The organism is Methylibium rhizosphaerae (assembly GCF_006386545.1).
Lineage (GTDB): Bacteria > Pseudomonadota > Gammaproteobacteria > Burkholderiales > Burkholderiaceae_C > Pseudorivibacter > Pseudorivibacter rhizosphaerae.
On the sequence record NZ_SWAR01000018.1, the window covers coordinates 56076 to 105363 of the forward strand.

Here is a 49288-nt window from a genome sequence, read left to right on the forward strand (position 1 = left end):
AGGCATGGAAGGTTCGGGTCGGCTTGATCTGTACCCAAAACTGTATACACTTTTGAGAAGCTTTCAAGCCCGACGTGACGCGGGCCCCTCGACCCCCCCCCCCGGAGCCCCCATGGGAAAACTCACCACCCACGTTCTCGACACCGTGCACGGCGGCCCCGCCGCCGGCATGGTGGTGTCGCTGTACCGCCTGCAAGGCGGTGCGGCCACGCTCGTCAAGCGCATCGAGCTCAACCACGACGGCCGTGCCGACGCGCCGCTGCTCGAAGGCGCGGCGCTCGAGCAGGCCCGGTACCGCCTCGTGTTCGGCGTGGCGGCCTACTTCCGGGGCCGCGGCGTGGCGCTGCCGGAGCCGGCCTTCCTCGACGAAGTGCCGCTGGACTTCGGCATCGCCGACACCGGCTCGCACTACCACGTGCCGCTGCTGTGCAGCCCCTGGTCCTATTCCACCTACCGGGGTAGCTGAGAAGCAGTCTTGACCGCGGCGCGTGCCATCCGGATCCGGATTGACATGGCGCCAGCTGTGTATACACTTTGCGAACGTCGCCGCGGAGCCCCGGGGCCAGCCCCTGAGGATTGCGACGTTGACACCCTCACAGAGCCCGCCGTGGTGAGGTGACCCTCCTGACTCGATACAAGAGGTCATCTTCATGGACGCCTATTTGCTCGACTGGGCCAACCTGCTGCTGCGCTGGGCCCACGTCATCACCGCCATCGCCTGGATCGGTTCCTCGTTCTACTTCGTCTTCCTCGACAACAGCCTCACGCCGCCGGTCGATCCCGACCTGAAGGAAAAGGGCGTCAACGGCGAGCTCTGGGCGGTGCACGGCGGCGGCTTCTACCACCCGCAGAAATACCTCGTCTCGCCGAAGAAGCTGCCCGAGCACCTGCATTGGTTCTACTGGGAGAGCTATTCCACCTGGCTCACCGGCTTCGGCCTGTTCACCGTGCTGTACCTGTTCAACGCGGGCAGCTTCCTGGTGGACAAGAGCGTGTTCGACTGGTCGGCGGGCGCTGCCATCGGCGCGGCGCTCGGCTTTCTGGTGGCGTTCTGGTTCGTCTACGACCTGATCTGCCGCGCCTTCGGGCAGAAGAAGAACGGCGACCTCATCGTCGGCCTGTGCGTCACCGCCTTCATCGTGCTGGCCTCGTGGCTGGCCTGCCAGCTCTTCGCCGGCCGCGCCGCCTTCCTGCTGGTGGGCGCGATGATCGCCACCGCCATGAGCGCCAACGTGTTCTTCTGGATCATTCCCGGCCAGCGCAAGGTGATCGCGCAGATGAAGGCCGGCCAGCCGGTGGATCCGATCCACGGCCAGCGCGGCAAGCAGCGCAGCGTGCACAACACCTACTTCACGCTGCCGGTGCTGATCGCGATGCTGTCCAACCACTACGGCTGGCTGTACCAGGGTCCGAACAACTGGCTGGTGCTGGTGCTGCTGATGCTGGCCGGCGCCTTGATCCGCCACAGCTTCGTGGCGCGCCACAAGGCGCTGGTGGCCGGCAAGCGGCCGCCGTGGGAATACGCGGTGGCGGGCACGCTCTCGCTGGCGGGCCTTGCCTTCTGGCTCTCGCCCGCGCCGCAGACTGCCGAGCAGAAGGCGCAGGCGGCCCAGCCGGTGCACTTTGCCGAGGTCAAGCAGGTGATCGACCAGCGCTGCGCCATGTGCCACAACGCGCAGCTGCAGAGCAAGAATGTCGCCCTGCACACGCCCGAACTGGTGAAGCAGCATGCGCAGCAGGTGTACCAGCAGGTCTCGGTGCTCAAGCTCATGCCGCTGAACAATGCCACCCAGATCACCGACGGCGAGCGGGCGCTGATCGCCCGCTGGTACGAAGGCGGCGCTGGCACCCAATAGCGAACAGCGGCCGCAGGCGTGCGGCTTCCGAGGTTCCCATGCAGTTCCACCCGAGGGCTCCGCGCAGCGAGCAGGACGTCCGCGTCGATCTCGCCTGTGCCTACCGGCTCGCCGCGCTGGCCGGCTGGGACGACACCATCTACACCCACCTGTCGGCCGCGGTGCCGGGCGAGCCGGGCACCTACCTCATCAACGAGTTCGGCCTGGGTTTCGACGAGGTCTGCGCGTCCAACCTCGTGAAGGTGGACGCGACCGGCCGGGTGGTCGACGGCAGCGGGCGGCGCGTCAACCCGACCGGCTTCACCATCCATGGCGCGGTGCATGCCGCGCGCCCCGAGGTCGAGTGCGTGATCCACCTGCACGCGCCGTGGGGTGTGGCCCTGTCGATGCTGCCTCGCGGGCTCGAGCCCACTTCGCAATGGGCCATGCGCCTGCACGGCCGGCTGGGCCGGCATGCCTACGAAGGCCTGGCGCTGGGCCGCGACGAGGAGCGCCGGCTGGTCGCCAACCTCGGTGCGCTCGACGGCCTCATCCTCGACAACCACGGCACGCTCACGGTGGGCCGCACGGTGGCCGAGGCCTTCTTGCTGATGCACCTGCTCGAGCGGGCCGCCAGCGCGCAGCTGCTGGCCATGGCGGCCACCGGCGGCCAGGTGCAGGTGGTGAGCGAGGCGCTGGCCGGGCGCACGTATCGCCAATGGGTGGGCGACGGCAGCGAATGGGACGGCGATGCCGAATGGCCCGCGCTGCTGCGCCGCGCCGACCGGCTGTCGCCGGGTTTTCGCGACTGACAACACCACAAACGAGGAGACGAAAGAGATGCCGACGATCCGGATCGAGCTGTTCGAGGGCCGCACGCCGCAACAGAAGGCTGCGCTGGCCAGGGAAGTGACCGAAGCCTGCGTGCGCGTGCTGGGCGGCAGCGCCGACTCGGTGGACGTGCTGTTCTACGACGTCCGCCGCGAAGACTGGGCCACCGGCGGCGTGTTGTGGAGCGAGCGAGCGCCCAAGGCGTCGAGCTGACGCCGGGAGCCAACCATGGGAACCCTCAGACACGCGGTCGCGCGGGCGGGCGCGGCGGGCCTGCTCGCGCTCGTGTTTTGCAGCACGTCGATGGCACAGGCGCAAGCGCCGGCCGACGACATCCTCATCGGCGCCAGCCTGCCGCTGTCCGGCCCGGATGCTGCGGTGGGGCAGGAGACGCTCGCAGTGGCCAAGGCCGCCTTCGACGCGGTGAACGCAGCCGGCGGCATCCAGGGGCGCCGGATTTCACTGCTGGCCCTGGACGACAAGTTCCAGCCTGCGCGGGCGGCCGAGAACGCCCGCAAGCTCGACGCGCAGGGCGTCGTGGCCTTGTTCAACTGCTGGGGCACGGCCAGCTGTGGCGCGTTGCTGCCCGTGGCCGCGCAGGCCCGGCTGCCGGTGGTGAGCGGCATCGGCATCGCCGACGTCGGCCCGCAGGGGCCGGCCGCGCGCTATGCCTTCAACGTGCGGCCGACCACCGAGGACGAGATCGCCCGCATGGTGCGCCAGATGGACACGATCGGGCAGCGCCGCATCGCGGTGGCCTACCAGGACGACGCCTTCGGCAGGAGCGGCCAGGCCGCGGCCCAGCGGATGCTGGCCCGGGCCGGTCTCAAACCGGCCGGTGAACACGCGATGGCGCGCGACGCCGGGAACATGGCGGCAGTGGTGGAAGCCTTGCGCCGCTCCGATGCGCAGGGCGTGGTGGTGGTGGCGCCGCCGCTCACCGCAGTGGCGCTGATCCGCCAAGCCCGCCAGGCAGGACTCGCGGCCCAGTTCTACTGCCTGGCCGCGCAGGCGCACCGCGCCATGGTCGCGCAGCTGGGCGAACACACCACCGGCGTCGTGTTCACGACGCTGGTCCCCAGCCCGTGGAATGCCGGCCTCCCGGTGGTGCGTGACTACCAGCAGGTGCTGCGCGGCGGCAACAGCCGGCAGGAGTTCTCGTACCTGGGGCTCGAGGTCTACATCAATGCCAGGGTACTGGTCGAAGGCTTGCGCAAGGCAGGCAGCCGGGTGACGCGTGAATCGCTGGTGACCGCGCTCGAGTCCATGGGCGAGAAGCTCTTCACGCCGACGTTGTCGGTGCACTACGGCCCCGGCTCGCGCCAAGGCTCGTCGTACGTCGGCCTCACCATGGTGAGCCGCTCAGGCAGCTTCATCGAGTGAGTGTCTGCTGACGCTGAGCCTGCACTGCGCCGCAGGCCGAAAGAATTGCTCGGCACGCAGCGTTCCCAGCCTCCGGCCGACGCCCGGTGCGAATTGATAACGCCTAAGTGCGAGGCCGGTCAACGCGCCGCCGTTACATCTGAGACGGCTTGTAAGGCTGCGGCTATTTGCCAACTTGTCACGGTATTTCGAGTCGGGATGGCCTGAAGATGCGCCCCGAACACGTGAAAGCGTGGTTGGTGCGCCGGGCCCCCATGAGGGCATTCCATTCAAAACCTGCCTGGCCGCCACAAACCCACTGGAGGGATCCGATGAGTTCTGGCGCCTTGCCGTTGTCGTCAAGCGCAGAGCCGGGAGCCGTACGCGGCTCCTGGGGCTCGGTCGCGCCCGGCAATTGGTACCGGCGCGAGGAAGCCATCATGGGCACCTCCGTCAGCGTGGAGCTGTGGGCGGCCGACCGGGAGACCGCCGAGTCGGCCATGGCCGCGGTCATCGAAGAGATGCACCGCGTCGACCATGCGATGAGCCCCTTCAAGCCCGACTCGGAGCTGTCGCGCATCAACCGCGACGCCGCCATGGCAGCGGTACCGGTGAGCGGCGAAATGGCGGCCCTGATCGAGCGCGCGATCGACTTCTCGCAGCTGTCCGGCGGCGCGTTCGACATCACCTATGCCAGTGCGGGCGCACTGTACGACTACCGCGAAGGCATCGCCCCCACCGACGAGATGCTTGCCCAGGGCTGCGCCGCCATCGGCTGGCGTCACCTGGCGGTCGACCGGCAGGCCGGCACGGTGCGCTTCCTGCGCCCCGGCATGCGCATCGACCTGGGCGGCTTTGCCAAGGGGCATGCGGTGGACAACGCGGTGGCCCTGCTGCGCCAGCGCGGCATCACCAACGCCTTCGTGGCGGCCGGCGGTGACAGCCGTGTGCTGGGCGACCGTCGCGGCCGGCCCTGGACCATCGGCATCCGTGACCCTCGCCGGCCCGGCCAGGTGGTGGCCGTGCTGCCGCTCGAAGACGTGGCGATCTCGACCTCGGGCGACTACGAGCGCTTCTTCGAGCGCGACGGCGTGCGCTGCCATCACGTCATCGACCCGAAGACCGGCAGGTCGCCCGACGGCGTGCGCAGCGTCACGGTGCTGGCCGATGACGGGCTCACCACCGAGGGGCTGTCGAAAAGCGTGTTCGTGCTGGGCCTCGAAAAAGGGCTGCAGCTCGTCGAATCCCTGCGCGGCGTCGACGCCATCGTCGTCGATGCCGCTGGTGTTCTGCATTACTCGTCGGGGCTGCTTGGTGCAGGCCCCAGGCCCCAATAACAACACGACAACGAAAAGCAAGAAAGCTCGCGCTCGACCCAACCGAAGCGACCGGAGAGGAAAAATGAAACGACTCACGATGACAACCGCGCTGGCAGGCACCGCCGCCGCCGCGTTGACCCTGGGGCTCGCCGGCTGCGGCAGCGGCAGCGACTCCTCGACCGTGACGGTGCAGGGCGACGTGCCCATCGCCTACGCCAAGCGATCGACCAGCATCTCGATCAACCCGACCGACGGCGCCCCCTTCGCCGCCGGCGGCGACCTGCTGATCCGCGAGAAGTCCTCGCCGAGCGCGCCCGAGCACAACATCACCGCGCAATTCACCCGCGGCCAGGGCGACGCCTCCGACCCCGAGGTGTCCTACGACGGCAAGAAGATCGTGTTCGCGATGCGCTGCCCGGTGAACGGCAGCCCCACGATCAACGGCCAGGTGGCCTGCACCGGCCGCTGGAACATCTGGGAATACGACATGACCACCGGTGGCTACACCGGCGGCACCTTCCGCCGCATCACCGGCAGCAACCAGCATGACGACGTGGATCCGGCCTACCTGCCGGCCGGCCGCGGCTTCGTGTTCGCGTCGAACCGCCAGGCCAAGTCGAGCCAGAACCAGGCGCTCGGCCGGGCCTACTTCGCGCTCGACGAATACGAGCGCGAGCGCGTGCTGAACCTGCACACGATGGACGCCGAGGGCAACGGCATCACCCAGATCACCTTCAACCAGAGCCATGACCGCAACCCGGTGGTGCGCCCGAACGGCGACATCATGTTCGCGCGCTGGGAGCACGTGGCCGACCGCAACCGCTTCGCGATCTTCCGCACCAAGCCCGACGGCACCGACATGTTCGTGCTGTACGGCGCGCAGAGTCCCGGCAACAGCTTCCTGCACCCGCGCGACATGGACCCGGCCGGTGCCTACAAGGGCAAGCTCACGTCGTCGCTGATGCCGCTGTCGCGCACCCAGGAAGGCGGCGCGCTGATGATCGTGGACGCGGCCAACTACTCCGAGAACAACACGCCGGCCAATGCCACCATCCCGGCGCAAGGGGGCCAGACCCAGTCCACCACCGAGCGCCTGAACGACGGCATGGGCCTGTCGCTCAACGGCCGCGTCACCACGCCGTACCCGCTGTGGGACGGCACCGACCGCGTGCTGGTGGCCTACCGCCCGTGCGAAGTCACCCGCGACGGCGTGGTGGTGCATTGCTCGACACTGACCGACGCCGAAAAGGCGCGCCTGGGCAACCGTGAGCGCACCATGGCCGAAGCCGCTGCCGATCCGGTGCAGGACAACGCGCCGGCGGCCTATGCGATCTACATGTTCAACCCGGCCAACCAGACCTGGCTGAACGTCGCAGCCCCGCCCCCGGGCTTCATGTACACCGACCCGGTCGCCCTGCAGGCCCGCACCGAGCCGAATGCGACCGACCCGACCAACGTGGACCCGGTGCTGCGCGCGCAGAACATGGCGCTCATCGAAGTGCGTTCGGTGTACGACACCGACGGCCTGAACCGCATGTCCGACCCGATGCTGACCGCCGCCGACCTGGCCGCGGGCTGCACGACGGCGATCGCCAAGGTGGCGCCCACCGATTCGCACGACACGCGTCCGATGGTGGCCGACCTGCTGCGCATCAAGGACCCGGCCGACGCGGCCTATCGCTGCGCACCCGCCCGTTTCGTGCGGGCCGTGCGTGCCATCGCGCCGCCGTCGTCCACCATGGGCCTGCGTTCTGCCATCGGCGAAACCGAGTTCGAGCAGCAGCAGATCCTGGGCTATGCGCAGGTCGAGCCCGACGGTTCCTTCAAGCTGCAGGTGCCGGCCGACATCCCGCTGGGCCTGCAGATCGTCGACGCCAAGGGCCGTGCGTTCCAGACGCACACCAACTGGATCCAGGTCCGCCCCGGCGAGCGCCGCACCTGCGACGGCTGCCACAGCCCGCGCCGAGGCGCTTCGCTGAACTCCGGCACCGTGGTCAACACCATGCCCGCTGCCTTGGTACAGGCCCTGGCCGGCGCGCACCAGTCCGGCGAGACGATGGCCTCGACCCGCACCCGCCTCGATCCGGCGCGCCTGAACCTGGTGACCGACCTCGACTTCACCGACGTGTGGGCCGACACCACGAAGCCCAACGTCACGGCGCGTCCGAGCATCCTGGTGCGCTACACCGGCAACACGAACCCGGCCGACGACCTGGCCACGGCCGTGCCGACCAACGGTGTCATCAACTATCCGCAGCACATCGCCCCGCTGTGGACGCGCGTTCGCGGCACCGGCGGCGCCAACACCTGCACCAACTGCCACAGCGACCCGGCCAATCTCGACCTGCGCAACACCACGGCCGGCACCGGCCGGCTGGTGTCGTACGAAGAGCTGCTGCTGGGCGACCCGGTGCTCGGCGCCAACGGCCAGCCGGTGACCCGCATCCGCGACGGCGTGCCCGAGATCGAGCGCGGTCCGGCCCTGGTGGAAACCAGCTCCGGCGCTGCCAACACCGCAGGCCAGGCCCGCAAGAGCCGCCTCACCGAGATCCTGTTCGGTGAAACCCTGCTGGCCGGCTCGGCCGCGCGCACCGCGTTCCCCAACCCGCCGGCCGGCGCGCCCGACCACTCGACGCTGCTCAACCCGGCCGAGAAGCGGCTGCTGGTCGAGTGGATCGACCTGGGCGGCCAGTACTACAACGACCCGTTCGGCTCCGGCAGCGCCGTGCGCACCGTCACCACGCTGAGCCAGGCGACCTTCGAGTCGCAGGTGTGGCCGGTGCTGCGCTCGACCTGTGCGGCGGCCTGCCACCAGGCCATCGGCACCGACCCGAGCATCGTGGGCGGCGGCCAGTTCCGCGGCAACCGCTTCGTGCTCACCGGCAGCGCCGAGGGCGACTACAACGTCACCTTGTCGATGATCTCGGACACCTGCAACGCGGCACAGAACTACCTGCTGTCGCGTCCGTCCACCGTGCCGCACCCGGCCGGTGCGACGACGCAGACCACCGCCGTGCTGCCGGTGGGCAGCGCAGGCTACAACGCGATCGCCAGCTGGATCACCTCGGGCTGTACTCAATGACGCTCGAGAGTCGAGTCATCGCGTCGCGAGGCGCACGGCGTCTCGCGGCGCTTTCCCTGGCGGCCGTTGCGGCCGCCGCCCTGCTGGCCAGCTGCGGCGGGGGCGGTTCCAACCCGCTGGACAACCCGCCCGACGTCCAGAACCCCGGCGGCACCGGCGGGCAGAAGCTGTCGTTCGCGTACTTCCAGCGCTGCGTCAATCCCATCTTCCTGGCGCAGCTGCAGATCAACCAGAATGGCGTGATCTCCATCAACACCTGTGCCGCCTCGGGTTGCCACGACAACACCGTGGGCACGGGTGGCGCCTTCCGCGTGGTGCAGTCGGCGCAACCGGTGGACCTGTCCAACGGGGCCAACACGCCCGACGTGATCCGCACCACCGACATGTACAAGAACTACTACTCAGCGGCCGGCGAGGTGTTCATCAGCTCACCGGCGCAGAGCCGCCTGCTCACCAAGCCCATGGTCAACGGCGTGCTTCACGGCGGAGGCCTCATCTTCGAGAACCTGCAGGACCCGAACGCAAGGCTGATCCAGTACTGGATGAGCCGCCCCATGCCCGCCGGGCAGGACGAGTTCAGCACTGCGGCGGCCAACATGTTCACGCCGCCTGACATCAATACCGGGGCCTGCAACACACAATGAGCGACTGGTTGTTCGGAGGGGTTGCAGCTCGTTGCCGCGCACCGCTGCGCGGCTTGCTGTTCTGGGGCCTGGTGGCCTGCGCCGCCATCGGCGCCCGACCGGCACACGCTGCGGAAGACAAGGTCGAGCGGCTGCAGATCACCGACCCCTACATCGAGCTGCACACCGGTCCCGGCCGCGGCTACCCGGTCTTCTTCGTCGCGCCTCGCGGCGAATGGATCGGCATCACGCTGCGCCACACCGACTGGTACAAGGTGCGCACCGAAGGCGGCAAGGAGGGCTGGGTGCATCGCCGGCAGCTCGAGACCACCCTCACCGAGGCAGGCGGGCAGAAGACCTTCCGCGATCTCGTGGTCGACGACTACCTGCTGCGCAAGCTCGAGCTCGGCGGCGGCTGGGGCCGCTTCAAGAAGGAGCCCATGCTCAAGATCTGGACCGGCTATCGGCTGTCGGACACCCTGTCGGTCGAGGGCACGCTGGGGCAGGTGCAGGGTGTCTTCTCCGGCACCGACTTCTGGCACGTCAACCTGAACGTCGAGCCATGGTCCGACCGGCGGCTGTCGCCGTTCTTCGGCGTCGGATTCGGGCGCTTCAAGAACGTGCCGAACCAGAGCCTGGTGTCGTCCATCGTCACCGACGCCAAGCTGGCCAACGTCGGGCTGGGCGTGCGCTACTACATCACCGACCGTTTCGTGCTGCGGGCCGACTACTCCATCTACACCGCCTTCGTGGCAGACACCCGGTCCACCGAGTACCGCGCCATCACGGGCGGTCTGTCGTTCTTCTTCCAGTGAGAGCCATGCGCCTACACCTCCTGACCCTTCCCCTGCTGCTGGCTGCCGGCGTGCTGGCGAGCCCGTTCGCCGCCGCGCAGAACACCCCTGCCCAGCCCGCGGGGCAGCAGCAGCCGGCCAACGAGCAGGTCATCGTGCCGCAGGTGGACCGGCGCGACGTGAAGCTGCCGCGCTTCCCGTCGAAGGACTTCGAGGCGGGCCTGTTCGCCGGCACCTACCAGACCGAGAACTTCGGCTCCAACCTGGTGACGGGCCTGCGCCTGGGCTATCACGTGACCGAGGACTTCTTCGTCGAGGCCGCCTACGCCCAGACGAAGGTGAGCGACGAATCCTTCCGGCAGATCCTGCCCGGCGGCGTGTTCGGCCGGCCGGAAGAGAAGCTCACCTACTACAACCTGTCGGTCGGCTACAACCTGCTGCCCGGCGAGGTGTTCATCGGCAAGAGCATCGCCAAGGCCAATGCGATCTACCTGATCGCCGGCATCGGCAGCACGAAGTTCAACCAGAAATCGAGCCAGACCTACAACTTCGGCCTGGGCACCCGGCTCATGCTGAAGGACTGGGCCGCCGTGCAGGTGGACCTGCGCGACCACATCTTCTCGATGGACCTGCTGGGCCAGCGCAAGAGCACCCAGAACCTCGAGCTGACCGCCGGCATCACTTTCTTCTTCTGACCCGCAGCCACCATGATGAAGACGCTGTACACCTGTCTTGTCCGATCCGGCCGCGCGCTGGCTGGCGCCGCGCTCGCGGCCTGCACCGTGGCGGCCTCAGCGGCTGTCGTGCCGCAGGCGCCGGCCCCTGACTTCACGCTGCGCACGATGAACGGCCCGAACCTGCGCCTGCAGGAACAACGCGGCCAGGTCGTGATGGTGAACTTCTGGGCCACCTGGTGCGGACCGTGCCGCCAGGAGATGCCGCACCTCAACAAGCTGTACGACAAGTACAAGAACTCGGGCTTCGTGCTGCTGGGCGTCAACATCGACGACGACGCGCTGAAGGCAACCGACCTCGCCAACAAGCTGGGGCTCAAGTTCCCGGTGCTGCTCGACACCGACAAGAAGGTGAGCCGCACCTACGACATGAACGCGATGCCGGCCACGCTCCTGATCGACCGCGACGGCAAGGTGCGCTACATCCACCGCGGCTATCGCGACGGCTTCGAACTCACCTACGACAAGCAGATCCGGGAATTGGTGAAGGAATGAATGCCACCTTGCGCCTGGCCTGCGCGGCCGTGCTGTGCGCCTGCGCGGCACTTGCGGGCTGTGGTTCCATCGAGCCCTGGGTGAAGCCCTATGAACGCGAGAAGCTGGCCGATCCGGTGATGCAGTTCTCGCGGCACAGCCTGCCCGAGCGGCACCGGGAACACGTGCGGGTGGTGCGCGAGGGCGGACGCGGCGCGACCGGCGTGCAGGGGGGCGGCTGTGGCTGCAACTGACGACAGGTTCGACAAGAAGGTCGACAAGAGGGCTGAAAAGAGGGCTGAAAAGACGGCTGAAAGGAGGGCGACCGCCACGCTCATCGGCGTCATCGCCTCCGGCACTGCCGGTGCGGCCACGCTGCCCGAAGACCAGGCCGAGGCGATGTTCCACGTCTACGACGGCGGCGGCGTCACGGCCACCGGCCCGGCGCTGCTGGTGCGCAAGAGCCTGGCCGACAAGGTGTCGCTGTCGGCGTCGTACTACCTCGACGCGGTGAGCAACGCCTCCATCGACGTGGTGACCACGGCCAGCCCGTTCAAGGAAAAGCGCAATGCGTTCACCGTGGGCGCCGACTACCTGGTGCGCGACTCGCTGCTGTCGATCTCAGCCGAGACCAGCAAGGAGCCCGACTACAAGGCCGACGCGGTGACGCTGGGTGTCTCGCAGGAAGTCTTCGGCGGGATGACCACCGTGAGCCTGGGCTACACCCGCGGCTCCGACAAGGTGGGCAAGAAGGATGAGGGCTTCTTCGACTACGCACGCCACTGGCAGTACCGCCTGGGCGTCACCCAGATCCTCACGCCGCGGCTGCTGGCGAGCCTCAACTACGAGGTGGTGTCCGACGACGGCTACCTGGGCAACCCGTACCGCGCCGCACGCGTGTTCGGGGCTGCGGTGCCCGAGCGCAACCCGCGCACGCGCTCCAGCCGCGCCATCAAGGCCAGCGTGATCGCAGACCTCGGCGCGCGCAACTCGGTGCGCGGCGAGTACCGCTACTTCTGGGACACCTGGGCCATCAAGGCGCACACCGTCGACCTTGCCTACAGCCGCTGGTTCGGGGACCAATGGCTGGCCGACGCGACGCTGCGCTACTACACGCAGGACAAGGCGCTGTTCTACAGCGACAACGCCGCCACCGAAACCCGCTACGTCTCGCGCAACCGGCAGCTGTCCACCTTCAACAGCGTCGGCCTGGGCGCCAAGCTGTCGTACGCGTGGAAGAAGGTGCCCGGCCAGTACGAGATCAAGCTCAACGGGGCGTACGAGTTCGTGCGCTTCAAGTTCAAGGACTTCACCGACATCCGCAGCGGCAACCTGTACTCGTTCGACGCCAACGTGTTGCAGCTTTTCGTGTCGGCCACTTACTGAGACTGAGGGCAGCATGTTCTTCATTCGTCTTTGCCGCGCCTTTGCCGCCCTTTCGATCGCCTTCGCATCGACCGCCTGGGCTGCCGACGCTCCCGCGCCCGCAGCGGCGGCCAGTGCACCCGAGGCCGCCGCCTCGGCCCCGGCCCGGCCCGCCAGCCTCGATGCCCGCATCCAGGAGGTCAAGGGCGACGTGATCCGCCTGAACCGCGACCTGCTGGTGCTGGAAGAGGAGCTGCTGTTCCCGGCCAACACCCAGGTGGCGCTGTTCGTGTCGATGGACGTGGGCAAGCTGTTCGAGCTGGAGTCGGTGCAGATCAAGCTCGACGACAAGGTGATCACGAACTACCTGTACACCCCGCTCGAAGTGCAGGCCCTGCACCGCGGCGGCGTGCAGCGGGTGCATGTGGGCAACCTGAAGTCGGGCGAACACGAGATCGTGGCGTTCTTCACCGGCAAGGGCCCGCACGATCGCGACTACAAGCGCGGCACCACCATCAGGTTTGAAAAAGGCACCGACGCGAAGTACATCGAACTGCAGATCAAGGACTCCGCCGGCAAGCTCCAGCCGGAGTTCGAGGTGAAAGTCTGGCAATAACCCCCATGGCTGCACGCAGTTCTTCCAGGTTCAAGTCGCTGCGGCGGCTCGCCGTCGCAGCGGCCTGCGCGGGCGCCATGTCGGCGGCGCCCGCGGCCGATGTGCAGCAGCACGTGCTCAAGGACCCGCACTACGGCGACACGCTGTTCCATTTCTTCCAGGACCGCTACTTCACCTCGATCACCACGCTGATGGTGTCGCAGCACTTCGACCGCGTGTCGCAGCATGCCGACGAGGCCGAGCTGCTGCGCGGCGGCATGCTGCTGTCGTACGGGCTGCACCGCGAGGCCGGCGAGATCTTCGCGCAGCTCATCGACCGCAGCGCCACGCCGGCAGTGCGCGACCGCGCCTGGTTCTACCTCGCCAAGATCCGCTACCAGCGCGGCTTCACCGCCGAGGCCGAAGCGGCGATGGCCCGCATCGAGAAGAACCTGCCGCCCGCGCTCGAAGAGGAGCGGATGCTGCTGCAGGCCAACATGCTGCTGGCGCGCGGCGAATACGCGGCCGCGGCCGAGGTGCTCAAGGCGCCGGCCGCCAAGGCCGAGGCCGGGCAGTACGCGCGCTACAACCTGGGCGTGGCGCTGGTGAAGGGCGGCGATGCCAAGGCCGGCTCCGAGATGCTCGACGCGCTGGGCAAGGCGCCCGCGCTGACCGAGGAGTTCCGCAACCTGCGCGACAAGGCCAACGTGGCGCTCGGCTTCACCGCGCTGCAGAACCAGGAGCCGCATCTCGCACGCGGCTACCTCGAGCGGGTGCGCCTGAACGGCCCCCATTCCAACAAGGCGCTGCTCGGCTTCGGCTGGGCCGCCGCCGAAATGAAGGACGCGAAGCTGGCCCTGGTGCCGTGGACCGAGCTCGCCACCCGCGACGCCAGCGACTCCGCGGTGCTCGAGGCGCGCATCGCCGTGCCCTACGCCTATGCCGAGCTGGGCGCCTTCGGCCAGGCGCTCGACCGCTACAACGAGGCGGTGGCCGAATTCGAGCGTGAGGGCCGTGCCCTCGACGAAACCATTGCCGCCATCCGCGCCGGCAAGCTGGTTCAGGGGCTGGCCGAGAGCAACCCGGGCGACGAGATGGGCTGGTTCTGGAACATCCGCGAACTGCCGGAGATGCCGCATGGCCGTCACCTGTCGCAGGTGATGGCCCAGCACGAGTTCCAGGAGGCCTTCAAGAACTGGCGCGACCTGCAGTTCCTGCACCGCAACCTGCAGCGCTGGCAGGACAACCTGGGCGTCTTCACCGACATGCTCGACAACCGCCGCAAGGCCTTCACCGACCGCCTGCCGCAGGTGCGGGCCAAGGCCAGCGAGACGGGACTGCCGCAGCTGCAGCAGCAGGCCGGCGCGCTGTCCCGGGAACTCGCCGAAGTCGAGGCCTCTGCCGATGCCGGGGCGCTTGCCGACGAACGGGAGCGTGCCCTGATCGAGCGGATCGACGGCGTGCGTGCCACGCTGGAGCAGCTGGATCCCAAGGACCCGGAAACCGCCGCGACCCGCGAACGCTATCGCCTGGCCGCCGGCGCCATGACCTGGCAGCTGGCCCAGCACTACCCGAACCGGCTCTGGGAAGCGAAAAAGGGCCAGAAGACCCTCGAAGCGCAGCTCGTCGAGGCTCAACGCCGTGACGCCGCGCTGGCCCAGGCCCAGAAGGACGAGCCGGTGCGCTTCGACAAGTTCGGCGAGCGCATCGCCGCGCTGAACCCGCGCATCGCCGCGCTGCTGCCGCGGGTGGTCGCGCTCGGCAACGAGCAGCAGCAGCAGGTGCAGGACATCGCAGTGGCCGAGCTGTCGCGCCAGAAGGAGCGCCTGGCCGTGTATGCGACGCAGGCGCGGTTCGCGCTGGCGCAGCTGTACGACCGCGCCATCGCCACCAGGAGTGCAGATGACACGCCCAAGCAATAGGACCACCCGCCTGGTGGCCGTGCTCGTCGCGTGCGGCCTGCTCAGCGCCTGTGCAGGCAGGCGCAAGGGCACGCTCGAGGAAGAGGTCACCCTCAGAAGCCTGGCCGGCCGCACCGTGGTCGTGACCGAGGACCGGGGCATCAAGGCCACCGAGGAGCAGGCGATCGCCGCCTACAAGAAGTTCCTCGAGGTGGCGCCGAATGCACCGCAGCGGGCCGAAGCCATCCGCCGCCTGGGCGATCTCGAGATGGACCATGCCGACAACCGCTTCGCCAGCGGCGAGCCGGTGGCCGGCCCGGTGGCGGCGGCCTCGCCGGGAACGCCCGCCTCGGGCGCTCAGCCGGGCGACGGCCCCGACTACCGGTCGGCGGTGGCGCACTACCAGCGCTACCTCAAGGACTATCCGGACGACCCCAACAACGACCGCGTGCTCTACCAGCTCGCCCGTGCCCAGGAGCAGGCCGGCGACCTGGAAGGCTCGCTCAAGACCCTGGACCGGCTGGCCCTGGGCGCGCCCAAGACCATCTACCGGGACGAAGCCAACTTCCGCCGCGGCGAGCTGCTGTTCTCGCTGCGCGAATACGTGAAGGCCGAGCAGGCCTACGCCACCGTGCTCAAGGGCGACTCGGCCAATCCGTATCGCGAGCGTGCGCTCTACATGCAGGGCTGGTCGCAGTTCAAGCAGGGGCGGCTCGACGAGTCGTTGCATTCCTTCTTCGGCGTGCTCGACCTCAAGGTGGCCAACAAGGGCGACGAAGGCGGGCTGGACAACATCCCCGGCCTCACCCGCGCCGACCGCGAGCTGGTGGAAGACACCTTCCGCGTGGCCAGCATCAGCCTGGCCAACCTGCAGGGGGCCGAGTCCATCCCGGCCTACGTCAACACGCCCGAGCGAAAGAGCTACGAGTTCCGGGTGTACGAGCAGCTCGGGGCCCTGTACCTCAAGCAGGAACGGGTGAAGGACGCGGCCGACACGCTGGGCCTGTTCGCACGGCGCGACCCGCTGCATGCGCAGGCGCCGCAGCTGCAGGCGCAGGTGATCGACATCTACCAGGAGAACGGCTTCGGCAGCCTGGCGCTCGACGCGAAGAAGGACTACGTGTCGCGCTACGGCATCGACAGCGAGTTCCGCCGCGCCAACCCGGCGGGCTGGGAGCGGGCGCAACCGCTGGTGAAGACCCACCTCACCGAGCTGGCGCGCCATCACCATGCGCTGGCGCAGAAGAGCAAGGCGAGCGCCGACTACCAGGAGGCGGTGCGCTGGTACCGCGCCTACATCGCGTCGTTCCCCACCGACCCCGACACCGCGCAGAACAACTTCCTGCTGGCCGAGCTGCTGTACGAAGACAGGCAGTACGCCGCGGCCGCGGTCGAATACGAAAAGACCGCCTACCAGTATCCGCAGCACGCGAAGAGCGCCGACGCCGGCTATGCCGCGCTGCTGGCCTATGCCGAGCAGGAAAAGCGCGTGGCGCCTGCCGAGCTGCCCGCACTGCAGCGCACGAGCGTCGACAGCGCCTTGCGCTTTGCGCAGGCCTTCCAGTCCGACACGCGCAACGGCCCGGTGCTCACGAACGCGGCCGAGAAGCTGTTCAACCTGCGTGACGGCGAGCAGGCGTCCAAGGTGGCCCGGCAGGTGCTCGACCTCAACCCGCCCGCTTCGGCTGCCAACCGCCGCGTGGCCTGGACGGTGATCGCGCACACGGCGTTCGACCGCGCCGCCTACGACGTGGCCGAACAGGCCTACGGCGAGGTGCTGGCGCTCACCCCCGAGAAGGAGGCCGGCCGCAGCGAACTGGTCGAGCGGGTGGCCGCCTCGATCTACAAGCAGGGCGAGATCGCGCGCGACGCCGGCGACCTGCGCCGCGCCGTGGGTCACTTCGAACGGGTGGCGATCGCCGCGCCGCAGTCGGCGGTGCGCGCCACCGCACAGTACGACGCGGCGGCCGCGCTGATCACGCTGAAGGACTGGGACGCGGCCACCCGCAGCCTCGAGGACTTCCGCCAGCGGTATCCCAACCACCCGCTGCAGGCCGAGGTGGGCAACAAGCTGGCCGTGGCCTATGTCGAGAAGGGCCAGTGGGCGCAGGCTGCCGGCGAGTTCGAGCGGGTGGCCAACACCAGCAAGGACCCGCAGCTGGCACGGCAGGCGCTGTGGCAGGCCGCCGAGCTGCACGAGAAGGGCGCCGAAAAGGGCGGCTCGCGAGCCGCCGCGGTGAAGACCTGGGAGCGCTACGTCAAGCAGTATCCGCAGCCCTTCGAGCCGGCCATGGAGGCGCGCTGGCGCCTGGCGAAGCTGGCCCGCGCCGACGGCAACGCGGCCCGCGAGCTGGCCCTCATGAAAGAGATCTTCCAGGCCGACAAGGCAGCGGGCGGCGCGCGTACCGAACGCACCCGCTACCTGGGCGCTACCGCGGCGCTGGCGATGGCCGAGCCGGTGTATGCCGAGTACCGCAAGGTGGCGCTGGTGGAGCCGCTGGCGAAGCAGCTCAAGCTCAAGAAGGCCAGGATGGAAGAGGTGCTGAAGGCCTATGCGGTGGCCACCGACTACGGCGTGGCCGACGTGACCACCGCCGCCACCTACCACGTGGCCGCGCTCTACCAGGACTTCGGCAAGGCGCTGATGACCTCGCAGCGGCCCAGGAAGCTGTCGAAGGTGGAGCTGGAGCAATACAACGTGATGCTCGAGGAGCAGGCCTTCCCGTTCGAGGAAAAGGCCTTCGAGCTGCACGAGGTGAATGCGAAGCGGGCCAGCGAAGGCATCTACGACCAGTGGGTGAAGAACAGCTTCAAGGCGCTGGGCGAGTTGCGGCCGGTGCGCTACGGCAAGGTCGAACGCAGCGAAGGAGCGGTGCATGAGATCCGCTGACACGCTGAAGACCGCAGCCCTGCTGCTGGCGCTGTGTTCAACATTGGGCGGCTGCTCGTCGGTGGCCCAGCGCCTGCCGGCCTCGGTGCAGGCGGCGGCGAAGTCGGTGGTCGATGCGGTCACCCCTGCGGCGGTCGCAGCCAGCGCGCCCGCCGCCGCCCCGGAAGCGCGCCCCGAGCCCGAAGCGCCGGTGAGCCCGGCTGCGCAACGCACCTTCGACGACGCCTTGCGCGCCCTGCGGGCCGGTCGCGCCGAAGAGGCCGAGCGCGGCTTCGTGTCGCTCACCCGGTCGAACCCGGAACTCGGCGGCCCGTTCGCCAACCTGGGCGTCATCTACCGCGAAGCGGGCAGGCTGCCCGAGTCGGCCAAGGCGCTCGAGGAGGCGGTGCGGGTGAACCCGCGGCAGGCGGTGTACTTCAACCAGCTGGGCATCACCTACCGGCACCAGGGCCAGTTCGCCAAGGCGCGCGAAGCCTACGAGCAGGCCGTCTCGCTCGACGCCCGGTACGCCTCGCCGCTGCTCAACCTCGGCATCCTGCACGACCTCTACCTGGGCGATGCCCGCCGTGCGCTGGAGCTGTACGACCGCTACCTCGCACTGTCGCCGGCAGGTGATGCAACGGTAACCAAATGGATCGCCGACCTGAAGAATCGCAAGCCGGCGCCGATCACCGTGAGTCAGCAGGGCAGCAACGGCAGCGCGAAGGAGAAGGAATGAAGCACATCGTCTTGACCCTGGCGATCCTGATCGTTGCGGCGGCAGCGCTGTTCGTGGCCCCGGCCTTTGCGCAGGACCGCGCCGACATCGACCGCACGCAGATCATCGGCAACCGCGAGCTGCCCAAGGTGCTGTACATCGTGCCCTGGAAGAAGCCGCTGCCCGGCGAGCTGGCAGGCCGCCCGGTGCAGAGCGTGCTCGACGAGGCGCTCGCACCGGTCGACCGCGATGTGTTCCGCCGCCAGGTGCAGTACGACGCGCAGCTGACCGCGCGCGAAGCTGCATCGAAGCAGGCCAAGTGACCCCCGTTTCCTGTTCCCCCCGTCTACGAGCAGACGAAAGAAAGACGTCTTAGGAGAGTGATGATGACTGCCTTCCAAACCGCCGTGAAGTTCTTCCAGGACAGCGGCCTGTTCATCTACCCCAGCATCCTGATCATGGCGCTGGGCCTGGCCATCGCGATCGAGCGCTTCATGTTCCTCAATCGCGCGCGCAGCGAGAACCGCAAGCTGTGGGCCAAGGTGCTGCCGATGCTGCAGAACGGCCGCTTCAAGGACGTGCTGGGCATCACCTCCGAGTCCGACGCCGCCATCGGCAAGATCGTCACCAACGGCCTGCTGCGCATGCAAAGCCCCGGCCGCCGCGAAGACCTCGACGCCGCGATGGAGGAGGGCATGATGGAAATCGTGCCGCGCCTCGAGAAGCGCACCCACTACATCGCCACCTTCGCCAACGTGATCACGCTGGTGGGCCTGCTGGGCACCATCATCGGCCTGATCAAGGGCTTCACCGCGGTGGCCCAGGTCAACCCGGCCGAAAAGGCCGAGCTGCTGTCGGCCTCGATCTCGATCGCGATGAACAACACCGCCTTCGCGCTGATGGTGGCCATTCCCTTCCTGCTGATCCATGCCTTCCTGCAGGCCCGCACCAGCGAGATCGTCGACGGCCTGGAAGCCGCGAAGATCAGCTTCCTGAACCTGGTGCAGCGCCTGAAGGCCGAGCAGGGCGCTCCGGCCGCGCGTTGATCCACATCCACGTCGCCTGCCGGAGGGGCCGACCATGCGTGTAAGACGTCTGCGCAAACAGGTGGCGGAGCTCGAAGTCACCGCCTTCATCAACCTCATCGTCGTGCTGGTGCCGTTCCTGCTCTCCACGGCCGTGTTCACGCGCCTGGCGGTGATGGACCTGTCGCTGCCGGCCCAGTCGTCGGGCGGCGCCGAGCAGCTGAAGGAAAACAACCTCAAGCTCGAAGTCGTGATCCGGCCCGACGCGATCGAGGTCGGTGACCGCATCGGCGGGCTGATCGAGCGCGTCCCGAACAACGACAAGGGCTACGACCTGAAGACGCTGTCCTCGATCATCCAGATGCTCAAGGGCAAGTTCCCGAACCAGACCGACGCGACCGTGCTGGCCCAGCCCAACACCTCGTACGACGTGCTGGTGCAGGTGATGGACACGGTGCGCGAGAGCCACGTGGTGCAGGGCCCGAAGGTGACCCGCACCGAGCTCTTCCCCGACATCTCCATCGGCGACGCGCCGATCAGCCAGGGCGGCAAACCATGACGCTCACACCGCTGCAGAAGCGTGCCGAGCGCAAGGCGCGCAACCACCAGGGGCTCGACATGAACCTGGTGTCGCTGATCGACATCTTCACGATCCTGATCTTCTTCCTGCTCTCCAGCGCCACCGGCGTCGAGCTGCTGCCCAGCCCCAAGGCGGTGAAGCTGCCCGAGTCGTTTGCCGACAAGAGCCCGAAGGAAACCATCATCGTGGCGGTCAATGCCGAGGAGATCATCGTCGACGGCCGCAAGGTGGCCTCGGTGGCGGAGGTGATGGCCGCCAAGGGTGACCTGATCCCGGGCCTGAAGGCCGAGCTCGACTTGTTGAACAGCACGCGCCAGGTGGTGCTCGAGAAGAACAAGGAGCAGACCAAGGCCATCACGATCATGGGCGACAAGGACATCCCCTACCAGCTGCTGCGCAAGGTCATGTACACCAGCGCACGCGCGAACTTCAGCGACGTGTCGTTTGCGGTTCGCAGGAAGGACGCATGAGGCGCCTCATGAAGCATTCAATGCACGGGCGCCTGCGGGCCGCCGCGCCGGGCCGCTCACGAGCAAGGCCCGCCCCCCCGACGTACCCGGCGAGCGGGGTGTTGCCATGACATCCCTGGCTGTGTCGTTTCGTGCGCCGGTACTGCCGTGGGCATATTCGGAAGACGACGAAAAGCGCTTCAAGCGCATCCTCAACCGCGTGCTCATCGCTGCGGTGCTGCTGTGCCTGCTGATGCTGTTGTGGCCCAGGCCGCAGGTCGACCGCGCGCAGCCGCAGGAGCTGCCGCCGCGCCTGGCCAAGCTGCTGCTCGACAAGGAGCCGCCGGCGCCGCCGCCACCCAAGCCGGTGGCGAAGCAGGAGGCGCAGCCCAAGGACGCCAAGCCCGAGCCCAGCACCAACAAGCCCGACCCGGCCAGGCCCGAGCCTCCCAAGGCGGCCGTGGCGCCCGAAGCACGGCGGCCCATCGCCGGCCTGCCGCCCGGTGAAAAGACCCTCGACAACGCGCGCCGCAAGGCCGCCGGCGTGGGCCTGCTCGCCATGAGCGACCAGCTGGCCGAGCTGCGCGGCGCGCCGGCGGCGGTGCAGCTCAAGCAGGACATCAAGCAGGGCCCCGGCGTGGGCACCGGCGTGGGTGTCGGCGTGGGCGCCGGCAAGGACCCGGGCCTGCCCGACCGTTCGCTCATCACCTCCAACGCCACCGGCGGCTCGGGCGGCATCAACACCGCCGCCTACAGCCGCAACACCGGTGGCGGCGGCCTCGCCGGCCGTGCCACCACGCTGGTCGAAGGCGTGGCCGGCGGCGGTGGCGGCGGCGGCCCGGGCGGCGGCGGCGTGCGCGGCGGCAAGGGCGACGGCACCGGCACCGGAGCGGGCGGCGGCAAGGGCGGCAACGTGCAGCGCGACGGCAGCGGCAAGGCCTCGCGTTCGCTCGAGGAGATCAAGCTGGTGTTCGAGCGCAACAAGGGTGCCATCTATGCGATCTACAACCGTGCGCTGCGCGAGGACCCCACGCTGCAGGGCAAGGTGGTGATCGCGCTCAAGATCGCGCCGGCCGGCAACGTGATCGACTGCCGCATCGTGTCGAGCGAACTGAAGTCGCCCGAACTCGAGAGCAAGCTGCTGGCGCGCATCCGCCAGTTCGACTTCGGCGCCAAGGACGTCAACCAGATGGACGTCAACTGGCCGGTGGACTTCCTGCCTTCGTGATTGGGTAGTGACTGGTGACTGGTGACTGGTGATCGGTCACTGGTCATTTCCAAAGGGAAGCACCGCCTCCAGCGAACGTATCGAGGCCCGGCCGCCTTCCCCGTGGCAACCGCCGCGGTCGAGCAGCAGGGCCTGCAGCCCGGCGTTCAGCGCGGCGTCGTAGTCCAGCAGCGGCGAGTCGCCCACCATCAGGGCGTGCCCGCTGTCCATGCCGAAGCGTCCGACCACCGAGTGGAAGGCCTGCGGCAGCGGCTTGCTGAAGCCCTGTTCCTCGCCGATGGCCACATGGTCCACCAGCTCGGCGAGACCGGTGGCCTTGAGCTTGCGCCGCTGGCCGTCCGACGGGCCGTTGGTGAGGATGGCGGTGCGGACGTCGCGCTCGCGCAGCTGAGCCAGCACCGGCAGCACGTCGTCGTACAGCAGCGGCGTGTCGTTGACCACGTCCATGAACAGCGTGTTGAGCCGGATCACCAGCTCGTCGCTGGCCACCACGCCCAGCGTGTCGAACGGCTCGCGAAAGCGCCGGGCCCGGTACTCGGCGCGGGTGAGCTTGCCCTGCTCGAACAAGGCGAACAACGCACGATCGACCGGCGGGCAGGCCTGCAGGTAGGCCTGTGCGTCGATGCCTTCCTGCTCCAGCAGCTTGCCCATCTGCGCATAGGCGGTCTGCCGCGTGGTCGCGAAGTCGATCAGCGTGTCGTCGAGGTCGAAGATGACGAGCTTCGTGGGCATGGTTCTTTCGTGCTGGTCCATCGCTCAGTTGTCCCACACCGGCCGCAGGCCGATGGTGGTGGTGCCCAGCCGCGCCCACTTGCCGCGGCGCGCGGCGATCGTGAGGTGGCTGGCGTCCTTGCTCCAGGCGCCGCCCTTGGCCACCCGCTCCATTCCCGCCGGCCCGCACGGGTCCTGGCACCACTCGCTCAGGTTGCCGGCCAGGTCGTAGAGGCCGAGTTCACTGGGCGGGAAGCGGCCCACCGGGGTGGTGCCGCCGTAGTGCTCGTCATAGTTCGCGAGCGCCTCGCTGGGCGCCGAGTCGCCCCACGGATAGGCCCGTTCCGCGCGGTTGTTCGACGCGAAGCGCTCCCATTCCTGCTCTGTGGGCAGGCGTGCACCGAGCCCGTCGCACAGCAGCTGCGCGCCGGCCCAGCTGATGCCCCAGGCCGGATGCATGTCCCAGGCCGGCGCGCAGGTCCAGCGGTCGTTCTCGAGGTCGTAGACGAGCGGCTGCCGGGGGTTGTGCACGTTGACGAAGCGGTAGGTCCACGGGCCTTCAGCCGGCACGCGCAATTCGTTGAGCAGCAGCACCGCCAGGCCGCAGGTGACCAGCGTGGAGGCCACCCGCAGCGGGCGCGGCTGGCCGTGCGGCATGAACCGCACGGCGGTGTCGAGATAGCGTTGGATGGCGTGCGGCTGCATGGTGGAGCGGGCGTCTCAGGCAGCCTGCTCGCCGCGCTGACGGGCGCCGGCATGGCCCGCGGCGTGAAGCACGTCGTCGATCACTTGCAGCTGATCGGCGCTCAGGTCGCGACGCCAGCGCTCGTCGACCGACTCGCGCGTGCGGAAGGACGAGAAGGTGCCGCCGCGGCTGACGCGCTGCCGGTCCCGCAGGAAGTCCATCTGGCGAGGGTGCGGCGCCACCCCCAGCAGCGCCGACAGCGATTCGAGGCCACGCGCCGGCTCTCGCGTCAGCGCTTCGAGATGCAGCGTCCTGTGCTCGAACAGGCCGAGCGTGCGGCGGGCGATCTCGTAGCGCACCGCGATGCTCTTGGCCGCCGTTTCGGCGGCACGCAGCTCCGGCCCGCTGTTGGCGCCCAGGCGGCTGCGGTAGCCGGGGAAGTACCGGGCGAAGGTCGCCGGCACCAGCTCGTCGTATCGCCACAGGGCGGTCAGGCTGCTTCGCAGCACCGACGAGACGATCTCGCGCGCGTCGCGCTGCAGGAACACGACCTTGAGCGTCGGCATGAAGGCCTTGAGCCATTCGAGCTTGCCGAACAGCACCGTCTCCTTGAAGCCGATGACACGCGCGGTGTTCGACTGGAGCAGGTAGGCCCTGAATTCGAAGAGGAAGTCGCGCAGGTCGGGCTTGTCGGCGATCGACGGGTGCAGGGACTGCGAGTCGAACGAGCCGGCCGGCCAGTGCGCGAGGTCGCAGCCGCGGAAGAAGCCCGTCTGCATGGACAGGGGCTCGTTGAGGCACTCGATGCCCGGGTGCGCCTGCAGCAGGTCGTTCAGGAAGTTCGAACCCGAGCGGTGATGCGCAAGCACCAGGAACGGAGCGCGGCTGTCAGGAGACGGGGCGTTCATCTCGTTTGGGGGATTCGGAGCATTCGGCGTGCCCGCCATTGCGCCCAGAGTCTGACGCATTGCCATCGGTAACCCTTACAAAGAAAGGGGTGCTGTAAGCCCTTACAGGTTTGCCGCGGCGATGCGCGCCGCTACGCTTGCCCGAAATGCTCCAAGCCCATGATGTTGTGGCGGATTCCGGACTGCGGCATAAGTGCGCGTCGTACTGCAGGAGGGGGGTGAAGTGACGGACGTTCCACCCGAGGCCGGCAACCGGCGCGGTAGTTTCCTGCGCTGGGCCGCACTGGCCGCCTTGTTGGCCGCCGTGGCGGCGGCTGCGTTCTGGTTCGCCCGATCGCCCTCGCGCTCCGGTGCTGGCGGGCCGCCCGAGAAGCTGACCATCGCGTTGTCGACCACGCCGCATGCAGCCTTGCTGCACCTGGCGCACGCCAAGGGTTTCCTTGCGCGTCATGGGCTGGACGTCACCCTCAAGCCGGTGAGTCACGGCAAGGCGGCGCTCGACCTGCTGGCCCAGGGCCAGGCCGACCTGGCCGCCGCTGCCGAAGTGCCCTTCGTGATCTCGGTGCTCAACGGCGAGCCGTTGGGCATCGCGGCCACGGTGCTCAGCGTGTCGAGCGAAATGGCCATCGTCGCGCGCCGCGATCGGGCCATCGCACAACCGGCCGACCTGCTGGGCAAGCGTGTGGGCGTGACCTTCGGCACCAGCGGCGAGTACTTCCTGTGGGCCTTCCTCACCCACTACAAGCTGGCGCCCGAGCGGGTGTCGCTGGTCGATGTGGCGCCAGGGCAGATGACCGAGCGGCTGACCGGCGGTGCCATCGACGCCGCATCGACCTGGGAGCCGCTGCGCACACGGGTGCAGGAGGCGCTGGGGCCGCAGGGACTGTCCTTCAGCGAGTCGAACGCCTACACCGTGACCCATGTCGTGGTCGGGCGCAACGACTTCCTCAAGCAGCGCTCGCAGGCCATCGAGAAGCTCGTGCGGGCCCTGCTCGAAACCGAGCGCTTCGTCAGGGACCAGCCGCAGGAGGCCCTGGCACTGGCCGCGGCCCAGCTCAAGCTCGACGTTGGCTCATTGCGGCCCGTCTGGCAGGAACTCGAGTTCCGCGTCGACCTGCGCCAGTCGCAGCTCATCACGCTTGAAGACCAGGCCCGCTGGGCCATTGCGCGCGGCTATTCGAAGAAGCAGCCGGTACCCAACTTCCTCCAGCATCTGTACCTTGGTGCGCTGCTGGCCGTGTCGCCCGAGCGGGTGACGGTGGTGCACTAGGCACCCGGGCAATCGGGCCATCCGCAGATGAAGATCAGCACCAAGGCGAAGCTTGCGAGCGCGACGGCCTTCGTATCGATCGGCCTGATCGCCGCGATGATCTGGTGGGCCAACGCCGAGATGCAGCATGCGGCGCAGCAGCGCCGGCAGGCCAGCAGCATCGTCAAGGCGCTGGACGACCTGCGGCTGGTGACCTTCGAGTTCGTGCTGCACCGGCATGAGCGGGCCCAGGTGCAGCATCGCGGCGTGTCCCAGCGGCTCGACCAGCTGCTGGCCGAGAGCACCTTCACCGACCCCGAGCCGGCCGCCACGCTGGAGGCCCTGCGCGAGCGCAGCGTGCAGACGCGCCGCATCTTCGACGAGTTCGTGGCGCCGCCGTCGGCACCCGGCGAAGCGGCGCAGGCCGAGGCGCGCCGCTTCGAGGCCCAGCTCGGCAGCCGGCTGCTGATCCTGCAGCAGGAGAGCCTGGCCGACGCGTTCCGCCTCATCGACTATTCGACCGAGCGCATCAATGCGGCGCAGACCCGCGTGGTGCTGGTCATCGCCGGCGGGCTCGCGCTGATCGCGCTCACCATGGCCGGCGTCGCCTGGTTCATCCACCGCAGCGTGCTGGTGCCGGTGCGCCGCCTCGAGCAGGCCACCCGCGAGGTGGCCTCGGGCAACTGGAACTTCAAGCTCGACAGCGGCAGCCGCGACGAGATCGGGCAGACCTCGCGCCATTTCGACGCGATGACGCAGGCACTGCGCGAATCGTTCGCGCAGATCGAGCGCAAGAACGACGAGCTCGCCGCGCTGAACAAGGAGATGGAGGCGTTCAGCTATTCGGTGTCGCACGACCTGCGCAGCCCGCTGCGCAGCATGGACGGTTTTTCCCTCGCGCTGATCGAGGACTACGGCGACAAGCTCGACGACGAGGCGAAGGACTACCTGCAGCGCATCCGCAACGCCAGCCAGCGCATGGGGCGCCTCATCGACGAGCTGCTGGGCCTGTCGCGCGTCACGCGCGCCGAGCTGTCGCTGCGGGCGGTCAACCTGAGCGCCATCGCGCGCGAGATCGCCGAGTCGCTGCAGCAGCAGCAGCCTCAGCGCAAGGTGCGCTGGCAGATCGAGGACGGCATCACGGTGCAGGCCGACAGCGCGCTGATGCACATCGCGATGCAGAACCTGCTGGAGAACGCGTGGAAGTTCACCGGCAAGACGCAAGACCCGGAAATCCGTGTCGGAACCATCGAACGCAACGGCAAAAAGGACTGCTTCGTGGCCGACAACGGCGTAGGCTTCGACATGGCCTACGCCGACCGGCTGTTCGGCGCCTTCCAGCGGCTGCATCACGAGAACGAGTTCGCGGGCACCGGCATCGGCCTGGCCATCGTGCAGCGCATCTTCCGCCGCCATGAAGGGCAGATCTGGGTGGAGGCGCAGCCGGGGCGCGGCGCCACGTTCTTCTTCAACCTGAAGGACTCAGGGGAATCGAACCATGAACGACAAGGACATCCTGCTCGTTGAAGACAACCCCGACGACGCCGCGCTGACGCTGCGCGCGTTCAAGCGCAGTCATGTGATGAATTCCATCCATCTGGTGCGCGACGGCATCGAGGCACTGGACTTCCTGTTCGGCCGGGGCGAGTATGCGTCGCGTGAATCCGGCGCCTTGCCGACGCTCGTGATCCTCGACCTGAAGCTGCCCAAGCTCGACGGCCTGGGCGTGCTGCGCGCGATACGTGCGCACGAACGCACCAAGCTGCTGCCGGTCGTGATCCTCACGTCGTCCAAGGAAGAGCAGGACCTCATCTCCGGCTATTCGCTGGGCGCCAACAGCTACGTGCGCAAGCCGGTGGACTTTGCCGAATTCGTGGAGGCGGTGAAGGTGCTGGGCATCTACTGGCTGATGATGAACCAATCCCCGCCGGAGAGACCGTCGCCGTGAGCAAACCGATCCGTGTGCTCATCGTCGAGGACTCCGAGGACGACGCGAAGCTGGCCGTCCGGATGCTGCGTGCCGGTGGCTTCGACACCAGCTACCGGCGCGTGCAGGACGTCGATTCGCTGCGCAGCGCCTTCGAGACCGAGCGCTGGGATGCCGTGCTGTCGGACTTCAGGCTGCCGGGCTTCAGCGGCGTCGATGCGCTCGAGATCTTCCGGCAGACCGGCCTGGACATCCCGTTCATCTTCTGCTCGGGCACGATCGGCGAGGAGATCGCGGTCGGCGCCATGAAGGCCGGCGCCAGCGACTACGTCATGAAGAGCAATCTGGCGCGGCTGGCGCCGGTGCTCGAACGCGAGCTGGCGCAGGCGGCCATACGCGCCGAGCACCGCCAGGGGCAGATCGACCTCGAGGTCTCGCGCGACCGCTACATGGACCTCTACGACTTCGCGCCGGTGGGCTACCTCACCCTGTCGGCCGAGGGCCTGATCGAGCAGGTCAACCTCACCGGCGCCGACCTGCTGGGCGAGCGGCGCGAGCAGCTCACCGGCAGCCGCTTCGCCACCTTCGTGCGGCCGGCGGACGTGGAGCGCTGGTACCACCACTTCCTGCAGGCGCTGCACCACAGCGGCCGGCAGCGGCTGGAGCTGGTGCTGGTGAAGGCCGGCGGCGCGACCTTCCATGCGCAGCTCGACTGCATGCGGGTCGACAGCGGCGCGCCGATGGTGCGGGTGGCCATCATCGACATCAACGACCGCAAGGAGGCCGAGGCGGAGGTCCGCCGCTTCGAAGCGCAGCTGCGCGAGGTGCAGAAGATGGAATCGCTCGGCACCCTGGCCGGCGGCATTGCGCACGACTTCAACAACATCCTGGGTGCCGTGCTGGGCAACGTGACGCTGGCGCGCGAGGAGCTGGGCCGCAACCACCCGGCGCAGGCCAGCCTGGGCGAGATCTACAAGGCGAGCCTGCGGGCCCGCAACCTGGTGCGGCAGATCCTCACCTTCAGCCGCCGCGAGCCGCAGCAGCTGGTCACGCAGCCGCTGCACCCGGTGCTCGAGGAAACCCACAAGCTGCTGCGCGCCACGCTGCCGGCCAGCGTTCACCTCGAGGTGCTCATGCCCGAGAAGCCGCTGCATGTGCATGCCGACGCCAACCAGATGCAGCAGGTGCTGATGAACCTGTGCACCAACGCCTGGCATGCGCTGGGAGACGGCGCGAACCGCATCAGCATGGGCCTCGATGCCGTGCAGCTCGACGAGGTGGCCGCCCACCGCGTCGGCGCCCTGCCGGGCGGCAGCTATGCGCACGTGTGGGTGCGCGACACCGGCTGCGGTATGGACGAGGCGACCCGCCAGCGCATCTTCGAACCGTTCTTCACCACCAAGCCGGTGGGGCAGGGCACCGGGCTCGGCCTGTCGGTCGTGCACGGCATCGTGGCTTCGCACCATGGCGGCATCGCCGTCGAGAGCGAGCCGGGCCTGGGCAGCACCTTTCACCTGTACTTTCCGTTGGTGGAGGCTGCGCAAGCCGCGGCCCAGCCGCAGGGCGCGGAGGCGCCCGCTGCGGTGGCGGCGTCCGCACTGGCCACCCGTGCGAAGGGCGGCCATGGCGAGCACGTGCTGTACGTCGACGACGACGAGACCATGCTGCTGATGGTGCAGCGCCTGCTCGAGCGCGGCGGCTACCGCGTGAGCAGCTTCCAGAGCGCCAAGGCCGCGCTGGCCGCGGTGCGCAGCCGGCCGAACGAATTCGATTTCGTCGTGACCGACTTCAACATGCCGGAGCTTTCCGGCCTCGAGGTGGCGCGCGCCCTGCAGCGCATCCAGCCGCGTCTGCCGGTGGTGCTGAGCTCGGGCTACATCACCGAGGAGCTGCGGGCGCAGGCGCAACTGGCCGGCGTGCGCAGCCTGCTCGAAAAGCAGAACACCTTCCAGGAGCTGTGCGGCATGGTGGAGCTGATCCTCGCCAACAAGAACGCGGGTAGCAGCGCGTGAGCCGCCACCTGCGCATCGACCGCCACCAGCGCGAGGCGCTGAACGGCCACCGCGGCGGGGTGATCTACCTCACCGGCCTCTCGGGCGCCGGCAAGACCACCCTGGCGATGCTGCTGGAGCGGCGCCTGCACGAGCTGGGCATGCACACCTACCTGCTCGACGGCGACGAACTGCGCCGCGGCATCTGCGGCGGCCTCGGCTTTTCGGACGCCGACCGCATCGAGAACATGCGCCGTGCCGTCGAGATCGCGCGGCTGATGGTCGATGCGGGGCTGCTCACCATCGTTGCGCTGATCTCGCCCTTCCGGGCCGAGCGCGAGGCCGGCCGCGCCAAGTTCGCCGCCGGCGAATACATGGAAGTGTTCGTCGACGCGCCGCTGGAGGTGTGCGAGGCGCGCGACCCCAAGGGGCTCTACAAGAAGGCCCGCTCGGGCGAGATCGCCGGCTTCACCGGCATCGATTCGCCCTACGAGGCGCCGCTGGCTCCGGACTTGCGGGTCGATTCCTTGCTGCTCACCCCGCAGGAGGCTGCCGGGGCGCTGCTGGCCCGCATGGGGGAGCTCGGGTTCATCGAGCCGGCCGGGCAGGCGAGCGGCTTCACCAGTCCATCAGCTCGGCCAGCCGCCGCACCACCCACTGCGCCTCCGCCTCGGTGAGTCCCGAAGAGGGCTCCCGCAGGCCGGCATGCATCCGCTCCAGCACGTCGCGCTCGGCGATGCCCAGCTGCCATTGCAGCGTGCCCGCCTGTTCCGTGAGCGCCGTGGCGAGGTCTTCGCACATCTCGTAGCGCTGCGCGATCTGCTCGCGCGGGGCGTTGGGCTTGATGCGGCCCGGCTCGATGAAGAGCTCGATGAACGAGGGCGGGACGACGATCTGGTTGATTTCTTCGGACATGGCGGGGCATTTTCAACCACCACCCGTCTGGCCCGCGGTGTCTCGGCGCCCGAAACAGACGACCAGCGCGCAGGCCGTCACGACGAAGGCGATGACGAGCGGGCCGATGGCCTGCCATCCGAAGGCCGCAGCCAGTTCGCCGGCCGCCGCCGGCCCGACGATGAGTCCCACGCTGTTGCCCTGCATCGCGAAGCCGACCGTCGCGCCCACCAGGTCGGTACGTGGTGCGAAGCGCCGCACGCTGTCGAGGATGACCACCGGGATCGTCCCGCTGGCGAGCGACAGCACGATGGCTGCCGGCACGACGCCGCCGGCGGCCGTTGCCGGGTGGAACATCGCGACGCCGCAGGCTGCCGTCACGCCGAATGAGGCGAACAGCAGGTGCGCGGGCCGCATGCCGCGCACCAGCAGCTGGCCGCCCAGCAGGTTGCCGGCGGCGCTGGCGGCCACCGCCAGCGCACTCAGCATCGAGGCGCTGTCGGGCGCGACCTGCAAGCGCCCGGCCAGGTAGGTCGGCAGGAAGCTGAACGCGGCAAAGTAGGCCGCCGAGAAGGCGGCGAACAGCCCGCCCAGGATCCACGGTCCGGCTGCAGCGGCAGCGGCGGCCACGTCGCGCAGGATGGCCGGCGAAGACTGCGCCTTGGCGAGCCGGATGCCGCGCGTGCCCCAGGCCAGCAGGCTCGCGTATCCCGCCAGCAGCACCGCATTGACGAGCCAGAAGCCCCGCCAGCCGATCTCGCCCAGCAGCGGCGCTGCCAGCATCACCAGCGTCATGCCCACCGGCATGAAGGTGGCCCACAGCGCCATGGCCCGCTCGCGCACCTCGGATGGCGCCGCCGCGGCGATGAGCGCCGGCGCCGCCACCGTGACTCCCACGAACCCGAGGCCTTCGACGACCCGCGTGGCCAGCACGGCCGCCGGTGCGGTGGCCCCGGCACCGATCGCCGCGCCGGCGGCCAGGACGATCATCGAGGCCAGCGCCACCCGGCGCGCCCCGAGGCGGTCCGCGAGCAGCCCGACAGGCGCACCTGCCAGGGCACCGACGACCGCGAACGCCGACATCAGCCACGATGCCGCGGACAGGCCGAGCCCGAGATCACGTTGCATCTCGGCCATGGCCATGGGCACCTTGCCGACCTGGAAGGCGGCGACCACCCCCGCGCCCACGAACAGCAGCACCATGGGCCACGGCCGCCTCGCAGCCACCGCTGCCGGCAAGGCGGTCATTGCGCCGGCCCGCCGTCGCGCGCATGGCCGGCCAGCGCGGCGGCGATGCGGGCCACGTGGCTGCCCTGGAAGCGTGCGCCCTCGAGGTCGGCGGCCAGCGGCTGGCGGTCGCCGCCATGGCCGTCGTCGGCCATGGTCGAGGCGCCATAGGGCGAGCCTCCGGTGATCTGGTCCATGCGCAGCTGGCCCTTGAAGCTGTAGGGCAGCCCCACCACCACCATGCCCAGGTGCAGCAGCACCACATGGGTGGTGAGGATGGTGGCCTCCTGGCCGCCATGCTGGGTGGCGGTCGAAGTGAAGACGCTGCCGACCTTGCCGACCAGTGCGTCCTTCGCCCAGAGCCCGCCGGCCTGGTCGAGGAAGTTCTTCATCTGGCTGGCCATCGTCCCGAAGCGGGTGGGCGTGCCGATGATGATGGCGTCGTAGCCCGGCAGTTCATCCACCGCGGCCACCGGTGCCGCCTGGTCGAGCTTGTAGCCGGCGCGCTGCGCCACATCGGGCGGGACGAGCTCCGGCACCCGCTTCACGACCGCCTCGGCATGCGCCTCGCGTGCGCCTTGCGCGACGGCGTTGGCCATCTGCTCGATGTGACCGTAGGACGAGTAATAGAGGACGAGGACCTTTGCCATGGGAAATGAACGTCGGTGATTGCGATGGCGCGCAGTGTGAGGAACGCGACTGATCGGCGGAAGTCTCAAAATCTCGTTCGAACTGATCGATGGAGCAGATCGTGTTGGAGAGCGTGACGCTGGACCAGATGCGCGTGTTCGTGGCCATCGCGGAAGAGGGCAGCTTCCGCAAGGGCGCGGCCCGCGTGAGGCGCGCGCAGTCCGCGGTGAGCCATGCGGTTGCCAACCTCGAGCTGCAGCTGGGGGTGCGCCTGTTCGACCGGTCGACGCACCGCCCGGTCCTGACCACGGCCGGGCGTGCGCTGCTGGAAGACGCGCGTGGCGTGCTGCTCAAGGTCGATGTGCTGAGGGCGCGGGCGCGCGGCTTCGAGCAGGGGCTGGAGACAGAGCTGTCGATGGTGGTCGACACGCTGTTCCCCCTGCCGGTCGTGGCCGCGGCTTTCAAGACCCTGCGCGAGGCCTATCCCACGGTGCGGTTGCGCCTGTCGGTGGAGCCGCTGGGCGGCCCGCCGGCGGCGCTGCGCGACCGGCGCTGCACGCTGGCCGTCATGGCGGGCGAGGACTTCATCGATCCGCGCATCGAGCGCGAGCGGCTGCTGTCGTTCGCGCTGGTGGCGGTGGCCGCTGCCTCACACCCGCTGGCGCGCAGCGCGGCTCGCGGTGCCTCGGTCACGGCTTCCGAACTGGCGGAGCAGGTGCAGGTCGTCCTGGAGGACCCGACCGATCTCTCCGAAGGCCGCGACTTCGGCGTGTTGTCGCCGCAGACGCTGCGAGTCGGCACCCAGGATGCAAAGCGGGCGCTGATCCTGGCGGGGGTGGGCTGGGGACGGCTGCCGCGCTGGAGCATCGAGGCGGAGCTCGATGCCGGTGCCCTGGTGCCCTTGCCGACCGCGAACTGGGGCCCCGGCGGAGAGAAGGTGACGGACGCCTACCTCGCCTGGCGGCTCGACCAGTCCCTGGGCATCGCGGCGCTGCACCTGCGCGACCTGCTGCGCAGCGCCAGCGCCCCGCGCTAGGCTCAGCGGTCGAACAAGCTGGAGCTCCCTCGCGGAGGGGGGTGGAGGGAGCCGTGCGTCAAGCCGCAGCCTCCTAGCCGCCGTCGACCACCAGGCCGCGCTCCAGCGCCAGCGCCTGGTTCTCGAAGATGGCCATCGCGGTGGCCATGCGCTTGAAGCCCTGCTTCAGGTAGAAGGACTCGGTACCCGGCCTGGCGTACAGGATGATCTTCTTGTGCCCGGCCGACAGCTCGACCAGCCGCGCCACGATGGCGCGGCCCAGGCCCAGGCCCTGTTGCGACGGGTGCACCGCCACGTCGCAGAGGTAGGAGCAATCCACGCCGTCGGCGACCGCCCGCCCGGCACCCACCAGCTGACCCCGGGCATCACGCACCAGGCAGCGGAACATGCTGTTGCCGAAGGCCACCTTCAGCGCTGCGGGCTTCTTGTCGCCCAGCGGGGCCACGCGGTAGAGCGCAGAGAGCTCGTCCCAGTCGAGGTCTTGCAGGGAGTCGCTCCAGGTGAGTGACGAAGAAGCCGGCGTGTCCATCACTTCAGCGCTCCATTGCAAGTGTTCGGGTCACCTGGCGATGACTTCGCCGATCTCGACCTGCAGGCCCGAGGCGCCCAGGTCCACCGGGCCCACGCTGCCTTGCAGGTCGCCCGCCTGTGCCATCGCATTGCCCGACTTCGAGATGCGCGCGCCCACCACCACGCGCGGCGTGGACGACAGCCTGGCCGCGGGCGACATCGCAAGGCTGTCGTCGAGCGTGAACTCGAACGGCAGGTCGCGCACCTGCTTGCGCAGGATGGCCAGAGGCATGCGCGGCGCGCCTTCTCCGGCGGCCCGCGCGAACACGAACACCGTGTCGTCGGGCGAGGCCTTCGAGGCAAGTGCCGGCGCGAGGCTCACCTTGCCGGAAACGCGGCCGGCGCCGGCGGCCGGCTTGCCGGCCTGGGCCGTCTGCGGCTGGCTGGCGGGGCCGGCGGCGCCCAGGTTGCCGAGTTGCCGGGCCTGCGCCACGCCGTCGCGCAGCAGCGGCGCGAACGGATGGTCGGCAGGCGCTGCCTGCAGCGCCTTTTCCCAGGCGACGACGGCTGCGCCATATTCCTTGCGATTGAAGGCGGCGGTACCGGCCAGTGCCAGCGCCTTGAGGTGGTTGGGGTCGGCCTTGAGCGCGCGCATGACCAGCCCTGCAGGCTCGCCTTCGAGTCCGCCGGTCTTGGATGCGAGCAGGTCGGCGTAGTCGGCCAGCAGGTCGGGGTTGTCGGGCTGCGCGGCCAGCGCCTTCTTGAAGGCGTCTTCGGCTTCGGCATGGCGGCCCAGCGACACGTACGAACGGGCGAGCAGGCTCCAGCCGGCCACGTCGTCCGGCTTTTCCTGCAGGTGCTTCGCCAGCTTCGCGAGCATGGCGTCGATCTGCTCGGGCGTGGGCCGCTGCTGCGCTTCGCGTGCCGATTCGGGCGTGAGGGCCACATGCTCGGGGGCGCCGAGCCAGGCATAGCCGCCCGCAGTGACGGCCAGCATCAGCACGGCCAGCGATGCCAGCAGCGACTTCGACGGCTTGTGGGCGGCCTCGCTGCCCTCGGCAGCGGCGGCGCGCCACCACCACACCCGACGCGTCAGCAGCGCCAGGGCCAGCAGGCCCAGCAGCGCGGCCAGCAAGATGAAGAGGGTCATGAACTCGAACCTTGTCGTGCGGGGGTGTCGTTGTCGGTCTTGCCGGCGGTGGCGTCGTCGTCTTCGTCCGGCTCGAACGCGTCGTCAGCCAGGCGGGCGCGGCGGCGCAGCACGATCACGAGCGTGAGCACGCCTCCCAGGAGCAGCAGCGCCGGGCCGGCCCACAGCAGCGCGGTCGTGCCCTTGACCGGCGGGCGGTACAGCACGAAGTCGCCGTAGCGGTCGGTCATGTACTTGAGGATCTGCTCGTTGCTGTCGCCGCGCCGGAGCATGACGCGGATCTCGCGGCGCAGGTCGTTGGCGAGGTCGGCGCTGGAGGCGGCAATGGTCTCGTTCTGGCAGACCAGGCAGCGCAGCTCGCTGGTGATCTCGATCAGCCGCGCCTCGAGCACCGGGTCCTCGGCGGCGGGGGCGGCTTCCTTGCCGGTGGCGCAAAGCGCCGCGCCGGCCAGCAGGGCGGCGAGCCACAGCTTGCGCAAGTGCTCAGCCATTCGAGAGCTCCTTGAGCAGCGGCTCGATGCGCCTGGTGATCACCTCGGGCGTGAGTGGCCCGATGTGCTTGAAGCGGATGACCCCCGCCTTGTCGATGACGAAGGTTTCGGGCGCACCGTACACGCCGAAGTCGATGCCCAGGCGGCCGTCCTGGTCGAACAGCGACGCGTCGTACGGGTTGCCGTGGCGCTTGAGCCAGGCCTGGCCGTTGGGCCGCGTGTCCTTGTAGTTGAGCCCGATCAGCGGCACCTGCTTGATGCGGGCGTACTGCATCAGCAGCGGGTGCTCGATCTGGCAGGCCGCACACCAGGAGGCCCACACGTTCAGGATCCACGGCTTGCCCAGCAGGTCGGCGCGGGCGATGGAGCGGTTTTCGTCGTGCAGCAGCGCGAGCTTGAATTCGGGCGCCGGCTTGCCGATGAGCGGCGAGGGCACCTCGCGCGGGTCGAGGTTCAGGCCGGCGGCCAGGAAACCCGCCAGGGCGACGAACACCACCAGCGGAACGATGAACTTCAGCTTGCCTTTCATCACGCGCGCGCTCCTGCCATGCCGGTGCTGGTGGCCGTCTCGCGCTCGCGGGCGCGCAGGCGCCGGTCGCTGGCGGCCAGCGCGCCGCCCAGGGCCATCAGCACGCAGCCGCCCCAGATCCAGCTGACGAAGGGCTTGTAGTACACCCGCACGATCCAGGCGTCGCCCTCCACCGCTTCACCGAGCGAGACGTACAGGTCGCGCGCGATGCCGTTGTCGATGGCGGCTTCGGTCATGGGGTTCTGCTGCACACGGTAGATGCGCTTCTCGGGGAACATCTGCGTCACCGGCTTGCCGTTCTTCGACACGTCGACGATGCCCTGCGCAGCGGTGTAGTTGGGGCCTTCGACCTGGCGCACGCCGCCGAAGGTGAAGGTGTGGCCGGCCACCGTGGTGGTGTCGCCCACCGCCATCTTCACGTCGCGCTCGACCTGGTAGGTGTTGACCATGCTCACGCCGAAGGCGAACACGGCCACGCCCACGTGCGCGAGCCACATGCCCCACAGCGCGCGCGGCACGAGCCTCAGGCGCGAAAGCGCGAGGCCGGCGGGGCTGCGCAGCCGCTCCAGCAGGTCGACCGCGATGGAGGCGACGATCCAGTAGCTCATCAGGAAGCCCAGCGTGGCCAGCGCCGAGATGTGCCCGGCCAGCCAGCTGGTCAGCACAGCCGCGACGACCGCCGCTGCGGCGGCCCAGCGCAGCCGGGTGGCCAGGTCGGCGATGGAGGCTTCCTTCCAGCGGGCCAGCTGGCCCACGCCGAGCAGGAACACGACCGGCACCATCAGCGGGAAGAACACCGTGTCGAAGTAGGGCGGGCCGACCGAGATCTTGCCCAGGCCCAGCGCATCGAGCGCCAGCGGGTACAGGGTGCCCAGCAGCACCGAGGCGGTGGCCACCACGAACAGCACGTTGTTGCCCAGCAGCATCGACTCGCGCGACACCGTGGCGAAGCGCGCGCCGAGGCCGACCTTGGGTGCGCGCCACGCATACAGCGACAGCGAGCCGCCCACCACCACCACCAGGAAGGCCAGGATGAACAGGCCGCGCCGCGGGTCGGTGGCGAAGGCATGCACCGACGACAGCACGCCCGAACGCACGAGGAAGGTGCCCAGCAGCGACAGCGAAAACGCCAGGATCGCCAGCAGCACCGTCCACGACTTGAAGGCGCCGCGCTTTTCGGTCACGGCCAGCGAATGGATCAGCGCGGTGCCGCACAGCCACGGCATGAAGGAAGCGTTTTCCACCGGGTCCCAGAACCACCAGCCGCCCCAGCCCAGCTCGTAGTAGGCCCACCAGCTGCCCAGCGCGATGCCGATGGTCAGGAAACACCAGGCGGCGGTGGTCCATGGCCGTGCCCAGCGCGCCCATTGCGTGTCGAGCTGGCCGCCCATCAGTGCCGCGATGGCGAACGCGAATGCCACCGAAAAGCCCACGTAGCCCATGTAGAGCATCGGCGGGTGGAACACCATGCCCGGGTCCTGCAGCAGCGGATTGAGGTCGTTGCCGTCTGCCGGCACCGGGAACAGGCGGTCGAAGGGGTTGGAGGTGATGAGCATGAAGAGCAGGAAGCCCATGCTCACCAGGCCCATCACGCCGAGCACGCGCGCCACCATGGCCTGGCTCAGGTGCCGGCTGAACTGCCCGGCCGCGAGCATCCAGCTCGCCAGCATGAGCAGCCACAGCAGCAGCGAGCCTTCATGGCCGCCCCACACGCCTGCGATGCGATAGGCCAGCGGCAGCTCGCTGTTGGAGTTGCTCGCCACGTACTGCACCGAGAAGTCGTTCTGCACGAACGAAGTGGTGAGCAGCGCATAGGCCGCCACGATGAGCACGAAGTGGGCCTGCGCCGCCGGCCGTGCGAGGGCCATCCAGTCGCCGCGCCCGCGCGAGGCGCCGATGATGGGCAGCGTGCCCAGCACCAGCGCCACCGCCAGCGCCAGCAGCAGGGCCACCTGGCCGAGTTCGGGAATCATGGCTTGGCCTCCATCACCACCGTGCCGGCGGCCTTCTTGTTGACGGCCTCGCCGTGCTTGAGCGCTTCGGCCGCCTCGGGCGGCATGTAGTTCTCGTCGTGCTTGGCGAGCACCTCGCGGGCGACGAACACGCCGTCCGGCCCGAGCTGGCCCTGGGCCACCACGCCCTTGCCTTCCTTGAAGAGGTCGGGAAGGATGCCGCTGTACTTCACCGGCACGGTGTTGGCCATGTCGGTGACCACGAAGCTCACGTCCACTCCGGCACGCTTGACACTGCCGGCCTCGACCATGCCGCCGATGCGGAAGGTGCGGTTGGTCGGTGCCTCCTTCGCGGCCACCTGCGAGGGCGAATAGAAGAACACCAGGTTGCTCTGGAAGGCATTGAGCACCAGCGCGGTGGCGGCGCCCACGGCGACGAGGATGCCGCCGATGAGGGCCAGGCGCTTGCGTCGCGGCGTCATGAGCGGTCCTCCTCGATCACGTCCTGCGCATGTTCGGCGGCCTTGCGGCGCCGCTGCGCGGCCAGCACCGGCTCGGCCAGCATCAGCACCAGCGTGACGGCATAGGAGCCCCACACGTAGAGGCCGTAGCCCCCCATGTGAAAGAACTCGGAGGCACTGTTCCAGATCATTTCGTTTCCTTCCCGCGGGCCAGCAGCTCGCGCACCCAGTCGCTGCCGGCTTCGCGTTCGAGCACCTCGGCGCGGGCGCGCGAGAACGCGATCGCGAAGGTGTAGGCCCAGAACGAGAAGGTCATCAGCAGCATGGCGGTCAGCATGGTGCTGGCCATCTTGGGCGCGGCCGTCATGCTGATGGTGGCGCCCTGGTGGAGGGTGTTCCACCAGCGCACCGAGAAATAGATGATGGGGATGTTGACCACCCCCACGAGTGCCAGCAGCGCGCCGGCCTTGTCGCCGCGGCGCAGGTCGTCGATGGAGGCGACCAGCGCGATGAAGCCCAGGTAGAGGAACAGCAGGATCAGCTCCGAGGTGAGCCGCGCGTCCCACACCCACCAGGTGCCCCAGGTGGGCTTGCCCCACAGCGCGCCGGTCCACAGCGCGACGAAGGTGAACATCGCGCCGGTGGGGGCGAGCGCGCGGGCGAACATCGAGGCCATGCGGGCGTTGAGCAGCCAGCCGACGGCGGCCCAGAAGGCCATCGCGAGGTAGACGACCATCGACATCCAGGCCGCCGGCACGTGGATGAAGATGATGCGGTAGGAGTCGCCCTGGGTCGCGTCGGTGGGTGCCACGAAAAAGCCGATGTACAGGCCGGCTGCCGCCAGTGCTGCCGCCACCGCCCAGCACCACGGCTCGAGCGCCCGCGCCAGCGCATAGAAGCGCGACGGCGCGGCAAAGGTGCTCCAGCGCAGGCGTTGCGGCGCGGCGCGCGAGGCGCCTGTCATCGTCGGCCCTTGTTCAGGGGTCATCACGTCAAGTCACTCCAGCGAAATTCTCAAGGCCGCCGCCGTGGCCGGCGGCGCCAGCAGCAGGCAGCCGATCAGCAGGGCGCCCAGCAGCGAATAATGCCCCGAAGGCGACAGCCCGCTTTCCACCGCGCCGGGCGCCCCGGTGCCGAAGATCAGCGCCGGGATCGCCAGCGGCAGCACGATCAGCACGATCAGCATGCCCGCGCTGCGCAGGCCCAGCGTGAGCGCCGCGCCGACCCCGCCCAGCAGGCTCAGCACCGGCGTGCCCAGCAGCAGCGTCACGAACAGGGCGGCCAGCGTGTCGGGCTGCATGCCGAACAGCAGGCCGAACAGCGGCGCGGCCGCCAGCAGCGGTGCGCCGCTCACCGTCCAGTGCGCACAGGCCTTGGCGGCTGCCACCACCACCGCGGATTCTCCCGACAGCAGCAGCTGTTCCAGCGACCCATCGGCATGGTCGGCCGCATACAGCTGATTGACGGACAGCATCGCCGCCAGCAGCGCGCACACCCACACCACCCCAGGTGCGATCTGCCGCAGCATCTCCGGTTCCGGCCCGACGCCCAGCGGGAACAGGCTGGCCGCGACCACGAAAAACGCCACCGGCAGCAAAGCCTCGACACGCCGGCGCATTGCCAGGCGCAGGTCGCGCAGATAGATCGCCAGGAAGAAGCGGGTCATCGCCGTTGCGGTTGCGAAACGTGCTGGTCGAGGTGGAATTCGGTCGGCGCAAGGCTGTGTTCCAGCGGCAGGTGGCTGGTGAACAGCACACTGCCGCCGCGCGACTGGTGGTTCACCAGCAGCTCGGCAAGCCGCCCCGTGCCTTCGACGTCGAGCGCATCGAAAGGTTCGTCGAGCACCCACAGGCCCGGGCGATCCTCGAGCGCCAGCCGCGCCAGCGCCACGCGGCGGTGCTGGCCTTGCGACAGGGTGCGCACCGGCGCGCGGCGGCGGCTCCTGAGGCCGAAGGTGTCGAGCGCCTGCTCCAGGCGGGCCGCGCCGTCGTCGCGACCGTGGATGCGTGCCAGGAAGGCGAGCGATTCCGTCACCGTGAGGTCTTCCTTCAGCGCGTTGGCATGGCCGATGTAGACCAGCTCGTCGCGGTAGCGCGTGCTCCCGCGGATGGGTTCGCCGCCCCACAGCACCTCGCCGCGCTCCGGCTGCGACAGGCCGGTCACCAGCCGCAGCAGGCTGGTCTTGCCGCTGCCGTTGCGCCCGCGCAGCCACGCCAGGCGCCCCGCAGGGACTTCGAGCTGGACCCCTTCGAACAGCAGGCGGTCGCCGCGCCGGCAGGCAAGGTCGAGCAGTTGCAGGGTCGGCAGGGGCATCGCGAGGGGGGATTCAAGCCAGCCGGCGAGTATAGGTTTTGCCCCTGCTGCCCCCGGGACTCGGGCGTCCCCGTGCGCATCAGTTTTGATCCAGCGTCAAAGATCCCCGGGGCAAACCCCCATGGGCCACGGCGATCGCTTGCCTACATTGCTTGTATGCAAGCTTGTGGGCAAACTCTCGCTCCAGGCTCCGTCCGGTCGTTCCGCTGTCTGGAGAGAACACATGCCCCGCTTCCTGCGTTCCCTGTTCGGCCAGGTCCTGCTCGCCCTGGTGGCCGGCGTGATCGTCGGCTTCGCCTGGCCCGAGGCGGCCACCAAGCTCAAGCCGCTGGGTGACGGCTTCATCAAGCTCATCAAGATGATCATCCCGCTCATCGTGTTCTGCGTGGTGGTGCACGGCATCGCCGGCGCGGGCGACCTGAAGCGGGTGGGCCGGGTGGGCGTGAAGGCCATCGTGTATTTCGAGGTGGTCACGACCATCGCGCTCGCGCTGGGGCTGGTGCTGGCCTTCGTGTTCCAGCCCGGGGTGGGCATGAACGTGGACCCGAAGGCGCTCGACGCCAAGGCGATGGGGGCCTATGCCGAAAACGCGAGCAAGCTCACCGGCGGCGGCACGGTCGACTTCCTGATGAAGCTCATCCCGACCACGGTGGTCAACGCCTTCGCCACCGGCGACGTGCTGCAGGTGCTGCTGTTCTCGGTGCTGTTCGGTTGTGCGCTGGCGATGCTGGGCGAGCGCGGCGCGCCGGTGGCCGGCTTCATCGACACGCTGGGGCACGTGCTGTTCAAGGTGATGGGCATCATCATCAGGCTCGCGCCGCTGGGCGTGCTGGGTGCCATCGCCTTCACCGTCGGCAAGTACGGCATCGGCTCGCTCAAGCAGCTGGGCACGCTGGTGGTGCTGTTCTATGCCTCGGTGATCTTCTTCGTGTTCGTGGTGCTGGGCACGATCATGCGGTTGTGCGGCCTGAGCCTCTTCAAGCTGCTCAAGTACCTGCGCGAGGAACTGGCCATCGTGCTGGCCACCACGTCTTCGGACAGCGTGCTGCCGCAGGTCATGGCCAAGCTCAAGCGCCTGGGCATCCGCGACTCGACGGTCGGCCTCGTCATCCCCACCGGCTACTCGTTCAACCTCGATGCCTTCTCGATCTACATCACGCTGGCGGCCGTGTTCATCGCGCAGGCCACCAACACGCCGATCTCGATGACCGACCTGCTCACCATCCTGGCGATCTCGCTGGTCACGTCCAAGGGCGCCCACGGCGTGCCGGGCTCGGCCATCGTGGTGCTGGCCGCGACCTTGCAGGCCATTCCGGCCATCCCCGCCATCGGCCTGGTGCTGGTGCTGTCGGTGGACTGGTTCATGGGCATCGCCCGCGCCCTGGGCAACCTGATCGGCAACTGCGTGGCCACCGTGGCGGTGGCCCGCTGGGAAGGCGACATCGACATGGCACGGGCCCGGGCCACGCTCGACGGCGAGCCGCATGAACTGGTCGATATCGAAGAAGAGCAGCCGCTCGAAGCAGCGCCGCTCCGCTAAAGTGGCCGCCCCATGAGCATCAGTCAAGCCGAAATCGCCCAGCGGGTCGTCGAGTCGATCCTTGCGCAAAAGCTGTCGCCCGGCGAGCGGCTGGGCGAGCAGGAGCTGGCCGACCTCTTCGGCGTGAGCCGCACGCTGGTGCGCGAGGCGCTGATGCAGCTGCAGGCCCGCGGTTTCGTCGAGGTGCGCTCGCGCAAGGGCTGGTTCGTGGTGGAGCCGTCGATCGACGAGGCCCGCGACGCCTTTGCCGCGCGGCGCATCATCGAGTCGGGCATGCTGCGCCAGGCAGGCGCCGACAACCACGAGGGCCGCCCGCTGCAGAACGTGGTGCGCCGCCTGCGAGCCCACATCGCGCAGGAAAAGCAGGCCATCCGCAACGCCGACACCGCCACTCGCACCTTCCTGCTGGCCGACTTCCACGTGTGCCTGGCCGAATGCCTGGGCCATGGGCTCCTGTGCGACGTGATGCGCGACCTCACCGCGCGCACCACGCTGGTCGCATCGCTGTACCAGTCCACCCACGACGCCAGCCAGTCCTGCGCCGAGCACGAGGAAATCGTCGAAGCCCTGGCGGCCGGCGACGTGGCGCTGGCCGAGCAGCGCATGCTGGCGCACATCGGCAGCGTCGAGAGTGCGCTGGGCCAGTCGGTCACCAGCGGGGCCGACTCGCGCGAGCGGCTGCGGGCCACGCTGGCGCCTGTGGTGCCGGTGGTGTCGCTGGCGGCCGGTCGTCGCAAGTAGCGTGCGGGCGCGGGATCAAGGCATCCCGAGATACAGATACAGCGCGCTGCGCCCGCCGCTGGCGCGACCGAGCCCCAGGTACACCGGCCCCACCGGCGTGTCCGCCGCCAGGAACACCGCATTGCTGCGCAGGGTGCCGTGCTGCGCAGCCGCGCTCAGCACCGCATCGCTCACGCGGCCGGCCTCGGCCGACAGGCCCAGGTGCACGCCGTCGAGCAGGCCGGGGGTCGTGATGCGGTAGGCATAGACCAGCCGGGCCAGGCGGGCCGACGTGCCGAGGAATTCGTTGGTGCGGTAGCCCGACAGCCGCAGGAAGCCGCCCAGCTGCGCCAGCTCGTAGTTGGGCAGCGCGGTGCCGCGGGCCGCCAGCGTGCCGAAGGCGGCCGCCCGCAGCGTGTGGGCGCCTCGCGACAGTGCGCCCTGCAGCGTGTACTCGAGCTTGTCGTAGCGGTCGTCCGCGCCGAGGCCGGGCAGCGAATGGAAGTAGCGCGCGTCCACCAGCACGCCTTCACGCGGGAAGCGCAGGCTGTCCAGCGTGTCCAGCCGCAGCCGGGTGCTCACACCGGCCAGGCTGGCCGGCGCCACCAGCGCATGGCCCGGAATGAAGCCGGTGTCGTTGCCCAGCCTGACGCGCCCCTGCAGCAGGCTGGCGCGCAGTTCGCCCGCATGGCCCATGGCCCAGCCGGCGCCCAGGCCGAGCATGGCCTGCTCGCGCTTGTAGCGGCCGATGCGCTCGCCATCGACATACAGGTCGAAGGGCTCGCGGTCCACCTCGGCATGCGTGGTGGCGAACAGCTGGTGCGACGCTTCGAGCGGCTGGTGCCACTCGGTGCGCAGGCGGTCGACGCGGCCGATCTGGAGCGTGTTGTGCCATTCGGCACCCAGCCGGTTCAGCCAGGCGCGGCGATGCGCGAGCAGCAGGTTGAAGTGCGAGTTGCCGTCGAACGCTCGACAGCTCCAGCCCGAAGCGCAGGTAGTTCGGTCCCCAGGCCTTTTCGCTCAGGTCCACGGTGACCACCTGGCCGCCGGCCGGGCTGTCGCCCAGGTGGTAGCTCACCCGCTCGAAGTCGCCGCTGGCATACAGCCGCCTCATGTCGGCGTCGGCCGCGGCGGCATCGAAGGCGTCGCCGGGCTGGATGCTCAGCGCAGCGCGCACAGCATCGGGGTTGGCGCGCTGCAGGCCGACGATGCGCACCTCGTCCACGCGCGGCGCCGCACCGGGGCCGGTGATGCGTCGCAGCTCCAGCGCCGCGTAGGCCGAGGCATCGACACGCCAGCGCGCCAGCTGGCCGGCGGCGGCGCGCGCCGCCTTTTCACCCGCACTGGCGGCCTCGAACAGATGGTCGAAGTCGGCGGTGGTCACGCCGCCCAGGTCCGGGGTGATGAGCACGTCCTGCGGACCCAGCTCCTGCAGCGACTGGTTCACGTTTTTCGCCGTCAGCACGCGCACCATCTGTTCCGACACCGACAGCAGCGAGGTGAGCTCGTCGCGGCGCAGCAGCGGCGTGCCGATGTTGACCGCGATCACCACGTCGGCCCCGAGCGCGCGCGCCACGTCCACCGGCAGGTTGCGGCTCACGCCGCCGTCCACCAGCAGGCGGCCGTCCACTTCCACCGGATTCACGATCGCCGGAAGCGCCATGCTGGCGCGTATCGCGGTGGCCAGGCTGCCGCGTCCGAGCACCACCATCTCGGCGGTCGTCACGTCGGTGGCCACGGCGCGAAATCGCACCGGCAGCCGGTCGAAGTCCTCGTCGTGCTGTCGTGCGGTGAGGCGCCGCAGCACCGCCTCGAGCGACACGCCGGCCACCGCGCCCTTCGGCAATGCGAGGCCTGCGGCATTGATGCCGACCTCCGGGCCGATGTAGTTGTGCACGTCGTCGGCCTTGCGGCGCACCGGCAGGTCGGAGCGATCGATGTCGCGAAACAGCGTGGCGGTGTGCAGCGGCCGCATCTCGGCCTCGATCTCGGCGAGCGGCATGCCGCTGGCATAGGCCGCGCCGATGATCGCGCCGGCGCTCGTGCCCACCACCACGTCCACCGGCACCTGCAGCTCCTGCAGCACCTTGAGCACGCCCAGGTGGGCACCGCCGCGCGCGCCGCCGCCCGACAGCACCAGGCCGATGCGCGGGCGCTCGCCCAGGCCCGCTGCGGCCGGCTGGGCGGTGCAAGGCTGCAGGCAGCCCAGGCAAAGGGCAGCCTGCGCCAGCCCGACCGGCAACGATCGCCGAAACGACTTCAGCATGAGTCCTCCCTGCAGCGGCTTTCGGCTCGCCTACAACGCCCGCTGCCACCAAGGCCCGTCGAGGGCTTCCTTCAGGTAGTCGATGAAGGTCTTCACCTTGGCCGGCACCAGCTTGGGCGAGGGGAACACCGCATGCACCTCCTGCGAGGGCAGGGTGTAGTGCTCCAGCAGCGGCACCACCACGCCGTCGGCCACCGACTCGCGGGCCACGTACCACGGTAGCACTGCCAGGCCCATGCCGGCACGGCAGGCGGCCAGCACGGCCGACAGGTTGTTCGAGCGCAGCGGCCCCTTCACCGAGACCGACAGCGCCTCGCCCTCGGGCGAGGTGAACTGCCAGCGGTCGTCACCCTGCACGCTGCTGTAGACGAGGCAGGCATGCCCGGCCAGCTCGTCCGGCGAGGCGGGGCTGCCGGCCTGCTGCAGGTAGCCCGGCGCGGCCGCCAGCACCCAGGGGTTCACCCCCAGGTAGCGCGCGCCCAGCGTGGAATCGGCCAGCCGGCCCATGCGGATGGCGAGGTCCACGCCCTGCTCGACGAGGTTGACGTACCGGTCGTCGAAGCTCAGGTCGATGGCGATCTCGGGGTGCTCCCGCATGAAGCGCACCGCCAGCGGCACCAGCACGCGCCGGCCGAAAGCCACCGAAGTGCTGATGCGCAGCTGCCCGCCGAGCTTCGCCTGCAGCAGCGCGGCCAGGTTGTCGGCCTCCTCGAGTTCGCGCTGGATGGTCTTGCACTTGTCGTAGTACACCGCGCCGGCCTCGGTGGGCGTGACACCGCGGGTGCTGCGGTGAAGCAGCCGGGCGCCGAGCCGTTCTTCGAGCGCGGCCACATGCTTGGTGGCGGTGGGCTGGGTGATGCCGAGGTCGGCCGAGGCCTTGCTGAAGCTGCCGGTTTCCACCACGCGGATGAAAAGCTGGATGCCGGTGATCCTGTCCATGGGCCGCAACTTTAGGCGTGGCGCGCGCGTGCATTGCTGATGTTTCGGGTGCAGCTCTTTCCGTGCCGTGCCAGAGCCATTCCGGCGCGGAATAGCAGAGATTCGGCCCCTGGGGTTCTCTCGACAGGGCTCGCTGCGGATCATCGCCGCAACGATCCCAAGGAGAAGCTCATGGCCAAGATGAAAGCCGCGATGGCGGCGGTGCTGGTGATGGAGAAGGAAGGCATCTCGCAGGCCTTCGGCGTGCCGGGTGCCGCCATCAACCCGCTGTATGCCGCGCTGCGCGAGCGCGCCAGCATCGCGCATGTGCTGGCGCGCCACGTGGAAGGCGCCTCGCACATGGCCGAGGGCTACACCCGGGCCAAGGCCGGCAACATCGGCGTGTGCATCGGCACCTCCGGGCCGGCCGGAACCGACATGATCACCGGCTTGTATTCGGCCATCGCCGACTCCACGCCCATCCTTTGCATCACCGGCCAGGCGCCGCGCGCCCGGCTCTACAAGGAGGACTTCCAGGCGGTGGACATCGAGTCCATCGCCAAGCCGGTGACCAAGATGGCCGTCACCGTGCGCGAGCCGGCGCTGGTCCCGCGCGTGTTCCAGCAGGCCTTCCACCTGATGCGCTCGGGCCGCCCGGGCCCGGTGCTGATCGACCTGCCGTTCGACGTGCAGATGGCCGAGATCGAGTTCGACATCGAGACCTACGAGCCGCTGCCGGTCTACAAGCCGGCCGCCACCCGGGCCCAGGTGGAGAAGGCGCTTTCCATGCTCAACGAGGCGACGCGCCCGCTCATCGTGGCCGGCGGCGGCATCATCAACGCCGATGCGTCCGAGCTGCTGGTCGAGTTCGCCGAGCTGACCGGCGTGCCGGTGATCCCCACCCTCATGGGCTGGGGCACCATTCCCGACGACCACCCGCTGATGGCCGGCATGTGCGGCCTGCAGACCAGCCACCGCTACGGCAACGCCACCATGCTGGCGGCCGACCACGTGCTGGGCATCGGCAACCGCTGGGCCAACCGCCACACCGGCTCGGTGGAGGTCTACACCCAGGGCCGCACCTTCACCCACGTCGACATCGAGCCCACGCAGATCGGCCGCGTGTTCATGCCCGACTTCGGCATCGTGTCGGATGCGAGGGCGGCGCTGCAGCTGTTCGTCGAGGTGGCGCGCGAATGGAAGGCTGCGGGCAGGCTGGCCGACCGCCGTGCCTGGGCCGAGGAATGCCGCGAGCGCAAGCGCTCGATGCTGCGCCGCACCCACTTCGACAACGTGCCGGTGAAGCCGCAACGGGTGTACGAGGAGATGAACCGCATCTTCAACACGGAGGATGCGCGCGACGTCACCTACGTCACCACCATCGGCCTGTCGCAGATCGCCGCCGCGCAGTTCCTGCACGTGTTCGGCCCGCGCCGCTGGATCAACTGCGGCCAGGCGGGGCCGCTGGGCTGGACCATCCCGGCGGCGCTGGGTGTGGTGGCGGCCGACCCGACCCGCAAGGTGGTGGGCATCTCGGGCGACTACGACTTCCAGTTCATGATCGAAGAGCTGGCCGCCGGGGCCCAGTTCAAGCTGCCGTATGTGCACGTGCTGGTGAACAACAGCTACCTGGGCCTCATCCGCCAGGCGCAGCGCGGCTTCGACATGGACTACTGCGTGCAGCTGGCCTTCGACAACATCAACGCGCCCGACCTCGCCGGCGCCGGCGTGGACCACAAGGCGGTGGTCGAAGGCCTGGGCTGCAAGGCCATCCGCTGCTACCGGCCCGAGGAGATCGCGCCTTCGCTGGTGCGTGCCCGCGAAATGGCCGACAGGCATCGCGTGCCGGTGGTGGTGGAGGTGATGCTCGAGCGGGTGACCAACATCGCCATGGGCACCGAGATCAACGCGATCAACGAGTTCGAGCCCCTGGCCGAAAACGCCGAGGCCGATGCCCCAACCGCCATCGCCCTGCAGGACTGATCGACTGATTGACCGATCGAGGAGACCACGAGATGCCCCGTTTTGCCGCCAACCTCACCATGCTCTTCAACGAGCATGCCTTCCTCGACCGCTTCGAGCAGGCCGCGCGCGCCGGCTTCGACGCGGTGGAGTTCCTGTTTCCCTACGACCATCCCACCAACGAGATCTCGGCCCGCCTGCGCGGCAACGGGCTGCGGCTGGTGCTGCACAACCTGCCGGCCGGCGACTGGGCAGCCGGCGAGCGCGGCATCGCGGTGCTGCCCGACCGGGTGGAGGAGTTCCGCGACGGCGTGCAGCGCGCCATCGAAACCGCCACCGCGCTCGGCGTGCAGCAGCTCAACTGCCTGGCCGGCAAGGCGCCGCTCGGCGCCAGCGAGGCCACCTTGCGCCAGACCTTCGTCGGCAACCTGAGCCATGCCGCCGCCGAGCTGAAGAAGGCGGGTCTGAAGCTGCTGATCGAGCCGATCAACACCTTCGACATTCCCGGCTTCTTCCTGAGCCGCACCGAGCAGGCGCTTTCGATCATCGACGAGGTGGGCGCCGACAACCTGTTCCTGCAGTACGACTGCTACCACGCGCAGCGCATGGAAGGCGAGATCGCCAACACCCTCTGCAAGCACCTCTCGCGCATCGCGCACGTGCAGATCGCCGACAACCCCGGCCGCCACGAGCCGGGTACCGGCGAGCTGAACCACGACTTCCTGTTCGCGCATCTCGACGCCATCGGCTACCGCGGCCACGTCGGCTGCGAATACAAGCCGCGCACCACCACCGTCGAAGGACTGGGCTGGCTCCCCCGTGCGCAGGCGCTGATGCGCGAGGCAGCCGCCAACCGCCTGCGCAACGCCGCCTGAGCCGGGCGATCGCCGTCATGTTTTTCATTTCCTGGAGACAGCAGTCATGACCACTCAACCTCAGAAGCTCGGTTTCATCGGCCTGGGCATCATGGGCGCGCCGATGGCGGGCCATCTCATCAAGGCGGGCCATCAGCTGTTCGTGCACACCGTGGGCAAGGTGCCGGCGGAGGTGGCCGACAGCTCGGCCACGATCTGCACCCATTCGCGCGGCGTGGCCGAACGGGCGGACATCATCTTCGTGATGGTGCCCGACACGCCGGACGTGGAGCAGGTGCTGTTCGCCGAGACCGGCGTGGCCGCGGGCCTGTCGAAAGGCAAGATCGTGGTGGACATGAGCTCGATCTCGCCGATCGAGACGAAGGCGTTCGCGCGGCGGATCAACGAGATCGGCTGCGACTACCTGGACGCGCCGGTGTCGGGCGGTGAGGTGGGAGCGAAGGCGGCGTCGCTGACCATCATGGTGGGCGGCCCGCAAGGGGCGTTCGACAAGGTGCTGCCGCTGTTCCAGCTGATGGGCAAGAACATCACGCTGGTGGGGGGCAACGGAGACGGACAG

General features: G+C 69.0%; 53 protein-coding genes (1 of these 53 running past the window's edge). 33 read left to right on the forward strand and 20 right to left on the reverse strand.

Going from position 1 to position 49288, the window contains the following annotated elements; genetic code table 11:
• Nucleotides 1-6 carry the 5' end (the start) of a GntR family transcriptional regulator gene (locus tag E8D38_RS14315; protein WP_140631747.1) on the reverse strand. 744 nt of this gene lie to the left of the window's left edge, so 6 of the gene's 750 nt are visible here — the first part of the coding sequence; the start codon lies at nt 4-6; its stop codon lies off the left edge, out of view.
• A gap of 106 nt (nt 7-112) precedes the next feature.
• Here E8D38_RS14315 and uraH point away from each other — a divergent pair, with 106 nt between their 5' ends.
• The 22 genes from uraH (at nt 113) to E8D38_RS14425 (ending at nt 21784) form a co-directional block, all read left to right on the forward strand.
• Entirely contained in the window at nt 113-466 is a 354-nt protein-coding gene (gene uraH, locus E8D38_RS14320) for a hydroxyisourate hydrolase (protein ID WP_140631751.1), read from the forward strand.
• Nucleotides 467-650: 184 nt separating this feature from the next.
• Entirely contained in the window at nt 651-1856 is a 1206-nt protein-coding gene (locus E8D38_RS14325) for a urate hydroxylase PuuD (RefSeq protein WP_140631754.1), read from the forward strand.
• Between the two features lie 38 nt (nt 1857-1894).
• Nucleotides 1895-2647 (forward strand): class II aldolase/adducin family protein, encoded by a 753-nt coding sequence (locus E8D38_RS14330; RefSeq protein ID WP_140631757.1) that lies wholly within the window; start codon nt 1895-1897, stop codon nt 2645-2647.
• A gap of 28 nt (nt 2648-2675) precedes the next feature.
• A complete protein-coding gene (locus E8D38_RS14335) occupies nt 2676-2879 on the forward strand; it encodes a 4-oxalocrotonate tautomerase (RefSeq protein ID WP_246099491.1) in 204 nt (67 codons plus the stop codon).
• Between the two features lie 15 nt (nt 2880-2894).
• On the forward strand, nt 2895-4049 hold the full coding sequence (locus E8D38_RS14340) for an ABC transporter substrate-binding protein (protein WP_140631765.1): 1155 nt from the start codon (nt 2895-2897) through the stop codon (nt 4047-4049).
• Nucleotides 4050-4468: 419 nt separating this feature from the next.
• Nucleotides 4469-5365 (forward strand): FAD:protein FMN transferase, encoded by an 897-nt coding sequence (locus tag E8D38_RS14345; RefSeq protein WP_246099492.1) that lies wholly within the window; start codon nt 4469-4471, stop codon nt 5363-5365.
• A gap of 64 nt (nt 5366-5429) precedes the next feature.
• Nucleotides 5430-8429: an HzsA-related protein gene (locus E8D38_RS14350; protein ID WP_140631770.1), complete on the forward strand. Its 3000-nt coding sequence runs from the start codon at nt 5430-5432 to the stop codon at nt 8427-8429.
• Complete coding sequence (locus E8D38_RS14355) at nt 8426-9073, forward strand: hypothetical protein (RefSeq protein ID WP_140631772.1); 648 nt, start codon at nt 8426-8428, stop codon at nt 9071-9073. Before E8D38_RS14350 ends, E8D38_RS14355 begins: the two co-directional genes overlap by 4 nt.
• Nucleotides 9070-9867, forward strand: a complete 798-nt coding sequence (locus tag E8D38_RS14360) for an SH3 domain-containing protein (protein WP_140631774.1) — start codon at nt 9070-9072, stop codon at nt 9865-9867. The genes E8D38_RS14355 and E8D38_RS14360 overlap by 4 nt, the downstream gene beginning before the upstream one ends.
• Before the next feature lie 5 nt (nt 9868-9872).
• Complete coding sequence (locus E8D38_RS14365; RefSeq protein ID WP_140631776.1) at nt 9873-10541, forward strand: outer membrane beta-barrel domain-containing protein; 669 nt, start codon at nt 9873-9875, stop codon at nt 10539-10541.
• Nucleotides 10542-10553: 12 nt separating this feature from the next.
• On the forward strand, nt 10554-11075 hold the full coding sequence (locus tag E8D38_RS14370) for a peroxiredoxin family protein (protein WP_140631778.1): 522 nt from the start codon (nt 10554-10556) through the stop codon (nt 11073-11075).
• Nucleotides 11072-11308, forward strand: a complete 237-nt coding sequence (locus tag E8D38_RS14375; protein WP_140631780.1) for a DUF4266 domain-containing protein — start codon at nt 11072-11074, stop codon at nt 11306-11308. The genes E8D38_RS14370 and E8D38_RS14375 overlap by 4 nt, the downstream gene beginning before the upstream one ends.
• Complete coding sequence (locus E8D38_RS14380) at nt 11295-12440, forward strand: DUF3570 domain-containing protein (RefSeq protein ID WP_246099493.1); 1146 nt, start codon at nt 11295-11297, stop codon at nt 12438-12440. Before E8D38_RS14375 ends, E8D38_RS14380 begins: the two co-directional genes overlap by 14 nt.
• Before the next feature lie 13 nt (nt 12441-12453).
• Nucleotides 12454-13035, forward strand: a complete 582-nt coding sequence (locus E8D38_RS14385) for an AraC family transcriptional regulator (RefSeq protein ID WP_246099494.1) — start codon at nt 12454-12456, stop codon at nt 13033-13035.
• A gap of 5 nt (nt 13036-13040) precedes the next feature.
• Nucleotides 13041-14936, forward strand: a complete 1896-nt coding sequence (locus E8D38_RS14390; RefSeq protein ID WP_140631782.1) for a tetratricopeptide repeat protein — start codon at nt 13041-13043, stop codon at nt 14934-14936.
• A complete protein-coding gene (locus E8D38_RS14395) occupies nt 14917-17805 on the forward strand; it encodes a tetratricopeptide repeat protein (protein ID WP_140631784.1) in 2889 nt (962 codons plus the stop codon). The genes E8D38_RS14390 and E8D38_RS14395 overlap by 20 nt, the downstream gene beginning before the upstream one ends.
• Nucleotides 17792-18523, forward strand: coding sequence for a tetratricopeptide repeat protein (locus E8D38_RS14400; protein WP_140631786.1), 732 nt, complete (start codon nt 17792-17794; stop codon nt 18521-18523). The genes E8D38_RS14395 and E8D38_RS14400 overlap by 14 nt, the downstream gene beginning before the upstream one ends.
• Nucleotides 18520-18825: a hypothetical protein gene (locus E8D38_RS14405; RefSeq protein ID WP_246099495.1), complete on the forward strand. Its 306-nt coding sequence runs from the start codon at nt 18520-18522 to the stop codon at nt 18823-18825. The genes E8D38_RS14400 and E8D38_RS14405 overlap by 4 nt, the downstream gene beginning before the upstream one ends.
• 63 nt (nt 18826-18888) lie before the next feature.
• Nucleotides 18889-19548, forward strand: coding sequence for a MotA/TolQ/ExbB proton channel family protein (locus E8D38_RS14410; protein ID WP_140631788.1), 660 nt, complete (start codon nt 18889-18891; stop codon nt 19546-19548).
• A gap of 34 nt (nt 19549-19582) precedes the next feature.
• A complete protein-coding gene (locus tag E8D38_RS14415) occupies nt 19583-20086 on the forward strand; it encodes an ExbD/TolR family protein (protein ID WP_140631790.1) in 504 nt (167 codons plus the stop codon).
• Nucleotides 20083-20577 (forward strand): ExbD/TolR family protein, encoded by a 495-nt coding sequence (locus E8D38_RS14420; protein WP_140631793.1) that lies wholly within the window; start codon nt 20083-20085, stop codon nt 20575-20577. The genes E8D38_RS14415 and E8D38_RS14420 overlap by 4 nt, the downstream gene beginning before the upstream one ends.
• Nucleotides 20578-20683: 106 nt before the next feature.
• On the forward strand, nt 20684-21784 hold the full coding sequence (locus E8D38_RS14425) for a TonB family protein (RefSeq protein WP_140631795.1): 1101 nt from the start codon (nt 20684-20686) through the stop codon (nt 21782-21784).
• Between the two features lie 36 nt (nt 21785-21820).
• Here the strand turns inward: E8D38_RS14425 and E8D38_RS14430 are convergent, their stop codons facing one another.
• The 3 genes from E8D38_RS14430 to E8D38_RS14440 are packed head-to-tail and all read right to left on the reverse strand — an operon-like array spanning nt 21821 to nt 24088.
• Nucleotides 21821-22516 carry an HAD family hydrolase gene (locus tag E8D38_RS14430; RefSeq protein ID WP_181179148.1) on the reverse strand — a complete coding sequence of 232 codons (696 nt, stop codon included), beginning with the start codon at nt 22514-22516 and terminating at the stop codon, nt 21821-21823.
• 24 nt (nt 22517-22540) lie between these two features.
• Entirely contained in the window at nt 22541-23200 is a 660-nt protein-coding gene (locus E8D38_RS14435; protein ID WP_140631800.1) for a formylglycine-generating enzyme family protein, read from the reverse strand.
• A 15-nt stretch (nt 23201-23215) separates the two neighbouring features.
• The gene (locus tag E8D38_RS14440; RefSeq protein ID WP_181179149.1) at nt 23216-24088 is read right to left on the reverse strand and encodes a sulfotransferase; all 873 of its coding nucleotides are present in this window, start codon (nt 24086-24088) and stop codon (nt 23216-23218) included.
• Nucleotides 24089-24311: 223 nt separating this feature from the next.
• Between E8D38_RS14440 and E8D38_RS14445 the strand changes: the two genes are divergently transcribed.
• Genes E8D38_RS14445 through cysC form a run of 5 tightly spaced genes read left to right on the forward strand, consistent with a single transcriptional unit; the run spans nt 24312 to nt 29932 of the window.
• Nucleotides 24312-25358, forward strand: a complete 1047-nt coding sequence (locus E8D38_RS14445; RefSeq protein ID WP_181179150.1) for an ABC transporter substrate-binding protein — start codon at nt 24312-24314, stop codon at nt 25356-25358.
• A gap of 27 nt (nt 25359-25385) precedes the next feature.
• Nucleotides 25386-26864: a sensor histidine kinase gene (locus tag E8D38_RS14450; RefSeq protein ID WP_140631806.1), complete on the forward strand. Its 1479-nt coding sequence runs from the start codon at nt 25386-25388 to the stop codon at nt 26862-26864.
• Nucleotides 26836-27285 (forward strand): response regulator, encoded by a 450-nt coding sequence (locus E8D38_RS14455; protein WP_140631808.1) that lies wholly within the window; start codon nt 26836-26838, stop codon nt 27283-27285. Before E8D38_RS14450 ends, E8D38_RS14455 begins: the two co-directional genes overlap by 29 nt.
• Nucleotides 27282-29276 (forward strand): hybrid sensor histidine kinase/response regulator, encoded by a 1995-nt coding sequence (locus tag E8D38_RS14460; protein ID WP_140631810.1) that lies wholly within the window; start codon nt 27282-27284, stop codon nt 29274-29276. The genes E8D38_RS14455 and E8D38_RS14460 overlap by 4 nt, the downstream gene beginning before the upstream one ends.
• Nucleotides 29273-29932 carry an adenylyl-sulfate kinase gene (gene cysC, locus E8D38_RS14465; RefSeq protein ID WP_140631812.1) on the forward strand — a complete coding sequence of 220 codons (660 nt, stop codon included), beginning with the start codon at nt 29273-29275 and terminating at the stop codon, nt 29930-29932. The genes E8D38_RS14460 and cysC overlap by 4 nt, the downstream gene beginning before the upstream one ends.
• Here the strand turns inward: cysC and E8D38_RS14470 are convergent.
• The 3 genes from E8D38_RS14470 to wrbA are packed head-to-tail and all read right to left on the reverse strand — an operon-like array spanning nt 29874 to nt 32026.
• Nucleotides 29874-30170, reverse strand: coding sequence for an ATPase with chaperone activity (locus tag E8D38_RS14470; RefSeq protein WP_140631814.1), 297 nt, complete (start codon nt 30168-30170; stop codon nt 29874-29876). The two genes, cysC and E8D38_RS14470, sit on opposite strands and share 59 nt — an antisense overlap.
• Before the next feature lie 12 nt (nt 30171-30182).
• A complete protein-coding gene (locus tag E8D38_RS14475; RefSeq protein WP_140631817.1) occupies nt 30183-31397 on the reverse strand; it encodes an MFS transporter in 1215 nt (404 codons plus the stop codon).
• On the reverse strand, nt 31394-32026 hold the full coding sequence (wrbA, locus tag E8D38_RS14480; RefSeq protein ID WP_140631819.1) for an NAD(P)H:quinone oxidoreductase: 633 nt from the start codon (nt 32024-32026) through the stop codon (nt 31394-31396). Before wrbA ends, E8D38_RS14475 begins: the two co-directional genes overlap by 4 nt.
• A gap of 101 nt (nt 32027-32127) precedes the next feature.
• Here wrbA and E8D38_RS14485 point away from each other — a divergent pair, with 101 nt between their 5' ends.
• Nucleotides 32128-33042 carry a LysR family transcriptional regulator gene (locus E8D38_RS14485; protein WP_140631895.1) on the forward strand — a complete coding sequence of 305 codons (915 nt, stop codon included), beginning with the start codon at nt 32128-32130 and terminating at the stop codon, nt 33040-33042.
• Nucleotides 33043-33115: 73 nt separating this feature from the next.
• Here the strand turns inward: E8D38_RS14485 and E8D38_RS14490 are convergent, their stop codons facing one another.
• Genes E8D38_RS14490 through ccmA form a run of 10 tightly spaced genes read right to left on the reverse strand, consistent with a single transcriptional unit; the run spans nt 33116 to nt 40448 of the window.
• A complete protein-coding gene (locus E8D38_RS14490; protein ID WP_140631821.1) occupies nt 33116-33571 on the reverse strand; it encodes a GNAT family N-acetyltransferase in 456 nt (151 codons plus the stop codon).
• Between the two features lie 30 nt (nt 33572-33601).
• On the reverse strand, nt 33602-34702 hold the full coding sequence (locus E8D38_RS14495) for a tetratricopeptide repeat protein (protein WP_140631823.1): 1101 nt from the start codon (nt 34700-34702) through the stop codon (nt 33602-33604).
• On the reverse strand, nt 34699-35193 hold the full coding sequence (locus E8D38_RS14500) for a cytochrome c-type biogenesis protein (protein ID WP_140631827.1): 495 nt from the start codon (nt 35191-35193) through the stop codon (nt 34699-34701). The genes E8D38_RS14495 and E8D38_RS14500 overlap by 4 nt, the downstream gene beginning before the upstream one ends.
• Nucleotides 35186-35722 carry a DsbE family thiol:disulfide interchange protein gene (locus tag E8D38_RS14505; RefSeq protein ID WP_140631829.1) on the reverse strand — a complete coding sequence of 179 codons (537 nt, stop codon included), beginning with the start codon at nt 35720-35722 and terminating at the stop codon, nt 35186-35188. Before E8D38_RS14505 ends, E8D38_RS14500 begins: the two co-directional genes overlap by 8 nt.
• Nucleotides 35722-37695 carry a heme lyase CcmF/NrfE family subunit gene (locus E8D38_RS14510; protein WP_140631832.1) on the reverse strand — a complete coding sequence of 658 codons (1974 nt, stop codon included), beginning with the start codon at nt 37693-37695 and terminating at the stop codon, nt 35722-35724. Before E8D38_RS14510 ends, E8D38_RS14505 begins: the two co-directional genes overlap by 1 nt.
• A complete protein-coding gene (gene ccmE, locus E8D38_RS14515; protein ID WP_140631835.1) occupies nt 37692-38156 on the reverse strand; it encodes a cytochrome c maturation protein CcmE in 465 nt (154 codons plus the stop codon). The genes E8D38_RS14510 and ccmE overlap by 4 nt, the downstream gene beginning before the upstream one ends.
• Nucleotides 38153-38326, reverse strand: a complete 174-nt coding sequence (gene ccmD, locus E8D38_RS14520; RefSeq protein WP_140631838.1) for a heme exporter protein CcmD — start codon at nt 38324-38326, stop codon at nt 38153-38155. The genes ccmE and ccmD overlap by 4 nt, the downstream gene beginning before the upstream one ends.
• The gene (gene ccmC, locus E8D38_RS14525; protein WP_140631843.1) at nt 38323-39099 is read right to left on the reverse strand and encodes a heme ABC transporter permease CcmC; all 777 of its coding nucleotides are present in this window, start codon (nt 39097-39099) and stop codon (nt 38323-38325) included. The genes ccmD and ccmC overlap by 4 nt, the downstream gene beginning before the upstream one ends.
• 33 nt (nt 39100-39132) lie before the next feature.
• Nucleotides 39133-39801, reverse strand: a complete 669-nt coding sequence (gene ccmB, locus E8D38_RS14530; RefSeq protein ID WP_140631848.1) for a heme exporter protein CcmB — start codon at nt 39799-39801, stop codon at nt 39133-39135.
• Nucleotides 39798-40448, reverse strand: a complete 651-nt coding sequence (gene ccmA, locus E8D38_RS14535; protein WP_140631851.1) for a cytochrome c biogenesis heme-transporting ATPase CcmA — start codon at nt 40446-40448, stop codon at nt 39798-39800. The genes ccmB and ccmA overlap by 4 nt, the downstream gene beginning before the upstream one ends.
• A gap of 223 nt (nt 40449-40671) precedes the next feature.
• Between ccmA and E8D38_RS14540 the strand changes: the two genes are divergently transcribed.
• Both E8D38_RS14540 and E8D38_RS14545 read left to right on the forward strand, forming a co-directional pair.
• Nucleotides 40672-41988 (forward strand): C4-dicarboxylate transporter DctA, encoded by a 1317-nt coding sequence (locus E8D38_RS14540; protein WP_140631854.1) that lies wholly within the window; start codon nt 40672-40674, stop codon nt 41986-41988.
• A 12-nt stretch (nt 41989-42000) separates the two neighbouring features.
• The gene (locus E8D38_RS14545; protein WP_140631857.1) at nt 42001-42729 is read left to right on the forward strand and encodes a GntR family transcriptional regulator; all 729 of its coding nucleotides are present in this window, start codon (nt 42001-42003) and stop codon (nt 42727-42729) included.
• Between the two features lie 15 nt (nt 42730-42744).
• Here E8D38_RS14545 and E8D38_RS14550 read toward each other — a convergent pair whose 3' ends face one another.
• The 3 genes from E8D38_RS14550 to E8D38_RS14560 are packed head-to-tail and all read right to left on the reverse strand — an operon-like array spanning nt 42745 to nt 45913.
• On the reverse strand, nt 42745-43290 hold the full coding sequence (locus E8D38_RS14550; RefSeq protein WP_181179152.1) for a BamA/TamA family outer membrane protein: 546 nt from the start codon (nt 43288-43290) through the stop codon (nt 42745-42747).
• On the reverse strand, nt 43238-44974 hold the full coding sequence (locus tag E8D38_RS14555; protein WP_140631865.1) for a patatin-like phospholipase family protein: 1737 nt from the start codon (nt 44972-44974) through the stop codon (nt 43238-43240). Before E8D38_RS14555 ends, E8D38_RS14550 begins: the two co-directional genes overlap by 53 nt.
• A 30-nt stretch (nt 44975-45004) precedes the next feature.
• Entirely contained in the window at nt 45005-45913 is a 909-nt protein-coding gene (locus E8D38_RS14560) for a LysR family transcriptional regulator (RefSeq protein WP_140631869.1), read from the reverse strand.
• 171 nt (nt 45914-46084) lie between these two features.
• On the opposite strand from E8D38_RS14560, the gene gcl reads away from it, so the two are divergent.
• From gcl to E8D38_RS14575, 3 genes are all read left to right on the forward strand, one after another.
• Nucleotides 46085-47875: a glyoxylate carboligase gene (gene gcl, locus E8D38_RS14565; protein WP_140631876.1), complete on the forward strand. Its 1791-nt coding sequence runs from the start codon at nt 46085-46087 to the stop codon at nt 47873-47875.
• Nucleotides 47876-47907: 32 nt separating this feature from the next.
• The gene (gene hyi / locus E8D38_RS14570) at nt 47908-48729 is read left to right on the forward strand and encodes a hydroxypyruvate isomerase (RefSeq protein ID WP_140631879.1); all 822 of its coding nucleotides are present in this window, start codon (nt 47908-47910) and stop codon (nt 48727-48729) included.
• 46 nt (nt 48730-48775) lie between these two features.
• The coding region (locus tag E8D38_RS14575; protein ID WP_181179154.1) for an NAD(P)-binding domain-containing protein at nt 48776-49288 on the forward strand (513 nt) is incomplete at its 3' end.

Coding starts and splice junctions, on each gene's coding strand:
- uraH (WP_140631751.1), top strand. CDS start 113: ATGGGAAAACTCACCACCCACGTTCTCGACACCGTGCACGGCGGCCCC.
- E8D38_RS14325 (WP_140631754.1), top strand. CDS start 651: ATGGACGCCTATTTGCTCGACTGGGCCAACCTGCTGCTGCGCTGGGCC.
- E8D38_RS14330 (WP_140631757.1), top strand. CDS start 1,895: ATGCAGTTCCACCCGAGGGCTCCGCGCAGCGAGCAGGACGTCCGCGTC.
- E8D38_RS14335 (WP_246099491.1), top strand. CDS start 2,676: ATGCCGACGATCCGGATCGAGCTGTTCGAGGGCCGCACGCCGCAACAG.
- E8D38_RS14340 (WP_140631765.1), top strand. CDS start 2,895: ATGGGAACCCTCAGACACGCGGTCGCGCGGGCGGGCGCGGCGGGCCTG.
- E8D38_RS14345 (WP_246099492.1), top strand. CDS start 4,469: ATGGGCACCTCCGTCAGCGTGGAGCTGTGGGCGGCCGACCGGGAGACC.
- E8D38_RS14350 (WP_140631770.1), top strand. CDS start 5,430: ATGAAACGACTCACGATGACAACCGCGCTGGCAGGCACCGCCGCCGCC.
- E8D38_RS14355 (WP_140631772.1), top strand. CDS start 8,426: ATGACGCTCGAGAGTCGAGTCATCGCGTCGCGAGGCGCACGGCGTCTC.
- E8D38_RS14360 (WP_140631774.1), top strand. CDS start 9,070: ATGAGCGACTGGTTGTTCGGAGGGGTTGCAGCTCGTTGCCGCGCACCG.
- E8D38_RS14365 (WP_140631776.1), top strand. CDS start 9,873: ATGCGCCTACACCTCCTGACCCTTCCCCTGCTGCTGGCTGCCGGCGTG.
- E8D38_RS14370 (WP_140631778.1), top strand. CDS start 10,554: ATGATGAAGACGCTGTACACCTGTCTTGTCCGATCCGGCCGCGCGCTG.
- E8D38_RS14375 (WP_140631780.1), top strand. CDS start 11,072: ATGAATGCCACCTTGCGCCTGGCCTGCGCGGCCGTGCTGTGCGCCTGC.
- E8D38_RS14385 (WP_246099494.1), top strand. CDS start 12,454: ATGTTCTTCATTCGTCTTTGCCGCGCCTTTGCCGCCCTTTCGATCGCC.
- E8D38_RS14390 (WP_140631782.1), top strand. CDS start 13,041: ATGGCTGCACGCAGTTCTTCCAGGTTCAAGTCGCTGCGGCGGCTCGCC.
- E8D38_RS14395 (WP_140631784.1), top strand. CDS start 14,917: ATGACACGCCCAAGCAATAGGACCACCCGCCTGGTGGCCGTGCTCGTC.
- E8D38_RS14400 (WP_140631786.1), top strand. CDS start 17,792: ATGAGATCCGCTGACACGCTGAAGACCGCAGCCCTGCTGCTGGCGCTG.
- E8D38_RS14405 (WP_246099495.1), top strand. CDS start 18,520: ATGAAGCACATCGTCTTGACCCTGGCGATCCTGATCGTTGCGGCGGCA.
- E8D38_RS14410 (WP_140631788.1), top strand. CDS start 18,889: ATGACTGCCTTCCAAACCGCCGTGAAGTTCTTCCAGGACAGCGGCCTG.
- E8D38_RS14415 (WP_140631790.1), top strand. CDS start 19,583: ATGCGTGTAAGACGTCTGCGCAAACAGGTGGCGGAGCTCGAAGTCACC.
- E8D38_RS14420 (WP_140631793.1), top strand. CDS start 20,083: ATGACGCTCACACCGCTGCAGAAGCGTGCCGAGCGCAAGGCGCGCAAC.
- E8D38_RS14425 (WP_140631795.1), top strand. CDS start 20,684: ATGACATCCCTGGCTGTGTCGTTTCGTGCGCCGGTACTGCCGTGGGCA.
- E8D38_RS14430 (WP_181179148.1), bottom strand. CDS start 22,516: ATGCCCACGAAGCTCGTCATCTTCGACCTCGACGACACGCTGATCGAC.
- E8D38_RS14435 (WP_140631800.1), bottom strand. CDS start 23,200: ATGCAGCCGCACGCCATCCAACGCTATCTCGACACCGCCGTGCGGTTC.
- E8D38_RS14440 (WP_181179149.1), bottom strand. CDS start 24,088: ATGAACGCCCCGTCTCCTGACAGCCGCGCTCCGTTCCTGGTGCTTGCG.
- E8D38_RS14450 (WP_140631806.1), top strand. CDS start 25,386: ATGAAGATCAGCACCAAGGCGAAGCTTGCGAGCGCGACGGCCTTCGTA.
- E8D38_RS14455 (WP_140631808.1), top strand. CDS start 26,836: ATGAACGACAAGGACATCCTGCTCGTTGAAGACAACCCCGACGACGCC.
- E8D38_RS14470 (WP_140631814.1), bottom strand. CDS start 30,170: ATGTCCGAAGAAATCAACCAGATCGTCGTCCCGCCCTCGTTCATCGAG.
- E8D38_RS14475 (WP_140631817.1), bottom strand. CDS start 31,397: ATGACCGCCTTGCCGGCAGCGGTGGCTGCGAGGCGGCCGTGGCCCATG.
- wrbA (WP_140631819.1), bottom strand. CDS start 32,026: ATGGCAAAGGTCCTCGTCCTCTATTACTCGTCCTACGGTCACATCGAG.
- E8D38_RS14490 (WP_140631821.1), bottom strand. CDS start 33,571: ATGGACACGCCGGCTTCTTCGTCACTCACCTGGAGCGACTCCCTGCAA.
- E8D38_RS14495 (WP_140631823.1), bottom strand. CDS start 34,702: ATGACCCTCTTCATCTTGCTGGCCGCGCTGCTGGGCCTGCTGGCCCTG.
- E8D38_RS14500 (WP_140631827.1), bottom strand. CDS start 35,193: ATGGCTGAGCACTTGCGCAAGCTGTGGCTCGCCGCCCTGCTGGCCGGC.
- E8D38_RS14505 (WP_140631829.1), bottom strand. CDS start 35,722: ATGAAAGGCAAGCTGAAGTTCATCGTTCCGCTGGTGGTGTTCGTCGCC.
- E8D38_RS14510 (WP_140631832.1), bottom strand. CDS start 37,695: ATGATTCCCGAACTCGGCCAGGTGGCCCTGCTGCTGGCGCTGGCGGTG.
- ccmE (WP_140631835.1), bottom strand. CDS start 38,156: ATGACGCCGCGACGCAAGCGCCTGGCCCTCATCGGCGGCATCCTCGTC.
- ccmD (WP_140631838.1), bottom strand. CDS start 38,326: ATGATCTGGAACAGTGCCTCCGAGTTCTTTCACATGGGGGGCTACGGC.
- ccmC (WP_140631843.1), bottom strand. CDS start 39,099: ATGACAGGCGCCTCGCGCGCCGCGCCGCAACGCCTGCGCTGGAGCACC.
- ccmB (WP_140631848.1), bottom strand. CDS start 39,801: ATGACCCGCTTCTTCCTGGCGATCTATCTGCGCGACCTGCGCCTGGCA.
- ccmA (WP_140631851.1), bottom strand. CDS start 40,448: ATGCCCCTGCCGACCCTGCAACTGCTCGACCTTGCCTGCCGGCGCGGC.
- E8D38_RS14540 (WP_140631854.1), top strand. CDS start 40,672: ATGCCCCGCTTCCTGCGTTCCCTGTTCGGCCAGGTCCTGCTCGCCCTG.
- E8D38_RS14545 (WP_140631857.1), top strand. CDS start 42,001: ATGAGCATCAGTCAAGCCGAAATCGCCCAGCGGGTCGTCGAGTCGATC.
- E8D38_RS14555 (WP_140631865.1), bottom strand. CDS start 44,974: ATGCTGAAGTCGTTTCGGCGATCGTTGCCGGTCGGGCTGGCGCAGGCT.
- E8D38_RS14560 (WP_140631869.1), bottom strand. CDS start 45,913: ATGGACAGGATCACCGGCATCCAGCTTTTCATCCGCGTGGTGGAAACC.
- gcl (WP_140631876.1), top strand. CDS start 46,085: ATGGCCAAGATGAAAGCCGCGATGGCGGCGGTGCTGGTGATGGAGAAG.
- hyi (WP_140631879.1), top strand. CDS start 47,908: ATGCCCCGTTTTGCCGCCAACCTCACCATGCTCTTCAACGAGCATGCC.